General features: G+C 51.6%; 37 protein-coding genes and 2 pseudogenes (2 of these 39 running past the window's edge). 34 read left to right on the forward strand and 5 right to left on the reverse strand.

Features of this window, described 5'->3' with window-relative positions; translation table 11 throughout:
- Positions 1 to 10: the final stretch of an AraC family transcriptional regulator gene (locus NYE29_RS15315; protein WP_340896624.1), read on the forward strand. It extends 2237 nt beyond the left edge of the window; 10 of the gene's 2247 nt are visible here — the last part of the coding sequence; its start codon lies off the left edge, out of view; its stop codon occupies positions 8 to 10.
- A gap of 95 nt (positions 11 to 105) precedes the next feature.
- Here the strand turns inward: NYE29_RS15315 and NYE29_RS15320 are convergent, their stop codons facing one another.
- Positions 106 to 990 carry a carbohydrate ABC transporter permease gene (locus NYE29_RS15320; RefSeq protein WP_038596286.1) on the reverse strand — a complete coding sequence of 295 codons (885 nt, stop codon included), beginning with the start codon at positions 988 to 990 and terminating at the stop codon, positions 106 to 108.
- A gap of 295 nt (positions 991 to 1285) precedes the next feature.
- Between NYE29_RS15320 and NYE29_RS15325 the strand changes: the two genes are divergently transcribed.
- The 9 genes from NYE29_RS15325 to arfA all read left to right on the forward strand — a co-directional run bounded on the left by NYE29_RS15325 (position 1286) and on the right by arfA (position 19690).
- Positions 1286 to 2227, forward strand: a complete 942-nt coding sequence (locus NYE29_RS15325; RefSeq protein WP_076113213.1) for an ABC transporter permease — start codon at positions 1286 to 1288, stop codon at positions 2225 to 2227.
- An 85-nt stretch (positions 2228 to 2312) separates the two neighbouring features.
- A complete protein-coding gene (locus tag NYE29_RS15330) occupies positions 2313 to 3860 on the forward strand; it encodes an extracellular solute-binding protein (RefSeq protein ID WP_340896626.1) in 1548 nt (515 codons plus the stop codon).
- A gap of 102 nt (positions 3861 to 3962) precedes the next feature.
- The gene (locus NYE29_RS15335) at positions 3963 to 5117 is read left to right on the forward strand and encodes a glycoside hydrolase family 88/105 protein (protein ID WP_340896627.1); all 1155 of its coding nucleotides are present in this window, start codon (positions 3963 to 3965) and stop codon (positions 5115 to 5117) included.
- Positions 5118 to 5127: 10 nt separating this feature from the next.
- Positions 5128 to 6495, forward strand: a complete 1368-nt coding sequence (locus NYE29_RS15340; RefSeq protein WP_340896628.1) for a glycoside hydrolase family 28 protein — start codon at positions 5128 to 5130, stop codon at positions 6493 to 6495.
- A gap of 33 nt (positions 6496 to 6528) precedes the next feature.
- Positions 6529 to 8115, forward strand: a complete 1587-nt coding sequence (locus tag NYE29_RS15345) for a glycoside hydrolase family 43 protein (RefSeq protein ID WP_340896630.1) — start codon at positions 6529 to 6531, stop codon at positions 8113 to 8115.
- Positions 8116 to 8190: 75 nt separating this feature from the next.
- On the forward strand, positions 8191 to 15567 hold the full coding sequence (locus NYE29_RS15350) for a pectinesterase family protein (RefSeq protein ID WP_340896631.1): 7377 nt from the start codon (positions 8191 to 8193) through the stop codon (positions 15565 to 15567).
- A 266-nt stretch (positions 15568 to 15833) separates the two neighbouring features.
- A complete protein-coding gene (locus NYE29_RS15355) occupies positions 15834 to 17660 on the forward strand; it encodes an APC family permease (protein WP_340896632.1) in 1827 nt (608 codons plus the stop codon).
- A gap of 71 nt (positions 17661 to 17731) precedes the next feature.
- Entirely contained in the window at positions 17732 to 17956 is a 225-nt protein-coding gene (locus NYE29_RS15360) for a DUF6199 family natural product biosynthesis protein (protein WP_340896633.1), read from the forward strand.
- Between the two features lie 216 nt (positions 17957 to 18172).
- Positions 18173 to 19690, forward strand: a complete 1518-nt coding sequence (arfA, locus tag NYE29_RS15365) for an arabinosylfuranosidase ArfA (protein ID WP_340896634.1) — start codon at positions 18173 to 18175, stop codon at positions 19688 to 19690.
- On the opposite strand, the gene NYE29_RS15370 is transcribed toward arfA, so the two are convergent.
- Complete coding sequence (locus NYE29_RS15370; protein WP_076113180.1) at positions 19687 to 20577, reverse strand: helix-turn-helix transcriptional regulator; 891 nt, start codon at positions 20575 to 20577, stop codon at positions 19687 to 19689. The genes arfA and NYE29_RS15370 overlap by 4 nt on opposite strands.
- Positions 20578 to 20751: 174 nt before the next feature.
- Between NYE29_RS15370 and NYE29_RS15375 the strand changes: the two genes are divergently transcribed.
- From NYE29_RS15375 to NYE29_RS15405, 8 genes and pseudogenes are all read left to right on the forward strand, one after another.
- Entirely contained in the window at positions 20752 to 22113 is a 1362-nt protein-coding gene (locus NYE29_RS15375) for an ABC transporter substrate-binding protein (protein WP_340896635.1), read from the forward strand.
- A gap of 146 nt (positions 22114 to 22259) precedes the next feature.
- A complete protein-coding gene (locus tag NYE29_RS15380) occupies positions 22260 to 23183 on the forward strand; it encodes a carbohydrate ABC transporter permease (RefSeq protein ID WP_340896636.1) in 924 nt (307 codons plus the stop codon).
- Positions 23184 to 23186: 3 nt separating this feature from the next.
- On the forward strand, positions 23187 to 24044 hold the full coding sequence (locus NYE29_RS15385; protein WP_052092302.1) for a carbohydrate ABC transporter permease: 858 nt from the start codon (positions 23187 to 23189) through the stop codon (positions 24042 to 24044).
- A 50-nt stretch (positions 24045 to 24094) separates the two neighbouring features.
- A complete protein-coding gene (locus NYE29_RS15390) occupies positions 24095 to 26056 on the forward strand; it encodes a glycoside hydrolase family 127 protein (RefSeq protein WP_340896637.1) in 1962 nt (653 codons plus the stop codon).
- Positions 26057 to 26297: 241 nt separating this feature from the next.
- Positions 26298 to 30140: pseudogene (locus tag NYE29_RS15395) on the forward strand (DUF5695 domain-containing protein); the annotation flags it as partial.
- 192 nt (positions 30141 to 30332) lie between these two features.
- Positions 30333 to 32474 (forward strand): annotated as a pseudogene (locus tag NYE29_RS15400) (Ig-like domain-containing protein); the annotation flags it as partial.
- Positions 32475 to 32552: 78 nt separating this feature from the next.
- A complete protein-coding gene (locus tag NYE29_RS34595; protein ID WP_379145704.1) occupies positions 32553 to 32735 on the forward strand; it encodes an S-layer homology domain-containing protein in 183 nt (60 codons plus the stop codon).
- A 1007-nt stretch (positions 32736 to 33742) separates the two neighbouring features.
- Complete coding sequence (locus NYE29_RS15405) at positions 33743 to 34492, forward strand: DUF3153 domain-containing protein (protein WP_076113175.1); 750 nt, start codon at positions 33743 to 33745, stop codon at positions 34490 to 34492.
- A gap of 245 nt (positions 34493 to 34737) precedes the next feature.
- Here the strand turns inward: NYE29_RS15405 and NYE29_RS15410 are convergent, their stop codons facing one another.
- Positions 34738 to 37071 (reverse strand): AraC family transcriptional regulator, encoded by a 2334-nt coding sequence (locus tag NYE29_RS15410; protein ID WP_340896638.1) that lies wholly within the window; start codon positions 37069 to 37071, stop codon positions 34738 to 34740.
- Positions 37072 to 37285: 214 nt separating this feature from the next.
- Between NYE29_RS15410 and NYE29_RS15415 the strand changes: the two genes are divergently transcribed.
- The 10 genes from NYE29_RS15415 to NYE29_RS15460 all read left to right on the forward strand — a co-directional run bounded on the left by NYE29_RS15415 (position 37286) and on the right by NYE29_RS15460 (position 50099).
- Complete coding sequence (locus tag NYE29_RS15415) at positions 37286 to 38809, forward strand: extracellular solute-binding protein (RefSeq protein WP_340896639.1); 1524 nt, start codon at positions 37286 to 37288, stop codon at positions 38807 to 38809.
- Positions 38810 to 40013: 1204 nt separating this feature from the next.
- Positions 40014 to 41576, forward strand: coding sequence for an extracellular solute-binding protein (locus NYE29_RS15420; RefSeq protein WP_340896640.1), 1563 nt, complete (start codon positions 40014 to 40016; stop codon positions 41574 to 41576).
- 128 nt (positions 41577 to 41704) lie between these two features.
- Entirely contained in the window at positions 41705 to 42673 is a 969-nt protein-coding gene (locus tag NYE29_RS15425) for an ABC transporter permease (protein ID WP_340896641.1), read from the forward strand.
- Positions 42674 to 42695: 22 nt separating this feature from the next.
- Positions 42696 to 43571 (forward strand): carbohydrate ABC transporter permease, encoded by an 876-nt coding sequence (locus NYE29_RS15430; RefSeq protein WP_340896642.1) that lies wholly within the window; start codon positions 42696 to 42698, stop codon positions 43569 to 43571.
- A gap of 42 nt (positions 43572 to 43613) precedes the next feature.
- Entirely contained in the window at positions 43614 to 44717 is a 1104-nt protein-coding gene (locus tag NYE29_RS15435) for a glycoside hydrolase family 88/105 protein (protein ID WP_340896643.1), read from the forward strand.
- A gap of 60 nt (positions 44718 to 44777) precedes the next feature.
- Positions 44778 to 46121, forward strand: coding sequence for a glycoside hydrolase family 28 protein (locus tag NYE29_RS15440; RefSeq protein WP_340896644.1), 1344 nt, complete (start codon positions 44778 to 44780; stop codon positions 46119 to 46121).
- 252 nt (positions 46122 to 46373) lie between these two features.
- The gene (locus NYE29_RS15445) at positions 46374 to 47384 is read left to right on the forward strand and encodes a ketoacyl-ACP synthase III (protein ID WP_083675939.1); all 1011 of its coding nucleotides are present in this window, start codon (positions 46374 to 46376) and stop codon (positions 47382 to 47384) included.
- 170 nt (positions 47385 to 47554) lie between these two features.
- Positions 47555 to 48556 (forward strand): ROK family protein, encoded by a 1002-nt coding sequence (locus NYE29_RS15450; RefSeq protein ID WP_340896647.1) that lies wholly within the window; start codon positions 47555 to 47557, stop codon positions 48554 to 48556.
- A gap of 43 nt (positions 48557 to 48599) precedes the next feature.
- Positions 48600 to 49832: an MFS transporter gene (locus NYE29_RS15455; RefSeq protein ID WP_076114228.1), complete on the forward strand. Its 1233-nt coding sequence runs from the start codon at positions 48600 to 48602 to the stop codon at positions 49830 to 49832.
- Positions 49833 to 49937: 105 nt separating this feature from the next.
- Entirely contained in the window at positions 49938 to 50099 is a 162-nt protein-coding gene (locus NYE29_RS15460) for a hypothetical protein (RefSeq protein ID WP_179091879.1), read from the forward strand.
- On the opposite strand, the gene NYE29_RS15465 is transcribed toward NYE29_RS15460, so the two are convergent.
- Entirely contained in the window at positions 50081 to 51118 is a 1038-nt protein-coding gene (locus NYE29_RS15465) for a LacI family DNA-binding transcriptional regulator (protein ID WP_340896651.1), read from the reverse strand. The two genes, NYE29_RS15460 and NYE29_RS15465, sit on opposite strands and share 19 nt — an antisense overlap.
- Before the next feature lie 289 nt (positions 51119 to 51407).
- Positions 51408 to 51965 carry a GbsR/MarR family transcriptional regulator gene (locus tag NYE29_RS15470; RefSeq protein ID WP_340896652.1) on the reverse strand — a complete coding sequence of 186 codons (558 nt, stop codon included), beginning with the start codon at positions 51963 to 51965 and terminating at the stop codon, positions 51408 to 51410.
- A gap of 254 nt (positions 51966 to 52219) precedes the next feature.
- Here NYE29_RS15470 and NYE29_RS15475 point away from each other — a divergent pair, with 254 nt between their 5' ends.
- From NYE29_RS15475 to NYE29_RS15500, 6 genes are all read left to right on the forward strand, one after another.
- Positions 52220 to 53419 carry a quaternary amine ABC transporter ATP-binding protein gene (locus NYE29_RS15475; RefSeq protein WP_038596243.1) on the forward strand — a complete coding sequence of 400 codons (1200 nt, stop codon included), beginning with the start codon at positions 52220 to 52222 and terminating at the stop codon, positions 53417 to 53419.
- Positions 53416 to 54246: an ABC transporter permease gene (locus NYE29_RS15480; protein ID WP_340896654.1), complete on the forward strand. Its 831-nt coding sequence runs from the start codon at positions 53416 to 53418 to the stop codon at positions 54244 to 54246. The genes NYE29_RS15475 and NYE29_RS15480 overlap by 4 nt, the downstream gene beginning before the upstream one ends.
- 21 nt (positions 54247 to 54267) lie before the next feature.
- Positions 54268 to 55128, forward strand: coding sequence for a glycine betaine ABC transporter substrate-binding protein (locus NYE29_RS15485; RefSeq protein WP_340896656.1), 861 nt, complete (start codon positions 54268 to 54270; stop codon positions 55126 to 55128).
- A gap of 238 nt (positions 55129 to 55366) precedes the next feature.
- Positions 55367 to 55978 carry a TVP38/TMEM64 family protein gene (locus NYE29_RS15490; RefSeq protein ID WP_340896657.1) on the forward strand — a complete coding sequence of 204 codons (612 nt, stop codon included), beginning with the start codon at positions 55367 to 55369 and terminating at the stop codon, positions 55976 to 55978.
- Between the two features lie 141 nt (positions 55979 to 56119).
- Entirely contained in the window at positions 56120 to 57235 is a 1116-nt protein-coding gene (yunB, locus tag NYE29_RS15495; protein WP_340896658.1) for a sporulation protein YunB, read from the forward strand.
- 122 nt (positions 57236 to 57357) lie between these two features.
- On the forward strand, positions 57358 to 57671 hold the start of the coding sequence (locus tag NYE29_RS15500) for a hypothetical protein (protein WP_340896660.1). The gene runs 1174 nt beyond the window's last position; only the first 314 of its 1488 coding nucleotides appear in the window; its start codon is at positions 57358 to 57360; its stop codon lies beyond the right edge, outside the window.

The raw sequence follows: 57671 nt of genomic DNA on the forward strand, positions 1-57671 counted from the left end.
GGACAAGTAGGCGGTGGAATAGACGAAAACAGCCAGTCTCCGGGTTGCCGGAGACTGGCTGTTTTCGTTGCTTGCAGGTTGTGAGAAGGCGAAGCTTATAGCAAATCAGCCTTTTACCGCGCCCAGCAGTGCGCCTTTCGTGAAGTGCTTCTGCACAAACGGATAAGCAATCAGCATCGGGACGGTGGCAACAACGATAACTGCCATCTTGATTGTTTGTGGAGGAGGAATGACATCGACTGAAGTATTCTCTCCCTGCATCCCGCTGGAGACGATAACAATCTGGCGCAGCAGCACCTGAATCGGCCATTTCACAGAGTCTGTGATATATAGAAGGGCGGTAGTGTATGTGTTCCAGTAAGCCACCCCGTAGAACAGGGAGAGGGTCGCAATCGAAGGCAGCGCAAGCGGCAGCATGATTTTGAGGAATACGCCAAAATCATTGGAGCCGTCGATCTTGGCTGACTCCTCGAGACTGTCCGGAAGCGCCTGAAAGAAGTTGCGCATGATGATCAGGTTAAAGGCATTGATGGCCACGGGGAAAATCAGCGACCAGTAAGAATCAATGAGTCCGAAATATTTAACAACGAGGAAGGTAGGGATCATACCGCCGCTGAACAGCATGGAGAACACCACAACAAAATTGATGAGGTTTCTTCCATATAAATATCTGCGGGATAATCCGTAGGCCATCAGAGCTGTAAGAACCATACTTACCACCGTACCTACCAGAGTGACTCCAATGGATACGGACAGGCCTTTAAAGATCGTGGATGTTGACAGGATATAGCGGTAAGCGTCCAGGGAGAAGGTGGTCGGGAACAGAATGAATCTCTTCTCCACTACTTCCTGTGTTGAGGCAAAGGAACTGGCAAATACATTGATAAAGGGTAAAAGACAGATGAGTGAAATGAGTGACAGCAGGGTGGTGTTTACTATGGTAAACAGCCGGTTGCCCAGAGATTCTTTTTTGAATGATGATTGCGCCATACGGTTTTCCTCCTTGTAATCGTTTCAATGAAACTTTATCAGGGGCGCTGTATTCCGTATATAATCATTAGCAATGGCTTTATTTAGGTTAGAAAAACGGGTTGATAGAGGGCATGATCTTTATGTATTATAGTAATCCCATTAAGGGGTAGAAGCTAAAAAAACAGCATAACAGCGCGGTTCGAGCCTCCTTCGTAACTAATGATTATATACGTAATCAGCAAATGACCGTAATCTGGGAATCGTAAAGAAACGCGATCAAGGAGGCCGAACATTGAAAGAGGCAAATGTCACCATGGAGTTGAACGCTGCGCCGGTGAGGAGAAAGCGAACCCCGCACAGCCTGCTGAGTTTAAAAAGACACAAGCTATTGTATCTGATGATACTGCCGGGATTTTTGTATTTTGTAATTTTTAAGTACCTGCCTATGGGCGGAATGATTATCGCCTTTCAGGATTATCAGCCGTATCTGGGCATCACGGGAAGTCCTTGGGTGGGGTTCAAGCATTTCGTCCGTTTGTTTACGGAACCAACCTTCTTTATGCTGCTGCGCAATACACTCATCTTGTTTGCGCTAAATATTGTAATCTTTTTCCCGCTGCCGATTATTCTGGCGCTGATGCTGAATGAGGTCCGGAACAAAATGTTCAAGAGTGTGGTTCAGACCATCATTTATATCCCGCATTTCCTGTCATGGGTTATCATTGTCTCCATTACTTATGTATTCATGAATGTGGACGGCGGGGTACTGAATGAGATGATTGCCGCGATGGGCGGACAGAAGATTAGCTTCCTGACTTCGCCAGAGTGGCTGCGCACCGTGTATATCGGACAGATCATCTGGAAAGAGCTTGGCTGGTCGACCATTATCTATCTGGCAGCCATTACTGTAGTAGATACCCAATTATATGAGGCTGCGGAGATGGATGGTGCAGGGAGATTGCGCAAAACCTGGCATATCACGTTGCCGGCGATTCGCCCGGTAATCATCACCTTGCTGATTCTGAAAATCGGACATACGCTGGACCTTGGATTTGAGCACATGTATCTCTTAATCAACTCCCTGAACCGCGAAGCTGGCGAAATCTTCGATACTTATATATACACCGCCGGTCTCAAGAATGGCCAATTGAGCTTCAGTACTACTGTCGGCCTGTTCAAAGGCGTGGTTGGTCTCGTCCTTGTCATGCTGTCAAATAAGCTGGCTAAGAAGGTCGGAGAAGACGGCGTATATTAAGCAATACACACTGAATTCAACCTCCGCCTTCTTGGCGGGGGTGGAAGATACAGCAACACCATTATGTATAAAAGGGGTAGTGTACATGAATCGCAATTACAAGAAGCTTGCAGCTTTGATGTTGTGCAGCGGGCTTATGCTCACAGCTTGCGGGGGTAACAACAATAACGCTAATAACGGCCAGGCTGAAGCTACGAATGCAGGGGCAAATTCATCCGGAGCAGCCGAAACGACTGCCAAAGCCAAGATTAGCTGGATGAACATGCTGCATACGGCATCACCGCCAACAGACACTGTACTGAACAAAATTGAAGAATTGACGAATACGGAAATTGAATTCTCCTGGGTTCCGGATCCATCCAAAGAAGAACGCATCAATACCGCACTCGCTTCTGATTCCCTCGCGGATATGGTCACCCTGACGATCCTGGATAACTCTTCGGTCCGCAATGCCTTGAAAGCGGGTGTGTTCTGGGAAGTGAGTCCTTATCTGGATGAATTCCCGAATCTGGCGGCGATCTCCCAGGAAACCCGGACTTCGGCCTCGATCGAAGGAAAGCTATATGGCATCCCATTCCAGAAAGCGGTAGCCAGAAATGGTGTCGTTATCCGCAAGGACTGGCTGGATAAGCTGGGTCTAGCAGTGCCGAAGACTACAGACGAACTGATGGAAGTTGCGAAAGCGTTTACGGAGAAGGACCCGGACGGCAACGGCAAAAAGGATACAACCGGCTTTATGGACCGCAGCGACCTCGTCTACGGAGCGTTCAAAACATTGAGCTCTTATTTCGGAACACCAAACATCTGGGCTGTGGATGATGCGGGCAAGATGACACCGGAGTTCGATACGGAATCTTACATTAAAACCATGGATTATATGAAAGCTTTGTATGAAGGCGGCTATATCAACCAAGACTTTGCCGTAACGGCCAAAACCGACCAGCAGCAAAACTTTGCACAAGGTAGAGCCGGAATTTATGTAGGTGCTCTGTTTGACAGCAAAAACCTGATGAAAATGTCCAAGGGTATCCAGGATAACATGGAGCTGGTTATGGTCAATGACATCACCTCAACGGGCAATGAAGCGGACCGTGCGATTTGGGCGGGCGCCAACGGCATCGGCGGCTTGCTGTCCTTCCCGAAATCGGAAGTTAAGGATGAGAAAGAGCTGAAGCGTATTCTGCAATTTGTGAACGATACCATGAGCGATGAAATCTACGCCCTCATGACTTACGGTATTCAGGATGTTCATTATACGGTGGATGCCGATATGGCTGTTACTATTAAAGATGCCGATCTTTGGCAGCAGGAAGTGCAGCCGTTCGCGTCCTCCCGTGTAAAAGAAACCGGATATAAGATTCATGATTCCGATCCGCTCAAGGTTGAAGCCGAGCGGCTGATCGAAGAAAATGCCAAGTATGGGGTACTTAATCCTGCCTTTTCGCTGGAATCCGAGACCCACACAACCCAAGGCTCTGAGCTGACAAAGATTGTTACGGATGCCACCTATAAATATATTCTCGGTAAAATCGACTTGAACGGCTATAAGTCCGAGATTGAAAAGTGGAAGAAATCAGGCGGCAGCAAGATTATTACCGAATACGAAGCTGCTTACAAAGCAGTTAACCCTTAATGCAGCGAAAGCTGCCGGAACTATGAATTAAGCATAGCAAAGAGGTCCTATCCGCCGATGATGGCGGATAGGACCGTATTTTATCCAACCAAGGAGGAACACATGGCAAACACGAATAAATCTTCAGCAAACTTGAACTGGGCTGTAAAGATGGCGGATTCCATCATGGAACGGACGCCTAGATTATATGAGGACAAAGGGTATCAGGGCAAGTGGTCTTATGATTACGGTGTTATTCTGAAGGGCTTCGAACTGCTGTGGAAACAGACCGGTGAAGCGAAGTATTACCATTATATTCAGGAAAACATGGACTATTTCATCGGGGAAGACGGTTCAGTGAAGGGCTACCGGCTCGAAGAATACAATATTGATCATCTCAATAACGGAAAGCTGCTGTTCGTTCTTCACCGGGAAACAGGCCAGGAGAAATACAAAAAGGCAGCCGCATTGTTAAGAAAGCAAATCACAGCGCATCCCCGGACCTCGGAAGGTGCATTTTGGCATAAAAAAATTTATCCCTACCAAATCTGGCTTGATGGCTTGTATATGGGATCACCCTTCTATCTGGAGCATTTGCTCGCCTTCGAAGAAGGGAAAGGTCTGGATGATGTAACCCGCCAGTTCATCCTGTGCGCGCGCCATACCAAGGACGAACACACGGGACTCTTGTATCATGCCTGGGATGAACAGCGTGTTCAGCCGTGGTGCGATCCTGAAACCGGACTGTCACCGAATTTCTGGGGGCGCTCCCTGGGCTGGTATGTGATGGCGCTGGCCGATGTGCTTGAGCTGCTTCCTGCCGAACATGCCGATTACGGCACGCTGGTGAGTATTCTTCAAGATACGCTCTCCACTTTGCGCAAGTACCAGGATCAAGACAGCGGGGTATGGTATCAGGTTGTCAATGAGGGTGGACGCAAAGGCAATTATTTGGAGGCCTCCGCTTCCAGCATGATTACCTATGCGATCGCCAAGGGCCTCCGGCTTGGTCTGCTGGATAACAGCTGGCTCGAAACGCTGGACCGCGCCTATCAGGGGCTGATCGCGGAATTTGTGCTTGTGACGAACAGCGGCTGGGCTAACTTGAACAAAAACTGCCAAGTCGCCGGACTCGGCGGGGATGAGCGGAGAGACGGCAGCTACGCCTACTATATCAGTGAGCCGATCATCACCAATGATCAAAAAGGGCTTGGCGCATTCCTGCTTGCTTGCGGGGAGTACGAATTCCTGCAGCGTCCGGCCGCCGGGAAGGAATAGGTGAAGCCATATGTCATTTTATAGCATTGATGATTTTGGAGCACATAAGAACAGCACGGAGCTGTCGACGGCAGCTATTGCCGGGGCGATTCAAGCGGCGAGCGAAGCCGGGGGCGGTACTGTTTATATTCCTTCCGGCACCTATCGTACAGGCGCGGTCATTCTTAGCAGCAATATCGAACTGCGTCTAAGCCCCGGTGCTGTCCTCTCCTTCAGCTCGGACCCTGAGGATTATCCAGTAGTGGAGTCCCGCTGGGAGGGAGTGAAGCGTGGGGTTCATGCTTCCTGCATCTTCGGCATGAACTTGGTTAATGTGTCAGTGACCGGCGGCAAACTGGATGGTAACGGCGGGCCGTGGTGGGAGAAGCAGCGCAATTCCCCCGAAGAGCTGCAGTATCCCCGGCCGAAGCTGATCAGCTTCGACGGCTGCAACAGGGTTACGCTGAAAGATTTGACCTTGGTGAACTCCCCGAGCTGGACAGTCAATCCCATCCGCTGCCAGGATGTGACCATTGATAATCTGTCGATCCACAACCCGGCCGATTCACCCAACACAGATGGCATTGATCCGGAATCCTGCGTGAACGTGCGGATCAGCAACTGCCATATCGACGTGGGGGATGACTGCATCGCCATTAAGGCGGGGACAGAGGACACGAAGGAACGGATTGCTTGCGAGAATATTGCAATTACGAACTGCACCATGATTCACGGTCACGGCGGTGTAGTGCTGGGCAGTGAAATGAGTGGCGATATCCGCAATGTCGTCATCAGCAACTGTGTGTTCAAGCAGACGGACCGCGGCATCCGGCTGAAGTCCAGACGCGGGCGCGGGGGTGTGGTCGAAGACATCCGTGTCAGCAACATTGTGATGGAGGACGTAATCTGTCCGTTTATCCTGAATCTCTATTACTTCTGCGGCCCACGCGGCAAGGACAAATATGTCTGGGACAAAAATCCCTATCCGGTGACGGAGGAAACTCCAAACTTCAGACGGATTCATTTTGCCAATATTACTGCGCGGCAGGTTCATGCGGCAGCAGGTTTTCTCTACGGTTTAGCAGAGCGATATATCTCGGAAATTACCTTCTCCGATATCGATATCTCCATGGCGGAGAATGCCGTTCCGGGACGTCCGGCGATGATGTCCGGGATTCAGGAGATGAACAACCGCGGCTTCTATCTAGGCAATGTCAGGGATATCCGCTTCCGGCAGGTAACGATAGAGAATCATGAAGGGCCGGCGTTTTATATTGAGAACGGGGAAGAGGTGGAAATCAGCGGCTGCCAGTCCAGAAATACGCGCCAAGCGGAGGAACTGGTGCAGCAGGTGACAGTAGCCCCTTCACAGGAAGATCTCAGCGGTCTGGAAGAATGATATTGGAGCATGACAAACGGAAGGAGCCAGGGAATGATTTCAGAGCACACGAAGACCGGCATTATACAGAATCCAATACTAAGGGGCTTTAACCCGGATCCTTGCCTGGTACGGGCAGGAGAAATGTATTATATCGCGGTATCCTCGTTTGAATGGCTGCCTGGTGTGCGGGTATACCAGTCCGCAGATCTGGCCGAATGGGAGCATTGTACGGATATTCTGACCCATCAGGTGGATCTGAGGGGAAATCCGAAAAACTGCAGCATCTGGGCGCCGCAGCTCAGCTATCAGGATGGATTGTTTTATCTGATCTATACAGATGTGAAGAGCACGAAACGGCCGTTCAAGGACTGCCATAACTACCTGATCACCGCCCCGGACATCGAAGGACCCTGGAGTGAGCCGGTGTATCTGAACAGCAGCGGCTTTGATCCGTCGCTGTATCATGATGAGGACGGGCGGAAATGGCTGCTGAATGAACTATGGGATTACCGCATCACCGAAGGTAATAAATCCTCCGGCATCGTCATTCAGGAATACGCTCCGGAGCAGCGCCGGTTAATCGGTGAACCGGTCAAAATCTTCGACTGCACCGACCTCAAGAAGACCGAAGCGCCGCATATTTACAAGCGTAGCGGCTATTACTACCTGATTACCGCAGAGGGCGGGACCGGCTCCGGCCATGCCGTAACTGTGGCACGCTCCACTTCACTGCTTGGACCATACGAAGTAGATCCGCTCAATCCGATGCTGACCTCCCGCAATAATCCTGAGCTGCCGCTGCAATGCGCCGGTCACGGCAGTCTGGTTGAGACACCGGACGGGGAATGGTATATGGCACATTTATGCACACGTCCGCTGGAGGGTGAATATGCCATTCTCGGGCGTGAAACCGCCCTGCAGCAGGTATATTGGACCGAAGACGGCTGGCTGCGGCTGACCTCCGGGGGCAGCACGCCTCTGCTGGAGGTGCAGGCACCAAAAGGAACGAAGGTCGGGAAGCAGAACCGCGCCTTGGATTTCGAGGATGATTTCAGCGGTCCGGCGCTGAAGAAGAACTGGAATACGCTGCGGATAACGGCAGATGAAAGCTGGTGTTCTCTGGCGGAAAGACCGGGCTGGCTGCGGATCAGGGCCGGGGAATCGGTGCAAAGCCTGTTCCGGCACCATATCCTGGCCATCCGCCAGACGGACAGCAGCTTCCGCGCAGAGACAGCGCTTGAAGCCGAGCCGGTCAGCTATCTGCAGATGGCCGGTCTCCTGCTGTACCTCAATGAAGATAATTATCTGTACGCCTATATCAGCCATGAAGAAGGACGCGGTAAAGTGCTGCGGCTGATGCGCTGCGCGGCCGATGAATTTACTGCCGAGCCTGTAATTATTGATCTGAATGCAGGTGAAACTGTGCAGATTGCAGTGGAAGTGAGCGAAGTGAACGCGCAGTTCATGTATCTCGCCGGTGAAGCGGCGGCGTGGAAGCCGCTGGGCGGAGAATATAATATAAGTTTCCTGTCTGGAGGCTTCACAGGCAACTTCGTAGGTATTGCTGCGCATGATATGGGGCAGTTCGGCGGCAGCAGCGCCGATTTCTCGTATTTCCGCTATCAAGGGAAGGCATAAAGAAGGCTTCACTTTCGGAGAGTTCCGGCAACCGCCGGAGCTCTCCGCATTCTCATATAACCTAGGAGGTTTTGTATGAAGAAAAAATGGTTGGCGGAGCTGCTGATAGCCGGTCTCCTTGCGACAAGTGTTCCATTTGGCACTGCTGAGGCCGCACTTTTGGAAGCGCTTCCCGCTTTCCCTGGTGCAGAGGGCGGCGGCAAATATGTAACCGGCGGCAGGGCACAGGCTGTGTATGAGGTTACAACGTTGGCTGATTACGGGCGCAACGAAACGCCGATCCCCGGTTCTCTCCGCGATGCGGTAAGCGGGAGCAACCGGACGATCGTATTCCGAGTAGGAGGAACGATCCGTCTGAAGGAGTCGCTGAAGATCACCGGCTCCAATCTGACGATTGCCGGCCAGACCGCACCGGGCGATGGCATAACCGTAGCCGATTATACGACATCCATAGAAGCCGACAATATCATTATGCGTTATATGCGCTTTAGACTCGGAGACCGGGTCGTCAGCGAAGATGATGCCTTTGGCTCGCGGTATCACAAGAACATCATCATTGACCACAGCTCATTCAGCTGGTCGGTCGATGAAGTGGTCAGCCTGTACGACAACGAGAATACTACGGTGCAATGGTCGATCTCCGCAGAAAGCATGCTGATGACCAGCCATCATAAAGGGCGGCACGGCTACGGCGGCATCTGGGGCGGCAAAAATGCCAGCTATCATCATAACCTCATTGCCCATAGTACCAGCCGCAATCCCCGGCTGCCCACGATAACGAGGCTGGTCGATCTGACGGAAATGACGAACAATGTTATTTACAACTGGGGTTTCGCATCGACCTATGGCGGCGGAGCTGAAGGTTATTTGTACAATATCAGCAACAACTATTATAAAAATGGCCCTAATACTTACAGCAGCGTGAAAAAGCAGTTATTCGGGGAAGTAGCACCGGTTACGAAGCTGTATCTGGCAGGAAATGTGATGGACGGCAGTCCGGAGGTCACAGCGGATAACTGGCAAGGCGTTCAGAGCTACTCGGACAGTTCAAAGCTGGCGGAGCCGGCAGTGATGCCGAACCCTTATGTGGAAGAGCCGGCCAGCGATGCGTATGCGAATGTTCTGGCCGGAGCCGGAGCCACTTTGCCGAGACGGGATGCCTACGATGCGCGTGTGATGAATGATGTAAAGAACCGTACCGGGCAGCATATCAATTCTCCATTGGAAATTGGCGGGTATCCCGACTACCCGGAGACTGCCTCAAAGGTGGTTGACCAGGATCATGACGGAATGAACGACGCCTGGGAAACAGCAAGAGGCCTGTCGCCTTCCGATCCTGCAGACCGCAACGGAACGTCGCTGTCAAGTGAAGGCTACACCAATCTTGAAGTTTATCTGAATGATCTGATTGTTCAGGCCACAGCAAGCGGAGAACATACCGACAATCCTGTAACCGCTATCAGTTATCCAACCAACAATCAGATTCTGGAGGCGGGCAGTGATGTAACCTTAACGGCTTCCGCGAGCGACAAAGACGGGATAGCCAAGGTTGAATTTATCGTAAATGGTGTGAAGCAGGGAGAAGCTGCCACAGCGCCTTACCGCTTCGAATGGAAAAATGTGCAGGACGGAACTTATTATCTCGTTGTTCAGGCTACCGATAACAAAGGCCTTAAGACACAGTCGGATAATGTTGCAGTTCATGTTAATGCCTCAGGCAGTACCGGTCCATGGACACCAGCTGATATCGGAAATCCGGGCATTGCCGGACACACCTCGGTTAATGCAGAGACCGGGCAGGTCACGGTTAAATCGGCGGGGCTGGTTGGTGCCACCTCGGAGAGCGTTAAAACGGAGGATAACTTCCACTTTGCCTATCGGACCCTGGAGGGCAACGGAGAACTGATTGCCAAGATTGATTCTGTAACGGCGACAGATGATGATGCGAAAGCGGGAGTGATGATCCGCGACAGCCTGCAGCCTGATGCCAAGATGGCTATGATGGCGATTCCTTATGTGAAATATGGCAAAAAAGGAGTTCTAATTACCCGCTCCGTAACAGGGGCCAAGGTAGTTAGGACGGAACCTGATAGTTTTATCACCACCCCTTATTGGGTGAAGCTGGTCCGGCTTGGCGACGAAGTGACAGGGCTGGTCTCGCCGGATAAAGTGGCATGGAGCAAGGTGGGCACAGTGAACCTTGGGCTGAAAGAGACGGTTTATATGGGTCTTGCCGCCGATGCTGCCAAGGCGGATAACGAAGTTAACCGCTATAATATCTCCCGCTTCAGCGGTGTGGAACTAAAAACCCTTGACGATAAGTTCCCGGCAACACCCCTTGGACTTACAGCTGCGGGAGGCAGCAAGAAGGTGGAGCTGAAATGGGAGCCGGTCCCTTTTGCCAAGACCTACAGCATTAAACGAAGTGAGGTTTCGGGCGGGCCCTATACGCTGGTAAGCAAAGACAATACAGGCAACCTCTATACCGATCTTGATGTAAGTCCGGGAAAAACCTACTATTATACGGTCATTGCCGTGAACGAATTCGGTGAAAGCTTCGATTCGGACGAGGCGAGTGCCGAGCCTAAGGCTGAAGCGGGCAATATCTATTATGTGGATGAGGATTTCGAGCGGGTGGCTGCGGGCACCACGCCCGAGTATTATGAGGTATCTCCGAATCCACAGACCGATGTGCAAAAAGTGGTTGTGTCTGCCACACCATCCGGAAGCAAGGGAAACACGTCGGCACAAGTGCTGAATGTGTATGATTCCGCGAACGGCAATGTGCAGTTTATCCGCAGGTTCACGCCAATGACAGGTGCGCTGGTGATTGATACCGACTTTATGTTCGCTGCGGAATCGGGCACCTCAGTCTTCCTGCAGGCCCAGAGTGCGGATGGAAGCAAAACCGCGTTCTCCATTGAGAGCCGCAAACCGACGCTTCCGGCCGCAGCGGGCAAATACACACTGACGATGAGCAGGGGAAGCAGCCAATACCATCAGCTGATGAGCGCCTACGCGCTGAACCAGTGGTATAACCTGAAGCTGAAGGTGGATGTGCAGGGTGATGAAGTCGAGGTCTATATCGACAACCAGCTTGCAGGCTCTTTTCCGTTCACCACCACAAATTTTGCGGGATATGGTATCGGGCGGATCCTGTCCAAAACACCGGGCGGCGGGTCCGGTAATTATTATCTGGATAATCTGAAGGTTTACGTGGAGCCAGTCGCATCGCCGCTCGGGTTAACCGGTCTTCCCGGCAACGGAGCAGCGCAGCTGAAATGGCCTGCACTTGAAGGGGCGGCCTCCTATAATGTTAAACGGGCACTTACAGCCGGCGGCCCCTATGATACGGTTGCCAGTGCCATTGCAGAGACTTCCTATGTGGATAAGGAGCTCACCAATGAAACCACGTATTATTACGTTATTACTGCCGTGGCTCTATCCGGTGAATCGGGCAACTCCAATGAAATCAGCATAACTCCTTCCGCTTCGGCAGTGAAATTGCCCGCGCCGGAGCAGCTTGCGGCGGTAAGCCGGAATGCCCAGCTAGAGCTGAGCTGGAATGCGGTGAAATATGCGGAAAGCTATACCGTCAAGCAGTGGAATGCAACAGCGGACCGCTATGAACCGGTGGCGGAGGGCCTCACGGATACCGCTTACCGCATCGGCGGGTTAACCAACGGGCAAACTTACCGTTTTGTCATCTCAGCAGTCAATGTTGCCGGGGAGGGTGGGGACTCACTGCCAGTGGAAGCACAGCCGCTCCCGGCCTTGGCAACGCCTGAAGTAACCGTCCAGGCCGGTGATAGTGCCGTTAAGGTGAACTGGACGGCCGTCGGGGACGCGCAGAGCTATAGAGTAACACGGGCATTGTCGCCGGAAGGCCCATATGAATTGCTCGCTGCCGAGATCAGCGGCACCAGCTATGACGATACCGGACTGGCGAATGGTACGCCATATTATTACAAGGTGGCCGCCGCCGCAGGCACCCGCAGCGGGCTGGCATCGGATGTTGCCGGAACGGTTCCGTTCCAGAACGCCGGCCAGCCCGGTATTCCTCAAGGGGTTACAGCTGAACCTGGCAACGGGGAAGTAAAGCTGAGCTGGACTGCATCTGCAGGCAACAGCAGCTACCGGATTATCCGTTCGGAGACTGGCGGCGACTATAGGGTCGTTGCTGAAGGGATCGGTGAAGCAGCGTATACCGATACCGGACTGGCAAATGGAACCGCTTATGATTATGCGGTAATCGCCGTTGACGGCAGCGGAGGCGCGGCTAGTCTTCCGTCCATGGCAGTCAGTGCGGTTCCGGCCCCGGTCATGGTAGTTGATCAGAGCAGAGCGGGAGATTACAAGACCCTCAACGAAGCAATCCTGGCTTCACCCGATAACAGCACGCTCACGACGATCATCAAGGTGAAGAACGGAACGTATCCAGAGAAGGTGCTGGTGCCGGCAGGCAAGAAGAATCTGCGCATCATCGGCGAAAGCCGGGAAGGCACCTTGCTCGTCAACGCAGACTCGGCCAAGACGATAGGGCCGGACGGCAAAGAAATGGGCACCAGCGGCAGTTATACACTTAAAGTGGCGGCAACAGATTTCACGCTGGAGAATATGACGGTTCAGAACAGTGCTGGCCGGACTGCCGGGCAGGCTGTAGCCCTATATGCCGAAGGGGACCGGGGCGTATACCGCAACGTCAAGCTGCTTGGATATCAGGATACGCTGTTCGCAGATAAAGGAAGAGCTTATTTCGTGGACAGCCATATTGAAGGGACTGTGGATTTCATCTTCGGCAACGCCGCTGCAGTGTTCGAGAACAATGTCATTCAAAGCGCTGGCGCTGGTTATGTGACTGCTCCTTCCACAGAAGCGGGCAAACCGGGATATGTATTCCTGAATAACCGCCTGACTGCCGGTGAAGGGGTGGCCGCGGCGAGCGTGGATTTGGGCAGACCGTGGAGAGACTATGGCAGCTCCACCTTCATCAATACAGATATGGGAGCCCACATCAAGCCAAGCGGCTGGCATGAATGGTATGACGGCCGTTCCCGGACGGCACGTTTCTCCGAGTATATGAGCTATGGGGAGGGGGCCAACGCAGCCGCACGCTACAGCTGGTCCAAGCAATTAACGGCAGAAGAGGCGCAGGCCATTACCGTTCAGGCTGTGCTGGCCGGCAGCGACGGCTGGAATCCTCAGCCGCCGATGCGCCTCTTGAGCCAATCTCAAGTGCCAGGAGCGAAGGTCTCTTCCATTACTGTAAGTGGTGAAGAGGGCAGGAAGACGATCGAAACGGATAAAGGCGTTCTTCAGCTCCAGGCAGTTGTGCTTCCGGAGAATGCGGCCAACCGCAACGTGCACTGGACCGTGACGGAGCCTGACGGAATGACTTCTACCCCTAAGGCCTCCATTGATGAGAACGGGCTGCTCACGGCAAAAGCAAACGGGACCGTTCTAGTGACCGCGGCTTCGCTCGACGGCAGCCGGATCAGCGGCAGTCTGGAGGTGGTAATCAGCGGGCAGGAGGAAGTTGCATCCGGGTTGCCTTCGGCGACGCTGAACGGGCCTGTCACCGTGTCGCCCGGGCAGGAATTTGCCTACCGGGTCGGTATTGCCAATGTTACTGATTCCGTCTACAGGTCGGTATACTCCGCGGACTTTACGCTGGATTATGCTGCGGCCGGGATAGAATTTATCTCCGCCCGGAGTCTCGTTGAGGGGATTACGCTTAGTCCTGTCTCCGCAGATCATCCGGGGCAACTCAGCGTCAGTGCAGCAGCAGCTGAAGGAGTTGCTCTGACCGACGCCAGGGAATATATCGAAATCAGCTTCCGGGCCAAGGAGACGGCAGCTGAAATTTCAGTGCCGCTGAAATTCGCTGCTTTCAGCGGGTCGAATGGGATCATGAATTTCCCGATTAAGCATGAGGCGCAGGCTGTTATCCGGGTCATTCCTAAAGTTGCTACCCAAATAAACGTCACTTCTGCAGGCGACGTGAGTGTACTGCAGACCGGGCAAAAGCTGCAAATGCATGCGGCTGTCCTGCCCGTAGGCACCAACGGTACTACGGTTACGTGGTCCGTGTATAATGCCGACGGTTCCTCTACGGTCAGGGCAACCATTACGGAAACGGGTCTGGTCACTGCAATAGCTGCCGGAAAGATCACCGTGAAGGCAGATTCCGGTGAGAGTCCGGGCGTTGCGGGGACGATGAATCTGGAGATCAAGGATGGTAACCATACCCCGCAACCGGGCGGAAATCTGCCGCCTACCGTGACAACCGGCAAACAGCCGCAAATTGCAGCAGGTGTCAATGGAATTGCAGTTTCCCTGGCAGCAAATGTGAATGGAAAAGCCGCGGCAGAGCTATCCGCAATAACGATCACAAAGGCTGTGGAAGCCGTTCAGACGGATACACTCCGGATTGAAGTGCGCTCCCCTGCGGATACCACTGCCGTCCAGCTGACGCTGCCGGCGCAGGCAATGGTTCAAGCTGTCTCCGGGAGAATCCGGACGGTGGAGATAGACTTGGGACTGTCCAGCTTCCGGCTGGATGCGGAACTTATTCGGCGGGCAGCCGGATCAGCTTCCTCAAGCCTTACATTTACTGTTGCCAAATCAGGTAGTGAACAGATTACGGTTCAGGGTAACCTTGGCAATATCTATGAACTGGGCTTCTCCGTTGACGGGCAGCCGGTGAAGCAATTTGACGGCGGCCTGAAGGTATCGCTGAATTATGACCGTCCGGCTGCAGCTGCAGCCGAGAAAATAGTCATTTATCATATCCTTGATAAGGGTCAGGCGGAGGTCATCAGAAATTCCAAATACAACCTGCTGACCGGGAAAGTGGACTTCAGTCCGGCGCATTTCAGTAAATATGCTGCAGGTTATGCAGAGAGTACCTTCGGCGATATTGCCGGACTGGAATGGGCGAAGAGTAGTATTGAAGCACTTGCCGTCAGGGGAATCCTTGAGGGGACGGATACACATACTTTCGGGCCCGGCTTGAAGGTAACCCGGGCAGAGTTCCTGAAGATGCTGATGCTGGCGTTAGATTTGGACAATAGCGAAGCGGCAAGCACCTTCACCGATGCTGCACCGGAGGACTGGTATTACAGTTCCGTTGCGGCAGCCCAGCAGCTGGGCATCGTACTGGGCAGACCGGACGGAACCTTTAGTGCGGACGCACCCATCACCCGTGAGGAAATGGCGCTGCTTGCATTCCGCGCAGCCCGGCAGGCCTATCTGCCGCTTCAGGGTTCGGGCCAAACCGCTGCATACAAGGATGCATCCAACATTTCCGGATACGCAATGGCGGCAGTTCAAGCCATGAGCGGAGCGGGAATCATTCAAGGCGTAGGCAATAACAGCTATGCGCCTAAAGCACAGGCTTCCCGGGCGCAGGCGGCAGTTATTGTACAGCATTTGTTCCTGTTAAGACCGTAATTTCTTAAGCAATCCGTTGTCATCCGCCAGTCAGCCTGAACCGCAGCTCATAACGAGCAGCCGGTTCAGGCTGATTGTTTTTGGGTGTCCAGAGATAGTCATAATTAAATCTATTGCGCAATCCGTCGCTGAAATGTATATTTATGGGATGAATTGTACCGATCAAGATATACTTTAAGCAATAAGGTAATTTATGCTCCGGTCGGACTCAGATTATTATTTACTTCCAAGGGTAATATAACATTAAAAAAGTGCGGGTGAGGCTGATGATGTCTTCGGTAAAAAGATTGTTAATTGGACGTCCGCTTAAGTCGGATCAACTGGGCGAACAAAAATTGAACAAAACCAAAGCGCTGGCTATTTTATCTTCGGATGCTTTATCCTCTGTCGCTTATGGTCCTGAACAAATCCTGCTGGTTCTGATCACCATTAGTGCAGCAGCCTTCTGGTATTCCATCCCGATTGCCATCGGGGTTTTGGTGCTGCTGACGGCTCTGATTTTATCTTACCGGCAAATTATTTATGCTTATCCTCACGGCGGCGGAGCCTACGTCGTTTCCAAGGAAAACCTTGGGAAGTATCCCGGCCTGATCGCCGGCGGCTCGCTATTGGTCGACTATATATTGACGGTTGCGGTGAGTGTATCCGCCGGTACTGACGCGATTACTTCAGCTTTTCCAAGCTTGCATCCGTATAATGTAATTATTGCCGTTGTATTTGTCCTGCTGATTACGACGCTGAATTTGCGGGGGGTTACAGAATCGGCCTCCTTCCTTGCTTATCCGGTCTATTTATTTGTTCTTGCATTGTTTATTATGATCGGACTTGGTCTGTTCAACGTTTTAACAGGTCGAGTGCCTGCTGAACTGCATACCCCCATCGGTACACCGGTAGCCGGGATCAGCCTGTTTCTGCTCCTGAGGGCTTTTTCCTCCGGGAGCTCGGCGCTGACGGGAGTGGAGGCCATTTCCAATGCCATTCCTAACTTCAAGGCTCCGGCACCGAACAATGCGGCTAAAACCTTGGCGGCGATGGGGATCTTACTTGCGGTCCTGTTTTCCGGAATTGTGCTCTTGGCTTATTATTACGGGATCATCCCTAGTGAAGAGGTTACGGTGGTCTCGCAAATTGCCGAGCAGGTCTTTGGCCGGAACTTTATGTATTTCTTTGTGCAAGGCACAACGGCCTTGATTCTGGTTCTGGCGGCCAATACCGGATATTCGGCTTTTCCGCTGCTTGCGGTCAATCTGGCCAAGGATAAATTCATTCCAAGAATGTTCACGGTCCGCGGCGACCGGCTGGGGTATTCCAACGGGATTGTCAGTCTTGGCGTATTGTCCATTATTCTGATTATTGCTTTTGAAGGCCGGACTGAACATTTGATTCCGCTGTATGCGGTGGGCGTATTTATTCCCTTTACCCTCTCACAGACCGGAATGATGATCAAATGGATCCGCCAGAAGCCGGAAGGCTGGATCCCTAAGCTGATTATCAACACAACCGGGGCAATCATCAGCTTTGTCGTCACGATGATGTTTTTCATGACCAAATTTACGCAGGTGTGGCCAGTGCTGATCTTTTTGCCGCTGATTATCCTGCTCTTTTACCGAATCCATAAGCACTATGAAGCGGTGGCTGATCAGTTGCGGATTACGACCTGCGAACCGCCTCTGGCGATTGAGGGGAATATTATCATCCTTCCGGTTGCCGGCATTACGCATGTGGTGGAGAATTCGCTGCGTTATGCCAAGTCACTGTCCGCCGAACAGATTATTGCCGTCCACGTTCCTTTCGAGCGGGAGGATGATGCGATCTTCGAAGAGAAGTGGAAGAAGTTCCATCCCGAAGTGAGGCTGGTGACGCTGTATTCGCCTTACCGCAGCATCATTCATCCGCTGACCAAATTTATCGACACCGTGCAGCGCAAGGCGAGTGAATCGAATTACCAGGTGACCGTGATTGTACCGCAGTTTATTCCGAAGAAGGGCTGGCACAACATCCTGCATAATCAGTCCAGCCTGCTGATCCGCGCACATCTGCTTTACCGCAGGAACGTTATCATAACTACAGTGCCTTATCATTTGAAAAAATAGCATTCCGAAAAAAGGGATTTAAAGAAACAAATTCCGGGTATGCCCGTATAATTTTAAAAGGGGCTGATCATATGATTACCGGAATTGTCATCATGATCCTCGGACTCTCCACTGTAGCGTTCGGGATATATATCCGCAAGAATCCGGCCAGTGGATGGCGGATGAATGTGGGATGGAAAGTGAAAGGGGATTCCGATCCCAGCGACTCCTATCTGGAATCGGTTAAATTTTCCGGAACAATTGCCATAAGTGCGGGTGCGCTTTTTACGATATTAGGAATCTTACCGTTGCTGTAAATACAGTAAACCTTGATTGGCGAAATGCCTTTCAAGGTTTTTTTGTCGTTGTAGGGTCTGCTGCCTGTCTCTTATTTATCCTGCATAGAGGTTGAGAATTTATAAAAACAGATTCAATATCCTTGTATTAATAGCAGTGGAAGTGCAAGTAAAATAGAAAAGGAGGCGCTTACTTCATAAGTTGAAAATATTGAAATAGGGGAGGAGATCTACAAGATGGAAATTCAGCAAAAAGCCAAAATGACTATTGATAAAGCATATATTCTAGCCGAAGCCGATCCCCGGCTGTACAGCTCATTTATCGAGCATTTAGGGAGGGCTGTATATAGGGGAATCTATGAGCCGGGACATCCGCAGGCTGACGAAAGAGGATTCCGCCAGGATGTGGCCGGTCTGATCCGGGAAATTGGTGTGCCGCTGATCCGTTATCCCGGGGGTAATTTTGTATCCGGTTACAATTGGGAGGACGGTGTCGGTCCTGCTGCTTCGCGTCCGCGGAGGCTGGATCTGGCCTGGAGGACAGTGGAGACCAATGAAGTGGGGACCAATGAATTTATCCGCTGGGCAAAAGAATTAAATGCCGAGGTGATGATGGCCGTCAACCTCGGAACCAGAGGGGTCGACGCCGCCCGCAACCTGCTGGAATACTGTAATCATCCTTCCGGCAGCTATTATAGCGATCTGCGGATTTCACATGGCTATCAGCAGCCCCACGGCATTAAGACCTGGTGCCTCGGCAATGAAATGGACGGCCCGTGGCAGATCGGGCAGAAGACGGCAGAGGAATACGGACGGCTTGCCGCCGAGACAGCCAAAGCGATGCGGCTGGTCGATCCTTCGATTGAACTTGTGGCTTGCGGAAGTTCGTTCCGGTCCATGCCCACCTATGCGCAGTGGGAAGCTGCTGTACTGGATCATACCTATGAGCAGGTAGATTATCTGTCACTGCATACCTATTACGGCAATGCGGAGAATGATACAGCGAACTATCTGGCCAAATCACTGGATATGGACTTGTTCATCAAGGAAATTGTCGCTGTGTGCGACTACATCAAGGCGAAGAAGCGCAGCAGGAAGACGTTGAACCTTTCTTTCGATGAATGGAATGTATGGTTTCATACTCTGGAAACCGACAAGGAAATCACACCGTGGCAGGTGGCTCCGGCACAGCTTGAAGACTGCTACACTTTCGAGGATGCACTGATGGTCGGCAGCATGCTGATTACGCTGCTAAATCATGCTGACCGCGTTAAGATTGCCTGTCTGGCCCAGTTGGTTAACGCCATCGCGCCGATCATGACCGAAACCGGGGGCGCAGCCTGGAGGCAGAGTATATTCTATCCCTACATGCACACTTCCCTGTATGGCAGGGGGACCGTATTGCGCCCAGTGATCATTTCCCCGCTGTACGACAGCAAGGATTACACTGATGTGCCGCTGCTTGACTCCGCCGTGGTGTGGAATGAGGCAGAGGGAGAGCTGGTGATCTTCGCTATGAACAAAAGTCTGCAGGAGAGTCTGCTGCTGGAATGTGATATGCGCGGATTCTTGAATTACCAAGTGGAAGAGCATCTCGTGCTTGAGCATGACAATGTGAAAGCGGTCAATACCGTATCTGATCCGTACGCCGTGGCACCGCACAGCCGGGGGGAATCGTCGGTGTCGGAAGGCAGGCTGACAGCAGTCTTGTCGAGGCTGTCGTGGAATGTCATCCGGCTGCGTCAAACCGATTAGCGCTCCCGGATGAACTTTCTGCGGAAGCCGGATGGAGAGAGCCCCTCTTTCTTGGAGAAGCAGGAGGAATAGTGGGAGACATGGTGAAATCCGACCTCTTCGGCGATGCGGGCAACAGACCAGGAAGTTTGCAGCAGCAGACGCTTGGACTGCTCCAGACGATAGTTCTGCAGATAAGCCATCGGGGTCATTCCATAGACCTTCAGCATGCTTTTGGCCAAGTAGTTGGGATGATAATTCAGTTCCTTCTGCAGCATGGAATTAGTGATGCCGGATGTGTAATTGTGGCGGATGAACAGTTCGATTTTCTCCGCGAGCTGAATGGCGGTCGCATCGGAGGGAGAGGCCAGATCGCGGTCCAGATGCTGCAGGAACAGCTGGAAGGAAGCCTGCCGCTTCCAGTTGCGCATGGACTGCGGCTCATGCTCCTGCTCAAAGAACATGTCCAGCACCTCCATCGCTTTTCCGGTGATCTTCATCGTCTTGGGAATAAAGATGGAACAGACATCGGCATGATTCAGGTAGGCCTTCTGCTTGTGGCTTTCGATCAGCTCTGCCTGATTGTCCAGACATTCATCCATGCTGAGGCATTCCTTCCAGCTGCCGAAGGTCTGGAAATGAATCCAGATAATCTTGGTGTCACCGGTACAGGGAGCGGAGCCGTAATGATAGCCGTCCGGCCGGAGAATAAGAATTTCTCCTTCCCGCAGTTCCCAGGTTGTGTCGTCTTCGCCAATAGGAAGAATCCCTTTCAGAACGACGATCAGGTCGAATACGCCGATACAGTTGCGGTTGATGTGAACATCTCCGGCGGTGTAGGTGGCATGTCCGCAGTCCACGAAGTAAGGAATGGGCGGCGAGATGAAATGAAGAATGGGTGAATTCATATAAAATTCCTCCAAGCAGGTTGAAATGGTGAAAAATGAGGTTGAATTCGTTTGTTTTTTTTCATAATACAACATGTATTATTAATAATAAAGCGCTTACTTGAAGGTTGGAATTGTATAACAGGCTTATCCCCTTAACTGGGCTAAGTATAAATCATTCAAGGAGGAAGTTGAATGAAAAAAGCATTTTTATGCACGACGGTATTATTGTTGATTCTGGTCATGGGGCTCAGCGGCTGCGGCGGGGGGAACGGAAATAAAGAGACATCTCCGTCCAATCAACCGGCGCAGGACAACAGTAACAGCAAGAAGAGCGAGGGCAGTCAGAAAGAAAACACCGGAGAGGAAGCACAAAAGGTGGTGTTCTGGACCTTTGTCGATGCGCACCAGAAATTCTATGAGAGCATGGCGGCAAGCTGGAATGAGAGCCATCCGGACAAGGCAATTGAGCTGGAGGCAACGACCATTCCTTATGACGACATGCATACCAAGCTGCTGGTAGCGCTGCAATCAGGTGTAGGTGCACCGGATCTGGTGGATATCGAGCAGAGCAAATTCCCGAACTTTATGAAAGGCACACCACAGCTTGTATCTCTGAACGATATTGTGGAGCCGGAGCTTGGCAACATTGTGAAATCCAGAGTCGAGATTTACAGCAAGGATAATACGTATTATGGCATTGATTATCATGTAGGTGCGACCGTCATGTATTACAACAAGGAAATGCTTGATAAGGCGGGAGTGAACCCGGATGACATCAAGACCTGGGCCGAGTTCGAGACGGCAGGCAAGCAGGTATTGGAGAAAACCGGCAAACCGATGATCACCTTCGAAGGCAACGGCAACTGGTCCTGGTGGCCTGCCATCAGCCAGCAGGGTTCCGATCAGGTGGACGCTGACGGCAATGTTACTGTGGACACACCAGTCAATGTGAAGACGATGGAATTCTTCCAGAAGATGGTGAAGGAAGGCGTGGCGGCGGTTGCGCCGGGAGCAGGCCATGATACGGAGGAATACTTCGGCTATATGGATTCGGGCAGCGCGGCGTCGGTCTTTATGCCTTTCTGGTTCATGAACCGCTTCACAGACCATATCCCTGATCTGAAAGGCAAAATCATCATCCGGCCGATGCCGGCCTGGGAGGAAGGCGGCAACCGTTCGGCAGGTATGGGCGGAACGGCCACTTCCATTACCAATCAGGCCAAAAATCCGGATCTGATCAAGGAATTCCTGGCTTACGCCAAACTGTCCAAGGAAGGCAATCTTCAGGTCTGGAAGCAGCTCGGATTCGATCCGATCCGTACAGATGTATGGAGTGATCCGGCCATGAAGGAATCCAATAAGTTCACCGATTATTTCGGCACGGATATCTTTGATACGCTGCTCAGCGTCAAGGATGAAATTGCTCCGGTCCATATCCGCGAGAAGTCGCCGGAGGTGTTCGATGCGGTCCGCAACAAGGCGATGCCGGAAATCTTCATCAATATGAAGGACCCGGCACAGGTGCTGAAGGATGTGCAGTCCAGCCTGAAATAACGGGGAGGCTGATGAAGGGAAGTCCTGGCTGTGACAGGACAGCAGGGAGTGTGCCCCTGCTGCGGCAACAGGCTTGCCGGGACTTCCGCTTCAGCCCGCCCGTCTTTATATTCCGCTACATTTTGAATTAGAGTGGAGGCATCGTTATGCAGATACAAGGAGAGCTCGGCCATAACGTCAAGCGAGGTTACCGACTGGGCAATTCGCAAAAAATAGCACCCTATGTGTTTGTGCTGCCGTTTCTATTGTCCTTTGCTGTCTTTTTTGCCTATCCTCTGATCAATGCCGGGGTGATGAGCTTTCAGGAGGTTCTCCCGGGGGAGGTATCCTTTGTCGGGCTGGAGAACTACCGCGGCCTGTGGAATGAGGATTTCGGTGCAGCACTCTACAACAGCAGCCGTTATACGATCTGGACGCTGCTGTTGCTGATTCCCGTACCGATGGTGCTCGCCGTATTGCTGAATTCCAAGAAAATGCTGTTCAGCAATTTTTTCAGATCCACTCTGTTCATCCCGGCGCTTACTTCTGTAGTTGTGGCTGGTGTAATCTTCCGGCTTATCTTCGGCGAACTGGACGGCGCATTGATGAATACCGTGCTGCATGCCTTTGGAATCCCCAGCCAGCGCTGGCTGTACAGCTCCAGCCTGGGGATGTTTGCGCTTCTGGTGCTTGCGGGCTGGCGCTGGATCGGGATTAATATTTTGTATTTCCTGTCCGCACTGCAGAGCATTCCCGGAGAATTGTATGAAGCGGCCGAGATTGACGGCGCGGGTACGATGCGCAAATTCATCCGGATCACTGTTCCTTTGCTGAAGCCGATTACGATTTATGTTGTGACGATCACCATCTACGGCGGCTATTCCATGTTCACGGAGAGCTATATGCTGTGGGCAGGCAAACCGTCTCCACAGAATATTGGCTTAACCATTGTCGGCTATATTTATCAGCAGGGCTTTCAATATTTCAATCTCGGTTTCGGTTCGGCCATTGGCATTACCCTCCTGGCCATTACGCTGCTGGTGAGTCTGGTGCAATTAACGCTGACCGGCATGTTCAGGAAGGAGGATTAATTCATGCGGACTCCATCCAAATTTAAGCTTACCCCCTCCTCTCTGCTGCTGGTGATCCTGTTTGTCATCCTGGCTGCACTAATGCTGTTTCCATTATATGCGTTGTTTCTGGCTTCGCTGAAGCCGGCGACCGAACTTTTCCGCTATGGTCTGAATGTCCGGCTGGACTTTGATCTGATGAGCTTTACCAACTACAAAAGCATTTTTTCGGGGGAAGGAGCCGCCGCCAATTATTTTGGGTGGTACAAGAACAGTCTGCTCATCAGCGTGCTGTTTACGCTGCTGAGCCTGTTGCTCTCTTCGATGGTCGGTTATGGCCTCGGAATGTACCGCTTCAAGGGGCGCAATCTGATTTTCACCCTGGTGCTTGTCGTGATGATGATCCCGGTGGAGATTATTCTGCTGCCGCTCTATAAATTAACGATTTCCCTGAAGCTGATCAATACCATTTGGGGCGTCATTCTGCCGTTTGTTGTCGCGCCGCTGCCGATTTTCTTCTTCCGCCAGTTTGCGCTGGGGCTTCCGAAGGATTTCATGGATGCGGGGAGAATCGACGGATGCTCGGAATACGGGATTTTCTTCAAAATCATGGTGCCGCTGATGGCCCCCGCCTTTGGAGCGATTACCATCCTGCAGGCCATGAACAGCTGGAATAATTTCCTGTGGCCGCTGATTGTGCTCCGCACGACAGAGCAATTTACCTTGCCGATCGGACTGGCCTCCTTCGTCTCCCCGCTTGGGAACAATTATGAAGCTCTGATCGCGGGCGCAGTGCTGGCCATTCTGCCGATTCTGCTGGTGTTCCTGTTCTTCCAGCGCTACTTCATGGAGGGGCTGACCGTCGGCGGAGTCAAAGGATAAGGCGCTATAGGCGGGAATGCCCCGCAGAAAAAGAGAGGAGAGCTCCATCAATGAATCAAACAGAGAGTGCCGCTAACCGCAACATCCAAATCAACGATCCTTTCTGGTCTGAATATATCCGGCTCGTGCGTGAGGTGATGGTTCCTTATCAGTGGGAAGCGCTCAATGACCGCATCGAAGGCGCGGAGCCGAGCCATGCGATCCGCAATTTCAAAATCGCCGCCGGGAGGGAGGAAGGCGAGTTCTACGGCATGGTTTTTCAGGATAGTGATGTGGCCAAATGGCTGGAGGCAGCAGCGTACCTGCTGGAGACGAAACGTGATCCGGCGCTGGAAGAGATTGCGGACGGGGTCATTGAGCTGATAGCCGAGGCTCAGCGGGGTGACGGCTACATCAATACGTATTTCATGCTCAAGGAGCCGGGCAGGGAGTGGAGCGATCTTGCGGAATGCCATGAGCTATACTGTGCAGGACATTTGATCGAAGCCGCGACGGCCTATTTCCGGGCTACGGGCAAAAGAAAGCTGCTGGACGCCGTCAGCCGGTTTGCCGATTATATTGACACGATATTCGGGACGGATCCGGGCAAGCTCCAGGGCTATGACGGGCACCAGGAGATTGAACTGGCGCTGGTAAAGCTGCACCAGGCTACGGGAAATGAGAAATATCTGCGGATGAGCAGCTACTTCCTCGGGCAGCGCGGCCGTAAGCCGCACTACTTTGAGGAGGAGTGGGAGAAGCGTGGAAGAACCCTGCATTTCCCGCAGCTCTCAATGGTGCATGACCACTCCTACAGCCAGTCCCATCTGCCGGTAAGGGAGCAGGACACAGCGGAAGGCCATGCCGTACGGCTGGTGTACATGTGCACCGCTATGGCCGATATCGCTGCCGCCACGCAGGATGCAGGCATGCTTGAGGCCTGCCGGAAGCTGTGGGACAACATCGTCAGCAAGCGGATGTACATCACAGGCGGCATAGGCTCCATGGAGCAAGGGGAGTCTTTCACCGCCGATTATGACCTGCCTGGGGATCTGGCTTATGCTGAGACATGCGCTTCGGTCGGGCTGATCTTTTTTGCCCGCCGCATGCTGCAGCTGCACCGCAGCAGCAGATATGCTGATGTGATCGAGCGTGCCCTCTACAATACGGTTATCAGCGGCATGTCCCTGGACGGGACCCGGTTTTTCTATGTGAATCCGCTGGAGGTCTATCCCGAGGTGCTTGGCCGGAATAAAAACTACAATCATGTCAAAGCCGAACGCCAAGGATGGTTCAGCTGTGCCTGCTGCCCGCCGAATGTTGCCCGCCTGCTTGCTTCGCTCGGTGAATATATCTACTCGGTGCAGGGAGACACCGTCTACACCGAGCTCTATATCGGCGGCCGGGTGGAGACCGTTGTAGCCGGGCAGCCGGTTGTGATCGAGCAGCACTCCCATTATGCCTCGGAGGGGCGGGTGTGCTTTGAAGTGACGGCGGAGCAGCCCGTTACCTTCACACTGGCTCTGCGTCTGCCGGATTGGTGTGACGCCGTGGAGGTTGCGGCTGGAGGAACGTCCCGGATAATTACATCCGGTGACGACGATGGCTATATCCGCTTGACCCGCGAATGGCAGTCCGGCGATAAGGTGGAACTGGCCTTTGCCATGCCGGTCAAACGGATGAAAGGACATCCGCTGATCCGCCAGACCTTCTCGAAGATCGCACTGCAGCGCGGGCCGTTCGTGTACTGCCTCGAGGAAGCCGACAATGGCAAAAGGCTGTATCAGCTCCGTCTGCCCGAGGAGAGTGAATTTACACTTTCGGAGGAAAGCGGATTCCCGGAAGGAGTGAAGATCCTTGCGGCTGACGGTACGCGCCTGACTATGGCAGGAAGCTGGGACCGCGAGCTGTACCGCAGTGACTCTTCCTGGACGAGAGAGCAGGTCCGGCTGACCTTCATTCCGTATTTCGCCTGGGCCAACCGGGACGTCGGGGAGATGTCCGTTTGGGTTGGAGAAGAAGCAAAGAAATAAATGCGTATAACAACGATAATTAATGATGTTTATGAATCTGGAATCTGCTCCGGGATGCGGCTGTGCCTGATTCCGCCTTTCCCGGAGAGGAGGTGAAGCCGTCCTTACCTGTATCCGCTGTAAGAAACGGGAATGTCCGTAATCTAAGAAGAAGGGGATGATGAAGAGCATGATATTCACGACTTCAGATAGAGTACAGCCACGTTTTGGGAATAGAAGGATACTTACGGGGGCGGTCTTTATGGCGCTGGCGGTAGTATCAGCAGTCCTTTTTCCGTCAAAGGCCGGAGCGTATGAGCTTACAAGTGACAAGCTGCTGGTTGAAACCGGGTCATACGGCGAAATCTCTTCGATTAAAATCAAAGGGGATTCCTTCCCGACCGAATATGTGATGAACAAGAAGGTGTCGCCTGAGCAAGATACAGCTGATCATCAGTGGATGGGTGAGCTGATCTTTACCTATCGCCTGGACGGCGGGGCTTGGATCAAAGCGTCGACTAACCAGTCGGAAGATGTCCGGAGCATCACTAAAGAAGGCAATAAAGTCACGGTTACGTATGAGAACTCTGGTAATGCGGAAGGCATACGCAATTTCAAGCTGGTTGAGACCTACTCACTGGAAGCGGATGGCCACCTGCAGTGGGATATTCATGTCGTCAACACCAGCGGAAAGCAGCTGGAGATCGGCGACTTCGGACTTCCGCTTCCTTTTAATGAGCAGTGGACCTATGGGGACGCCATTTATGAAACCCGTGTGGTCACCCACTCTTTTGTCGGCAACAACAGCTCCTATATTACAGCGGGCAGACCAAGCGGTATTGGCTCATACCTGATGCTAATGCCGGATTCCGCTACGGGGGCGGGGTTTGAATATCAGGACCGCTGGCGCAATGAGGAGCATCCGGGCAGCAAATGGGCCTGGAACCCCGATAACGAAGGCAAATGGATTGAGGGCCTGAACGTATTCTATATTCACTCCAATGTGATCAAATCAACGAACCGCGGTTATTTGCCGAATACGAGCCTGGTGTTGGCAGCGGGAGAAGCACAGGATTACGGGTTTAAGTGGTTTGCCGTTGCGAATGAGCAGGAGGCAAAGAATACGCTGTATGAGCAGGGACTGATAGATGTAACTGTTGTCCCGGGAATGGTCGTGCCAAGCAACCAGAAAGTGAAATTCGATCTGCGCACAAAGGCGGACATTCATAGTGTGATGCTGGATGACGGCACGGAAATTCCGCTGCTTGCCCGCAAGGGCGGGGACCACCATATTTATGAATTCAGCCTGACGAAGCTCGGTCCGCAGCATGTTACCATAAATTATGGAAGCGGTCTCACAACAGTGCTGCAGTTCTACGGCATCGACGCGGTTGACCAGGCTCTGGAGGATCACGCGGCTTTTATGGTGCAAAGCACACAGTGGAATCTTCCGGGCGATCTTCGAGACAAAGTTTTTGACGACTGGATGATGAACACGAAATCGAAACGGAACAGCTTCGGCGGGTATTGGGGCTGGGGCGATGACTGGGGGCTGACACACGGACAGTTTTTGGCGGAAAAAAATGCCCTAACCCCTGTAGCGTCGGAAATCACGGCGGTCGACGATTATCTTGAGACGGCAATCTGGACGAATCTGATGAACGGCCACCATGAGGATTACCTGATTCATGACTTCCTGATGGCGGAGCCGAACACAACACCGACTTACCGGGGATACGCCTACCCGCATATCTATAATACGTACTTCAGCATGTATAAAATTGCCGCGAACTATCCTGAGCTGGTCAACTATAAACATCCCAAGGAGACTTACCTGCTGCGGGCCTATAATATTTTGAAGGCGTTATACGAAGGGCCCGTATCCTACAACTGGGAAACCGGGCTTATGGGCGAATTGACGACACCGGATATCATTCAGGCGCTAGAAGACGAGGATTATGTGGATGAGGCCAATGATGTCCGGGCCAAGATGCTGCGCAAATACAACAATTTTAAAAATACCAAATACCCGTACGGCTCAGAGTACAGCTATGACAATACCGGCGAGGAAGCCGTATATACGCTGGCCAAGATGCAGGGCGGCAACGAAACGGAGCAGGCCAAAGCGCTTGAGATGATGGGCAAAATCAACTCCAAGACGCGGGCGTCCCGGGGCCAAATGCCGGTGTGGTATTACTACGCCGACCCGGTTACCATCACGGGTGAGAACTGGTGGAATTTCCAGTACAGCGCGTCCCTGGCAGGTTATGCCATGGATGATTGGATTCGCTATCACGCCGGGACGGGCCGGGAAGAAGAGCAGCGGCTGTCCTATGCCGCCAAGCTGGCCAATCTCAGTGCGATCAACTCCGGCCAGATCAGCGATGATCCGGCAAACTTCGGAGCTGCAGCCTGGACCTATCAGGCGGAGAAAGGCAATCATGGCACGAATGGAACCGGCGGCGGCCGGAATGTTCCGCTGCTGAATGGCTGGAAGGGCATGACCGGTGAAGCCGATCTCGGACTGTTCGGCGCGCTTCAGATTCTCAGCGCGGATATTGCGGTCGATCCGATCTTCGGGGTAACCGGTTATGGGGCGGATGTCTCTGTCACGGATGCCGTCTATTACGATATTACGCCCACGGATGGCCTGTACAAACGGGTCAACCTGATTACCGAGAAGCTCTATATCGAGCTGGGCAAAGATCAGTTTACGGCAGCAAAGCTGTCCATGGAGAAGGACTATGCCAGATTCAATCTGCGCAATTTGACGCCGGGCAAGGCGCATGAAACAACGATTGCCTTCAGCGGCTTGAAAAAAGGTGCCTACCTCATCCGGGTAGACGGTGAGCCGGCTGGCAAACTGAATGCCTTCGGCGATGAAGTTAAGCTGACCGTTGAAGCGGGTCCGGCTGTTGCCTACACTGTAGAGCTGAGCGGGGCGGAGCCAGACGACAATCAAGCTCCGGCTGTTAATGCGGGGGAGGACTTCACATACACCTTGCGGGTGGATGATGCCGTGCTTCGCGGCCAGGCTAAGGACGACGGCTTGCCGCAGGGCAAGCTGACCTCCGAATGGACACTGCTGTCCGGACCAACCGGCGGCGAGGCAACATTGGGCAACAGCAAAGCGCTGTTCACCTCGCTTGCGGTTACAGAGCCGGGAACCTACGTGTTCAAGCTGACCGTAAGCGATTCCGAGCTTGAGCACAGCGATACGGTTACGGTCGAAGCTGCTGCTGCACCGCCGCTAGCGGAGCTGCTGGCGCATTATACCTTTGACGAAACCGAAGGAACGGCAGTCTCCGATGCCACCGGCGGGGGTTATGACGCCAATGTGCTCGGCTCGGCAGTCTGGACTCCTGGTAAAATCAATCATGCCTTGGATTTGAGCGGGCAGGACGGTTATGTGAAAATGCCGGAGGGATTGCTGAGCCGTGCCGATGAAGTTACGATTTCCGCCTGGGTGAAGGCGGACACGATCGGCACTTATTCACGGATCTTCGATTTTGGCACCGGAACGGGCGCCTATATGTTCCTGTCGCCCAAAGCGGGCTCCATCACCCGGTTTGCCATTACTACCGGCGGCAATGCAGCCGGACGGGAGCAGGTCATTGATGCACCTGCACTGCCTGCCGGCGAGTGGAAACATGTGGCCGTGACGCTCACGGGTGCTCAGGGTGTTATGTATATCGACGGTGTGGAGGCGGGTAGAAATGATCACATGACGCTCCGGCCTTCCGACCTTGGCAAGACCAAAAATAATTACATCGGCAAATCACAATTCGCCGATCCGTATTTTGACGGTCTGGTTGACGACTTCCGCATTTACAGCAGAGCCCTTAGTGCTGCCGAGATTGCTGCTCTAATCGCGCCTGCCGGAAACATTGTTTCGGTCGAGGACGCCATCCTGACTACTCCGGCTCAGGAGGCGCCGAAGCTTCCGGCAACGGTTAAGGCGACACTGGAGGACGGCAGTGTGTCCGAGGTTCCAGTACAATGGGAGCCGGTAGATCCCAGTCTGTATGACAAGGAAGGCAGCTTGTTCACAGTGAATGGAACCGTTGTGGGCACGGAAACGAAAGTCCGGGCTCATGTAACAGTGACGAAACGGGTTATTGCTCCCTTCCCGGAGCTTGCACTCCGCTATACCTTTGATGAAGGTCAGGGAATTACGGTTCAAGACGTTTCGGGAAGCGGGCGTGACGGAACACTTCACGGCTCGCCCGATTGGAGCGGACAGGGACACAAGAACCAGGCGCTTACCTTCAGCGGAACAAGCGGCAACTTTGTCCATGCGGGCAACGATCCGGAGCTGCAGCCGGGCAGCCTGACGCTGTCCTACTGGATCAAGCGCACCGGCGCCATGAATGACAAGGAGAATGTGCTGCTATGGTTCAAACCGGAGGGCAGCTTTGCCGGCAACGGATTTTTTGTCACCTACAACGGCAATTCCAGCATTGTATTCGTTGACGGAGCTAACGGCTTCTATGTGAAGCAGTCGCCGGAGGAGTTTCTGCCGTTGAATGAGTGGGCACATATTGTCTTTACCTTTGATGCGGCAACTAAGAGCGGGGTGATTTACAGAAACGGAGTGGCCCAGCAGGTCGACCTGGAAGGCTCGCCGCAGTCGATCACGGCAACGAATGACGCCAAGAAGATCGGCGTCTCCGGCTATGGAGACGGCGCGCAGCTAAATGCCGGACTTGATGATTTCCGGATTTACAACGGAGCCATGAACGCATCGCAAGTGAAAGCCTTATACGATGACAAGGACATCCAGAGCGTAGGCCGTATCGGTGTAACGACTGCTGCGGGGGTATCCCCTGTCCTGCCGGAAATGATTCCAGTAGTGTACGAGAATGGAAGCGAGGGAACCGCAGCGGTGAGCTGGGAGCAGGTGCTGCCGGAAACGTATGCCCAGCCTGGAGAATTTACAGTAGGCGGCAGAGTAGAAGGAACAGCGCTGCCTGCAGTGGCAGAGGTGACCGTAACGGAAGCGGCGGAACGGAACATTGTGGCGCTGCAGAAGGTGCACATCAGCACACCTGCCGGAGTTGCCCCTTCCCTGCCAACGGTAGTGCAAGCTACTTACTCCGACAATACGAGCGGGGAGACTCCGGTCGTCTGGCAGAAGATTGATCCGGGACAGTATGCGGCACCAGGCACATTCACAGTAAATGGAGCTGCGGAAGGAACGGCACTGCCTGCGTTGGCGGAGGTGTCTGTACTTGAGGCGGAAGCACCTGTGATCGTCAGTCTTGAGGCTGTGGAGGTAACCACAACAGTAGGCATTGCACCTGCATTGCCTTCGGTGGTGACGGCTGTATATAGCGACAAGTCAACATTTGCAGTGCCAGTCGTCTGGCAGAGTATCGCACCGCAGCAATATGCAAATACCGGCAGCTTTACTGTGAACGGCACGGTGGAGGGGACGGGTGTGGCAGCCAAAGCAACAGTTACCGTAACAGGTGCTGCTCCAACGCCAACCCCAGCACCGACGCCGGCACCGAACCCGACGCCAGCCCCGAACCCGGTGCCAACTCCGTCAGCCAGTGCGGGGACGGTCGGCACAAAGACACAAACGGTCGGTGAGGACGTCTTCACCAAGAATCAGGGAGCCTCCAACGTCGAAGTGACTCTGAATGATGGAAAAACGGAGGCTTTACTGCCCGTGAACGCCGGAGTACTGCTTGGCACGAGATCGCTTATCGTTAAGGACGGAGAGGCCTCGCTGGCGATTCCTGCCTCCGTACTGGTTGAACTCAGTGCAAGATTGCCGGAAACCGAACGGAAGGGCGCGGCCCTCGTGGTCACCCTCACTCCGGTAACATCGGGAACAATCCCGTCAGGCAGTGGCAGCGGGATCTACCGGCAGGAAGGTGCAGCCTATGAGTTTGGCCTTCTCCTGCGTAAGGGGGATGGAGCGGAGCTGGTCTTGTCTGCCTTCCCGCAGCCAGTACGCGCGGAGCTTCCATATTCCGCTGCGATATCAAATGATGAACTGTTGGGTGTGTATGTAAAGGAGAAGCCAAGCTCTCTGTGGGGTTATGCAGGAGGAAGTATAGATAGCACCCACAATAAGGCTGTTATAATGCTGAATCATTTCAGTACTTACGCGGTGTTCTCCTACGATAAGACGTTCACGGATGTAGCATCCACCCATTGGGTTTACACTGCGCTGAAGTCGCTTAGCGCAAAGCATGTAGTCACTGGTGTGACGGATAATTTATTTTCTCCAGGAGGAACGGCAACACGGGCTGAATTTACAGCGATGCTGACGCGGATGCTTAATCTGAAGAGTGACGGTGCGGAGCTTCCATTCTCTGATATTAACCCGGGCAACTGGTATGCCGAATCCGTAGCAGCCGCTTATCAGGCGGGGCTGGTTCAGGGCGTAACGGCAACAGCCTTTTCACCCGATGCGGGGATTACCCGTGAGCAAATGGCTGTACTGCTGGTCAAAGCCTATGAATACAAGCTTGGCCGGGCAGCAGCTTCCGGTGAACCGCTAAGGATGGTTGATGCAGTTCAGGTGTCAGACTGGGCTAAAGCGCAGGTAGCACAGGCGCTGGCATCCGGCATTATGCAAGGGGCTCCGGATGGCCGGTTTGATCCGCAGGGTTCCGCTAGCCGAGCACAAACTGTTCAGGCGCTTGCGAATTTACTGAGTGCTACGGACAAGAAGGGAGCTATGTGATTAAGCCCTGCTAAGCCTCCGCTGTCAATGAGTTGAACATGAATCTACAGATAGTTTAATTACGGGAAGGCCATTCTTCGGAGTCCGAAAGGAATCTGGAGAATGGCTTTGTTTAAAATATAAGCATTTATATGCTTCACGCTATAAATAATCCTTCTATTTCACGCTGAAACGGATACCGTCCTATTGAGGACGGTATCCGTTTCCACTTGGTTGAAGTTACGCCTCCTTCTGAACGCAGGATAAAATAATTGGGTTTGAAACCACGCCGCGAATGGTTTAGACTTCTACGAAGCGGACTGCTATCATTAGAACTGTTGAAAGACCATAAGAAAGCCACTCTGCCTCTGGAATGAAAGCTTCGCACCGCTATAAATGTATTTCCTGCAACTATATCAGGCCGAATCTGCTTTTTTTGAGAGATAGATGCAGCTTGTGCAATTAAAAAATAGTTTTGTGTGTTTTTAGCTAGATTTGGTTCATATAAGTGTATGGAGTGCAACTAACCTCCCCAAAGCAGCGAAACGGTCGGTTTCAGCTGTACAAAATGCAACTATATAGATTGAACTAAAAACTTGAGCTAAAGGAAAGGAGCAACGGAGGGGGATTCTGGAACTGGAGGAACGGTAGTGTCCGTCTGAAAGCTTTCTGAAGGAAAGCTAGCATCGAAAGCATAAGCAGTCTTCGGATTTCTACCGCTAAATAGCGGTTAAAATCAAGAAATTCTTACGACAACAGCGGCCGGAAGTCCAAATATTCACCGTAGTTGCGACTGATCCTGTACTCTAAACCACAAGTTCAATCTATATAGTTTGCCCTGTAGAAGAACTATTCTGGCGGATGAATACTGGATAACTTGCTGACTTGCTGACTTGCCAGGATAAAGGAAAAAGAGGTGCAACTGAAGGAGAGCTTTTGGTGGGGCGGATATGAGGATTGATTAGAATGAATGCATATCGCATATACAGCATCATAAAAAGACGAAAAAGAAGAATGGAGGCGCGGCATTGAACTTAAGACAACAGCAGCAATCGATGCTGCCCTCGTTAGGGCGGCGCAGACGTTACTTTGTGGTTCTGATGATTTCGATGCTTGTTCTGCTTACCGGCTGTGCCAGCGGTACGGCGCATATGACGGTGAAGAAGGATGGGAGTCTGGAGCTTGCGTTCAGCATTTTATTGGATTCCCGTGCGGAGGCGATGGTTGGCGGAAAGCTGGAGGATGTGCTGACCACCAGGCTGGAGGCTGCCGGGATTGAATTGAAGAAAAGCCAGAACGGCAAATCTACAGAATATCAATTCCTCAAAGCCTATGCTTCGCTGCAAGACCTGCAGGCAAACGCTGGCAAGCTGGACATTGTGGACGCGCAGGTTGAACAGGTTAATAATTGGCTGTACACCAAATACGATGTGGTAGCCCAGCCGAAGCTGAATGCCTATTCGGATGAAATCATTGACGGGATCGGAAGTTTGAGCGTGCCGAAATCTCTGGTCCGCATGCTGCTGCAGAACCTTGCGGTCGATTTTAAATTAACGCTTCCTTATGATTTGTATGGGGCCAACAATGCCGCCGAACAGGACGGAAATACATTGACTTGGCATATTACAATGGCCGATTCGCAGCCGCTCGAGATGGTCGTTTACGTGCCAAACGTCAGGAATATCGCCATTGCCGGTGGCGGCGTAGTGCTAATCCTGGCAGTTGCCATCATTTGGTTCATAAGAGCAAGAAAAGCGCGCAAGCCCAAGAGTGCCTGAAAGTAACCCAATGGGATCAACAATCTTTTGCTATTATCATCCAAAAGAGCCGTCAGCCTCAGCGTATACTGCTTGGGGTGTTGACGGCTTTTGTCAAAATATAAGAATTTATATGTTTCAAACGATAACTTATCCTTCTACTTCTCGCTGAAACGGTACCGTCCTTAAAAAGGACGGCAAAGCCGTTTCCACTTGTCTAAATCTGGCTGTTTAGGATTCACATCCGGCAGAGGATTCCCCGATGCTTATCCGGTCCCGCCTTGGGCCCTGGAGCTTGCGTTGTCACGGTACTGCCCGGGGGTCATCCCTTCCTGCTTCCGGAAGGAGCGGATGAAATTCTGCGAATTGTTGTATCTGAGCCTTGCGGCAATGTCCTTGATCGGCATGTCGGTTTCTTCCAGCCATTTTTTGGCCATTTTGAACCGGTACATTGCCAGGTACTCACTGAAATAATACTGGGTCTCCTTGCGGAAGACGCTGCTGAGATAGTTGGCGTTGTAATGAAGGCGTGAAGCGCACTCCTCCAGCGTAAGATCCTTGTCATAATCATGCTGGACAATATCAATAATTTTCTCTGAAATGTTGTGATATTGGGCATTTTGCCGGCTGTGAAAAATCCGGATCATCGGCAGAATAACCATACTCCAGAACCAGTCCTCGATTTCGGCTACAATGTGGAGATCGGTCAGTTCTTCGAATAAGGAGCCGTTCACATGATAAATCTGGTTCAGGCTAATTCCCGATTCCTGCATCATAATGAGGATATTATTGAGCAGACGGGTCAGCGGAATCTGGTACTCCTGCGGGGATAGTCCCAGCGCAAAAATACATTTGAACAGCTTATGCAGCAGCTCCTTCGCTTTTTCAGTATCGGCCAGCTTGATGGCGTCCATCAGGTCATTTTCGGTATGCGAAGGATAGTTTAAGTTCAGATAATGTTTGCCGGAGTTGATGTTCTCGTATTGGATAATGATGCCTTTGCCGAGCGTAATCCGGTATTTCAGAGCTTCCAGGCCTTCTCTGTAGGCGATGGATATTTTATCAAAGGAATGGAAGGGCAGACTCAGGCCAATACTGACCTGCAGCTTCAGGTAGTTATTGATCTCCTGCTGCAGATTTTCTGTCAGTGAATAGAGCGACCGGTGAAAAGCTTCGGCATTGCCTTCCATGCTGCCAATCAAGGTCACCACGGTATGGTCCATAATGACAGGCGCAAGCCTGCTGCCCGGGGGTACCAGTTCCTCGATCATATTATGCGCGGCAAACAACAGCAGATGGAGATCCTTTTTCTCATAGCTGGTATCCTCAGAGAAGTCGATGCTCAACGTGATTACAGCCATCGTCTTCCATTCTTCCATCTGGGTGTGATAGCCATATTGCTCCAGCTCTTCAAGCAGCTCGCGTTTTTTGACATTGCCCTGAAAGGCTTTAGTCAGGAAAAAGGTGCGGACCTGCCGGATATGCTGGCTGACTTCCTTCTCCAGCTGTGATTTGGACTGAAATAAATGATGCACCTGTTCGCCGATAAACTGAAACTCATCCGTATGCCGGGATTTGATTCCGGGTCTGCGCAGCCCCATCTGGTTGAGCAGTCTTTCAATCGGGCTGTACATGCGGCGGGAGCCGAGCCATGCGAACAGGATGGACAGCAGCAGCATCACGGCACATACATACAGGGTATAGGTTCCGATTTTGTTGGATTCCTTCGTCAAACTCTCAATGGAGGTGACCGAGAGATAGATCCAGCCGTTCAATTGGGAACGCAGATAAGTGACGGAATAGTCCTTTTTGTCCATGACGGTTTTGAATTGTCCCGAAGGTTTATTAAGATCGGAGACGAGTGAAAGATCAGAAAAACCGCCCTTTTGCGCAGGCTCTCCGATCATCGAACGGTCCGGGTGAAGCAGTATGGTGCCGGACTCATTTAGCACAATAATGCTGTCCAGAGGATCTACTTCCGAGTTGATGAAGTCCTGCAGGCTGCAGGCTGGAATATTCGCCAGGGCAAGTCCGTATTTTTGCAGTTTGTTGGTCGGCAGCTTTTTAATCAGACTGATGCTGTAGTCGCAGCCCGTCACATTGATGCTCTCCTCACTGTAGAACAGCGAGGAAGGGTTCAGCACCCAGGAGGTGTTGTCGGGCACATTCATCAGATTGGAGAGCTGCTCATAGTTCTTGTATTCGTTCAGGCGGTAGAGGCCGGAGTTTTTGATCATCCAATTTTGCCGTTGATTTAACAGGATCACATCTTCGAGCTTTGTATCAAAGGATTGCATATTGCGGATTTCGTTTCTTAAGTCATTATATAAAATGAAATCGGTTACATTTAACGGGTTATTTAGTGCTTTTTTTAATACCGAAGAATTCACAACCTGGTTTAAGGTTTGGTTGACAGTAGTCAGCTTATGCTCTACATTTGAGTTAATTTGTAAAATAAGTTCCATTTTGCTTTTGTTAACATTTTTTTGAATTTCGCTGGAGGATGTGAGATAGGAGAAAGAGCCAATGAACACCACAGGCAGCGTACTGATGACAAAGGCGAATAAAGTTAATTTACTCAGGAAGCTTAAGTGTTTCACTGGATTTCAGCACCTTTACTTGGGTAGTAGCAACCGCCTCATTTAAGTGTATTCATCAGCTTGGATAATAACAATAATCATCTGGTGCCGCAATAATCATTATCTCTAATTATTACTTTGGATAGAAGATTATTCAATAATTAGCAGTTATATTTCAGAAATGAGCGTAATTATGCTAGGTATGTACTGACCAAATTTTTAGGAGGATACAGGGATGTCCAGAGTTTTTGCAGGGAGAACGGTGCGCCGATATTGCTGTTGGGTGTTGCTGCTCTCGTTCATTTTGTTAAGCGCTTGCAGTGACAATGAGTCACCCCGGACCGGTCCCGGAGAGACCGCGCCGTTCATTTCCATCCTGGCACCTCTGCATTTCCCTCAGCAGCCCTCCAAGGATATTATGGTGGAACTTGAGAAGCTGACAGGGGCTAAGCTCGACATTACCTGGGTTCCTGAAGGTGTCTACACAGATAAAATGAATACGGCATTGACGACCAATTCGCTGGGCAAAGTCACCTTTGTGAAGTTCACAGATTATAATCTGCTGAAAAGTGCGATCCGCTCGGAAGCCTTTTGGGAGATCGGGCCTTATCTGCAGGAGTTCCCGAATTTGAAACAGCTGGACCCTGCGATTCTTAACCAGGCTGCTGTAGACGGCAAAATCTATGGATTGTATACTGAGCGTCCTTCCTCCCGGCAAGGAATCATCATCCGCCAAGACTGGCTGGACCATCTTCAGTTAAGCAAGCCGCAAACACTGGATGAACTGTATGAGGTCATGAAGCAGTTTACGTATAATGATCCGGACGGAAACGGCAAACAGGACACCATTGGCCTGGTCGACCGCAACGATCTCGTGTACGGCGTGTTTAAGACACTCAGCTCCTATTTCGGTACTCCGAATAACTGGAAGCTGGAGAATCATCAGTTTATCCCTGAGTTCGTGACTCCTGAATATATGAACACCATGAATTTCATGCGGAAATTATATAATGAGAAAATGATTAATCAGGATTTCGCCTTAACCAGCAAGGAGGTCCAGCGGGATAAGTTTATCCGGGGAACGGCCGGTGTTTTTATTGGCAGCATGACGGATGTGCAGCGGCTCTCCAGTGAGGCTCAGGCGATCAATCCGGCTGCTGAATTCACACTGATTAACCGGATTAAGGGGCCAAACGGATATAAAGTATGGTCCATCCCTAACTACAACGGCCTTTACCTGTACTCCAAAAAAGCCATAGCCACGGAGCAGGAGCTGAAGCAGGTGCTTGGTTTTTTTGACCGGACGATGGACAGGGATGTCGCCAATCTGATGAAATACGGGTTCGAGGGCAGGCATTATAAGCTGGAAGGCGGGAAGGTAATTCTTCCGGAGGAGACCTCGCAGCTGCGTGTAAACGAAGTGAATCCGCTCTACTCCCTGATGATCGCCGACTTCGGCAACAAGAACATTATGGAAGTGGAGAAAAAAGAGCAGCTGACCGCCCTGGCCGGCCAGCTCAGCAAGGACAACGAACAGTTTCTCGTGGATGACCCGACCCTGCGCTTAAGCTCTCCAACCTATGATGAGAAAAATGTGGAGCTGTCGACGATAATCGTAGATGCGACCTACAACTACATCATCGGCAATATCACTGTTGAGGAATTCAACGAGCAGGTGGAAAAATGGAGAACAAGCGGCGGCAACCTGATCATCCAGGAATACACTGTCGCGGAGGCCCGGGCAGAGGCGGGCAAGTAGGATAGAGGGGCGGGGGGATTGTAAACAGTCTCCTGGATTGTCCCCTTTATCACTTTGATTGCGCAATGTGCAGTAGATTCACGCTAGTTGGGGCCTCAAAAAGGAATCTACTGCATTTCGTGCAGCAGATTCCGGTTCAAAGCCCGTTTTAGCTCATTTTCCCGGTTGTTGACTGTATAAAGTGCAATAGAATACCAATCCAGAGCTTTCTGAGCCAAGTCTACTGTACAAAATGCAGTCAGTTGAATGTTGACCCAGCCAGACTGCAGATTTCTCTCATTAGTAACTGTTCATGTTCTCAATAAACTCCCCGCCCGCGCCATGACGTTTCAACTAACTGTTCCTTGTACGCCCTAAGTTCCAATCAACCTAACTTATTACCAGTAACAGCTGCTACACATCCTAAGTTCCATCCCTCGCAAGTAACTTCTGCCCACCGCAGAAACCAGCGGTGGTTTTCACTCTGCCCCCTTTCCATATAAATGGAAAGGAAAACCCTTGGAGAGGTGAAAGTAACGAAGGGGAAGTTTGATCCTTACGGAGCGAAAGCGTTCGCCTTTATGTTTGGATTTCTACAGCGGCGAGCGGTTCAAATCAGGAAATCCAAACATAACAGCGACCGGAAGTCCAAACATTCCCCGCAGTTACCCCCACCGCTCCCATAGCCTACACTCGATTAATCCCACCGCTCCAGGTTTTCTTCCCGACTAATCCCCACCGATTGTCCCCCACCGCAGAAACCAGCGGTGGTTTTCACTCTGCCCCTTTCCATATAAATGGAAAGGGAAACCCTTGGAGAGGTGAACGTAACGGAGGGGAGGTTTGGAACTGGAGGAGCGGCAGCGTTCGCCTTTATGTTTGGATTTCTACCGCGGCGAGCGGTTCAAATCAGGAAATCCAAACATAACAGCGACCGGAAGTCCAAACATTCCCCGCAGTTACCCCCACCGCTCCCATAGCCTACACTCGATTAATCCCACCGCTCCCAACCTCCCATCCCGATTAATCCCACCAATCCCACAGTCCCTCCTCTCAGCATCCCCACCCATCATGCGCTTTTCCTTTCCATTTATAACCCAATAATCATTTGCTCACACCCCACCCCCAAACGCCCCATTATGAGTAAATGATTGTATTCGAAACCTGGCCGAGGCTGTAGTGTGTTGCTTGTAACCAATACAAGTCAAACGGAGGTCAAAATGGTATGAAGAAAAAATCCTTCACCCTGCTCCTGAGTGCACTGTTAACGTTCAGTATGTTGACAGCGTGTTCAGGCAACAACAACAACAATAAGGAAGCAGCGGCGACAAAAGATCCCGGTACAAGCGCGGGGACAAACACCGCGACAACAGAACCGGCACCAGAGCCGGAGAAACCGACAGAAATTAAGATTATGCTTCCACTGAACACGACAGAGACTCCACCGGACACGATCAAAGCGGAAGTGGAGAAATTGACCAATACGAAGCTGACCTATCAATTTTTCCCGGCGGATACCTATGAAGAGAAGCTGAATTCATCGTTTGCCACAGGTTCATTGCCGCAGGTGACCTATTTGAAGAATCAGACGACCTTCCTGCAGATGAAGGAAGCGATCAAGGATGGACAGTTTTGGGAGATCGGTCCTTATCTGACGGAATTCCCGAACCTGAACAAGCTGAAGCCGGAAATCCTCAATAACACCAAAGTGGACGGCAAGCTGTACACCGTGTATATCGGACGGCCGCTGGCGCGTCAAGGGATCATTTACCGCAAGGACTGGGCAGATAAATTGGGGCTGAAGGCACCTGCGAATCTGGATGAGCTGTTCGCCATGGCGAAGGCTTTTACGGAACAGGATCCGGATGGCAACGGCAAAAAAGACACCACAGGGATTGTGGACCGGAACGAGCTGGTATACGGAGCTTTCAAAACGGTCTCCTCCTGGTTCGGAACCCCGAACAACTGGGGCGAGAAGGATGGCCAGCTTGCACCGGAATTTATGTTCCCGCAATATATCGATGCGATGGACTACTTCAAAAAGCTTCGTGATGCCGAGTACATGAACCAGGATTTCGCGGCTACCAGTAAAACAGATGCTGTAAATATGTTCACCAGCGGTAAAGCGGGCCTGTATATCGGCGGATCCATGCCTGATATTGATAACCTCAATAAGGATCTGATCAAGAATGTCCCGGATGCCGTTTTGGATGCGCACAGTATGGTCGCCGGACCGGATGGAAAGATTACCCAATGGATGATTCCGGGCTATAACAACGTGGTCCTCTTCCCGAAAGGCGCAGTCAAGGATGAAGCCGAGCTGAAGAAGATTCTGGCGTTCTTTGACAAGATGATGACTCCTGAGGTTGCCAACCTGATGTACTGGGGGATTGAAGGCACTCACTACACCGTTGAAGACGGCAAAGCGAAACCGGCGGATGACAAAGAGCTGATTGAACGCGAGGTTAAAGGCTATAAGGACAGCGTTATCGGTGAATACGAAACCAACGGGATGTACCAGCCTTTGAACGTGCTGCCAGGCCGGATTCATGCTGATGAACTGGCGCTGGAGAACGTCAAATTCGGAGTGGCTGACCCTACGGCTGCCCTGGATTCGGCGACCTACACCTCCAAGGGCGTTGGGCTTCAACAGATTATTACGGATGCTACCTACAATTATATCTATGGACAGCTGGACAGGGCCGGATTCGAAAAAGAAGTGGAATCCTGGAAGAGCCGGGGCGGCGCAGCCATTATCGAAGAATACAACGCCGCATACAAGAAATAGGATGACAGTCATGAACGGTTAGGCTAAGGCCCAGTGAAGAAGGCTGCCGAAGCAGCTTCAGCAGCCTTCTGATTCATACGAAACCGGCAGTCAGATGATCAATTTATGAAGCAGAAAGGAAGAGTGTTATGCAGGAAGTCACCGCTCAGCCCAGCGCAATTCCTGAGCTGGAGCCCAAAAAATACAAAAGCAGCAGTGAACTCAAAAAGCGGCTGTGGAGAAATAAACTGCTTTACGTCATGCTGATACCGGGAGTGCTGTTTTTTGTTATTTTTAAATACTTTCCAATGTACGGATTGGTCATTTCCTTTCAGGATTACAAGCCTTATCAGGGGATCCTCGGCAGCAATTGGGTAGGGCATGAGCATTTCAAGCGGCTGTTCGCGGAGCCGGATTTTCTCAATATCCTGGGGAATACGCTGATTTTGTTCGGGATGAATATCATCTTTTATTTTCCGATTCCGATTATCCTTGCTCTGATGCTGAATGAGCTGAGAGGCACATTTTTCAAAAGATTGTTCCAGACACTCGTTTATCTGCCCCACTTTATGTCATGGGTTATCGTCGTCTCTATTACTTTCGTTATGGTCACGATGGACGGAGGAATTATTAACGAGCTATTGGTCTATTTCGGCCTTCCCAAGGTGAATTTCCTGCTGAATCCCGACTGGTTCAGGCCAATGTATATCATTCAGGTCATTTGGAGAGAAGCAGGCTGGGGCACCATCATTTATCTCGCAGCCATTGCGGCTGTAGATCCCGGACTTTACGAAGCTGCGCGCATGGACGGAGCCGGCCGGCTGAGACAGGTCTGGCACATTACCCTTCCGGCGATCCGAAGCGTCATTATTACACTGCTGATTCTGAAAATCGGTTCCGTGCTGGATCTTGGATTTGAACACGCTTATCTGCTGCTCAACTCCATGAACCGGGAAGTGGCGGAAATTATTGATACGTACGTGTATACCGCAGGTTTGAGACAAGGACAATTCAGTTACAGTACGGCTATCGGCTTCTTTAAATCGGTGATTGGACTCATTATGGTCATGTCGGTCAACAAATTATCGAAGAAAATGGGAGAAGAAGGCGTTTATTGAGAGAAATGCGGGAGGAATTCAAATGGTAGAAGACAGAACGATCGGCGGCCGGATTTTTGCTGCTGTTAACTTTACGCTGCTGGCCCTCATTGCACTGGTGACGGTGCTTCCATTTATCCATGTGGTGGCAGGCTCCTTCACAACCAGTGCGGAGCTCGCGGCCAACAAATTTGTGCTGATTCCAAAAGTATGGAGCTTTGAGGCGTACAAGTTTATTTTCTCGACGGATACGATTTTTAGAGCACTGGGAGTTTCGATTGGGGTTACGCTCATCGGTACAGTATTCAGTATGTTTATAACAGCTTTAATGGCCTACGGCCTCTCCAGACGGGATCTGGACGGGCGCAATGTTATTAACTTTCTGGTTGTGTTCACGATGCTGTTTCACGGCGGGATGATTCCTACGTTCCTGGTGGTGAAGGAGCTGGGGCTGATTGATTCCTATGCGGCTCTAATTCTGCCTTCGGCAATCAGTGCGTTTAACATGATTATTCTCAAAAACTTCTTTCAGAATATCCCGGAAGGTCTTGAGGAATCTGCCAAAATTGACGGCTGCAACGACTTCGGCATCCTGTTCCGGATTGTATTGCCGTTATCTTTGCCCTCGATTGCGACAATTTCCCTGTTCTATGCGGTGACGTATTGGAACACCTATATGAGTGCCATTCTGTATCTGGATGACAGCGCCAAATGGCCGATCCAGGTGCTGCTGAGACAAATTGTCGTGCTGGCCAGCGGGATGGATTACAGCTCTTCGCTCGATGCTGCGGTTCCGCCGCCGGATCAGACGATCAAGATGGCCGTTATCGTGGTGGCAACCCTGCCGATTCTGATGGTTTATCCGTTTTTGCAGAAGCATTTTGCCAAAGGGGCTATGCTGGGATCAATGAAGGGTTAACCGCCAAAGGACAGGTATTCTTATGTTGGAAGGGGTAGTAAGATGATAGGCAGTCTGCCGAAAACACCCATGGAATGGGCAAAAAAAGCCTGTGACTCTTTAATGGATACTTATCAAGCGGGAGAGCTTCCTCCTGCACATCGCTGGCACTACCATCAAGGCGTGTTTCTGTGCGGAATGGAGCTGCTCTGGGAAGCTGTCCGGGAGGACCGCTATCTGGAGTACATCGGTCAATATGTGGATGATCTGGTGGATGATCAGGGCAATTTCTATTTTGCCCGCGATGAGCTGGATGCGGTTCAGGCAGGACTGCTGCTGTTCACGCTGCATGAACGGACCGGCAAGGGCAAGTACCGGACGGCTGCCGATAAGCTGAGAAATCTGCTGCTGACAGTAAACAGAACCGCCGAAGGCGGATACTGGCACAAGGATAAGTATCCTTATCAAATGTGGCTTGACGGGCTCTATATGGCTGGAGTCTTCTCGCTGAAATATGCCAATGCCTACGGGGAAGCCGGCTTGCGGCAAACCGTGCTGCATCAGGAGAAGCTGATGCGCAAATACATGAAGGATGAAGCTACCGGCCTCTTGTATCATGCCTGGGATGAGAGCCGGCGGATGCCTTGGGCCAACCCCGAAACGGGCTGTTCACCGGAGTTCTGGAGCCGCTCCCTGGGCTGGTACGGTCTGGCGTTGTCGCAATTTCTGGACCTGCTGCCGGCGGATGAATCGGGCCGGGCGGAGCTGGCTGCTGCGCTAAGCGAATTCGTGCAGGCCTTGATCCGTTATCAGGATAAGGACAGCGGGCTGTGGTACCAGGTCGTGGATAAGGGCGATGAGCCGGATAACTGGCTGGAAACGTCGGGGTCCTGCCTGTTCGTCTACACCATCGCCAAAGCGGTGAAGTTGGGTCTGGCTACTGAAGAAGCAGCAGCGGTGGCAGCAGCCCAAAAAGGCTATGAAGGCCTGATCTCGGTGCTTCAGCAGGATGATCAGGGCCGCGTGATTCTGCCGGATATCTGCATCGGCACTTCGGCGGGGGACTATGAGAATTATGTCACCCGGCCTAAGGTCAGCAATGATCTGCATGGGGTGGGGGCGCTTGTCATGGCTTGTGTGGAGATGGAGTCTTTGTACAGAAGGTAAGAGGATGAAGCGAGAAGCTCTGCAGCGGTTTTGAGCGCTGCTCGAGAGGAAGGGGGACCCATGTATAACATTGCGGATTACGGAGCGCTGCGGGATAGTCCAGTGCCGGCAACGGGAGCTATTGCGGATGCCATTGCGGCAGCGAGCAGAGAAGGCGGCGGAACGGTAGTTATCCCGGCGGGGACATTCAGAACAGGGGCGGTGCTGCTGCGCAGCAACATAGAGCTGCACTTAAGCCCCGGGGCGGTTCTGTCATTCAGCACCGAGCCCGGGGACTTTCCGGCTGTGGAATCCAGATGGGAAGGCGTGAAACGGCAAGTGCACGCGTCCTGCATTTACGGGGAGGATCTAGTGAATGTATCCATTACCGGAAGCGGAACTCTTGAGGGCAACGGCGCTCCTTGGTGGAACAAGCACCGGAATCACCCGGAGGCGCTGGAGTATCCCCGTCCAACGCTGATCGGATTTAACAACTGCAGCCGGGTTACGATCAAGGATGTAACGCTGCTGAACTCACCGAGCTGGACGGTGAATCCGATCTGCTGCAGCAATGTGACGATCGACAATATCTCGATCCTGAACCCGCCGGATTCACCGAATACGGACGGCATTAATCCGGAATCCTGCTCGGGTGTGCGCATCAGTAACTGCAATATTGATGTAGGCGATGACTGCATTGCGATCAAGGCGGGAACCGAGGATACGAAAGAGCGGATTCCCTGCGAGAATATAACCATCACCAACTGTACGATGATTCACGGCCATGGGGCGGTGGTGCTGGGCAGTGAAATGAGCGGCGATATCCGCAATGTGACGATCAGCAACTGCGTGTTCAAGCAGACCGACCGCGGCATTCGCATGAAGTCCAGACGGGGCCGCGGAGGGACGATTGAGGATATCCGCGTCAGCAACATTGTGATGGAGGACGTGATTTGTCCCTTTACGCTTAACCTGTATTATTTCTGCGGGCCCCGCGGCAAAGAGAAATATGTCTGGGACAAAAATCCGTATCCCGTTACGGCGGAAACGCCAACGTTTAGACGGATTCATTTTGAGAGTATTACCGCACGGGGTGTCCATGCGGCTGCAGGTTTCCTGTATGGGCTGGCGGAGCAGTATGTTTCGGAGATTACCTTTTCGAATGTCGATATTTCAATGGCCAAGAATGCCGTTCCCGGCCAGCCCGACATGATGACAGGCATTGAGGATATGAACAACCGCGGATTTTTTCTGGGGAATGTACGGGATGTCCGGTTCCAGCAGGTGACGGTTGAGAATCATGAAGGCCCGGCCTTTTATATCGAGAATGGTGAAGAGGTTGAAATCATCAACTGCCGTTCAAGAAACACCGCCCAACCGGAAGAGCTGGTGGAGCAGGTGGAAGTAGAGCCGGCAAACACATAGTTGCACATGCTAAGAGCATACACCGGAATGTTACGGTGCTGTACCTAAGCTATGCTGCCGCTTACCCGTTTATCTTTTGTTTAATATGTTTACTAGGAACTGTGGCCTGTTTAGGCCATAGTTCTTTTTTTTGATCTTCGGCGAGTCCAGGGAAATATTCACTTTACGGCTTTTTCCTTTGCAATATTAGCAGGTATCGCATATAATTAGTACCAAGTACTAAGACCAGATACTATTAAAGAGGTGATTTCATTGACGGGTGCGAAAATTACAGCGATTGGATCTTATGTGCCAGTCCGGAGGCTGACCAATAGCGATTTGGAACAGATGGTAGAGACGAACGATGAGTGGATTGTCCAGCGAACCGGAATCCGCGAGCGGAGAATCAGCCGTGAAGATGAATATACCAGCGATTTATGTGTTTCCGCCGCGCAGGATCTGCTGAAGCGTTATGGCAAATCTGCCGGGGACGTGGATATGGTTATTGTGGCTACCAGCACGCCTGACTTTTCTTTTCCTTCTGTAGCATCCATAATTCAGCACCGTCTGGGGATTCCGCTTACCGCCGGAGCTGTCGATATGAGCGCCGCCTGTGCAGGTTTTGTCTATGCCTTGCATACGGCCCACGCTTATGTCGCATCAGGATTGCACCGCAAGGTTCTGGTTCTTGGGGCAGATGCGCTGTCCAAAATTACGGACTATACCGACCGCAGCACCTGTATTCTTTTTGGGGATGGGGCCGGGGCGGTTCTTGTGGAGAGCGGTGAGCAGGAGGACAACTTCCTCGGCTTCCATTTGGGCAGTGACGGCGGCGGAGCACATCATGTGTACCGCACGGGCCTGTCGCATAAGGTGAACGGGATTGAACTGATGAATTCAGGCAAGCTGGTGCAAAATGGCCGGGAGGTTTTCCGCTGGGCGGTAAGAACCGTCCCCCAAGGCATCCAGCAGGTGCTTAAAAATGCGGGGGCAGAGCTTGCGCAAGTGGACTGGCTGATTCCGCACAGCGCCAACCTGCGGATGATCGAGCCCATTTGTGAGCGCTTGGATTATCCTCTTGAGCAGGCTCTGTACAGCCTTGAATATTTCGGCAATACGTCGGCCGCAAGCATACCGCTCGCTCTGGACCTGGGTGTCCGCGAGGGCAAAGTGCTGAATGGACAGCAGATTCTATTGTACGGATTCGGCGCGGGTCTGGCCCATGCCGGTCAACTCCTAAAGCTGGCGCTGGACCCGCAGGTCGGGCTTCCGGCGCAGCTTTAACCGGAACCAGCCGTCTTCCCCGGAAGCGGCTGGTTTTTTTATGGCCTAAATGATGTATTTGTGTTCAGATCTCCACCTGCCCCTTATAGGCTTGACAAGGACAGACTACTCGCTGCATACTAATTAAATGTGGTTTATTAAGTGACTTTATTATATGTCGGAGGATGCTTATGGAGAAGGCGAACGGTTACTTAATCAAAGATATTAATCTCAACCTTGTGCGGCAGGCCATGAAACAGATTGGAACGGGATCTAAGTCACAGCTGGCCGCATTGACCAAGCTAAGCGTGGTTACTATTAATTCACTGGTCAAGGAATTGGTTCAGCTCGGTGAATTGTCGGAAGACGAAACGGTCCCATCCAATGGGGGCAGACCTGCGCTTACTTACCGGTACAATTACGGATTTAGCCTGGCGCTGGTCATTCATATGAATGAGAAGCAGGGTGCGGATGTAGTTGTTGTGACGGTAATTAATTTAGGGGATGAGATTATAGAGCGGGAAGAATACGGCATACCGCTGTTCAATCTTGAACGGTTTTATGAATTGATTGAGCAATATTTGTCGAAACACCCTACCATCAAGGTGATTGGGATCGGTATTCCCGGCCAGTCAGTCAATGGGGAAATCAAAGTAAGCAGTCATGACCAGCTGAAAGGCGTACGATTGAGCGAAGTTATACAGGAGCAATTTGGATTGCCGGTTGTGTTGGAAAACGATGTGAATGCTGCGATCAGCGGGTACTGTTCCCGAACCGAGAAGGATGATAATCAATGTGTGCTTGGTGTATATTTTCCAAGGTCCTATCCTCCCGGCATGGGGATTTATTTGAACGGGAGTGTAGTGAAGGGCAAGGACGGCATGGCCGGTGAAATTAAATTTCTTCCGGTGGAGGTGGACTGGAACAATCCGGTCAAGACTGAGATGTTTATAGAGGCAGCCTGCACGATTATTCATACGGTGAATGTTGTGCTTGCTCCGGACGAAATTGTTATTTACCAGAGCCTGATGGATGAGGAAACCTGGGGCAGCGCTTGGGAATTGTACAGAACTCAACATGCAATGCCTTCCATGCCCAGCATCATTCTGCTCGATTCATTTCATGAAGACTTTGAGGCAGGCATGCGCTGGCTAACCTTAAAACAGCTGGAGCCTGATATTTGGGGCAATTAATGCCCTGTTATCCGGGAAATCACAGAGAGGAAGAAACATAACTATGGCAACTTGGTTTCTAATCATTATCTATCTTTCATTTATCAGCTTGGGCATTCCCGATTCGTTGCTGGGGTCCGCCTGGCCGGTGCTGCATCTGGAAATCGGCGCTCCCTTTGGATCGGCGGGTCTCATCTCTATGATCATTGCCGGAGGGACCATCGTTTCAAGTCTGGTAAGCGGCAGCATCATTAAAAAGCTGGGCACAGGGACGATTACCCTGATCAGCTGCTGTATGACCGCTGGTGCGCTGCTGGGCTTTTCCTTCGCGCCTTCACTGGTTTGGTTGGCGGTTCTGGCTATTCCCCTGGGGCTTGGAGGCGGAGCGGTAGATGCTGCGCTCAACCATTATGTAGCCGATAATTACAAAGCCCATCACATGAGCTGGCTGCATTGTTTTTGGGGTGTCGGTGCAACGGCGGGGCCGATGATCATGTCTTATTATATTGCGAACCACAATTCGTGGAGAGAAGGCTATTCGGCCGTTTCAATCATCCAGTTCGGTCTGGTAATCATTTTGCTTGTTACCCTTCCGTTATGGAAGCGGGTAGCGAAACTGCATCATGCTGCAGAGGTTGGGAATTCGAACGAAACCCAGTCTGACGGGCTCGAGGGGAGTCACACCGGCATCAGTTCCCCGCCTGCCAAAGTGAAGGTTCATCCCACTCGTCTCAAAGGCGTTAAATTCTCGCTTCTCGCATTCTTGTTTTATTGCGGTGTCGAATCCACGGTCGGGTTATGGGGGGCCAGCTATTTAGTAGGGGCAAGAGAGGTGTCAGCCGAATTAGCCGCAGGCTGGATTTCTATGTACTATGGCGGAATCACAATCGGCAGATTGATTACCGGATTTGTGACCCTAAAGATCAGCAACCGGGTGCTGATTCTGGCGGGTCAGCTTATAGCTGCCTTGGGAGGATTGCTGTTACTTCTTCCACTGCCTGATGTTATGACCCTCGTTGGACTCATCCTGATCGGGCTTGGGCTTGCGCCGATATATCCCGGGCTGCTTCATGAAACACCGGCCCGTTTCGGCAAAGAGAACTCCGCGCAATTAATGGGGTACCAGATGGCAGTCGCCTATACAGGAACAACCTTGCTGCCCCCATTGTTTGGTCTGATCGCTTCGGGAATTAGCATCAGCCTCTTTCCGGCCATCGTATTGGCGTTTTTGCTATTGATGATGCTGAGTTCAGAGCAGGTGAACCGGGTCCTGAAACGAAGCCGGTCAGAAGCGTAGACCATCAGAAGCGTAGACCGGGTGCAAGAGATCAGCCGGTATGAATATTCTTATAGGCAAAAGCTGATCAAGCTTTTAATCTATAAGACAAAGGAGGCACGACTATTGCCAGTGATCGAAATCTTGTTTGGTATCGTATTTCTTATAGTGTTGTATTGGATCGTCCGTAAAATTGTCAATTCTCCTTCGGTGCAGAAACATGCGGCAGAGAGGGACAAAAAGTTTAAGGACGATTTCGAACGAGGGGCTTATAAAGAGGATTGGTGAGGTTTAGCATTCAACCGGCTGCCGCAGGATTCGCGGACGATTAGCGCCGGTTCAACGACAAACGAACCGCCTTCTGATTGATTGTTAATTAGATCGAACAGCATATGAGCTGCAAGTACGCCAAGCCGTTCTTTGTTCTGGCGGATCGTAGTCAGCGTAGGGCTGGTGTATTTGCAGGCCTCAATATCGTCACAGCCGATGATGGCGATATCCTCAGGGATGCGCAGTCCGTGCTCCTTCAAGGCGCGGATGGCCCCAAGTGCCAGCAAATCTGAAGCGGCAAAGATCGCTTGCGGCAGGCTGCCTTTCTCGATGAGAGTCTGCATGGCCGCATAACCGCTGGCTTCAAAGAAATCCTCGCCATGCACGAACCACGTGGGATTCATCGCCAGACCAAAATCTTCGATTGCCTTGATATACCCTGCTTCCCGCCGGTTGGAAATATCCGAATCCGCCGTACTGCCGATAAAGCCAAGCTCCCTGTAGCCCAGCAGATAGAAATGCTCCACGACCTTGGAGGAGATTTGATAGTTGTCCGACATCACATACCCGGATTTTTTACCCTTAAGCTCCAGATCTACGCCGATGCAGGGAATGCTGCTCATATCGAGGTCGCGGATTGCGGGCTCCATCTTCTGCCCGGAGATGATCACGCAGCCGTCCACATGAAAATGCTGGCAGCGCGCGAAATAATCACCGCTACTGATAAATTTCTCGTTGGAGAAAAAAATCAGATCGTACCCCAGCACACCCATCTGTTTCTTGAAGGAATTCAGCACCTCGATGAAAAAAGGATGGGTAAATTCGACATTAAATTCACCGGCAAAAATGACCCCGATCAGACTCGATTTTTTGGTGGCCAGTGTTTTCGCGGAATTCGAGGGGGAATATCCGGTTTGTTCGATAATCTTCAGCACCCGCTGTTTCGTTTTTTCCGAAACATCGCTGTAATTATTCATGATTTTCGAAACCGTTGAGACGGAAACACCTGCCATTTCGGCAATCTTTTTAATATTCATTTGCATGGTAAAGCCACCCTCCGACTGATCATGAATTCCGGGAAAAAGACTGATATACTGCGGTTTTGGTCCATCGCTTACACTTTATCCGTTGCAAAAATCAGTTATTCCTAGTCTATTAAACTTGTTGATACAAGTCAATCCGCAGCCGTTATTTCCGAAACCGATTTCGGTCTGAATTTTCATTTATAAATCCGCAGCAAATGGTAAATAATAAACGGCCATAGCCCCTTTGCGGGGCCATGGCCGTATTTATTATGCGGTGCAGCAGGGAGCTCACGCTCCGTGTTTATTTTTCTTTGGGAATGAAGTCGAATATCTTGCCGGTTTCTAGGGCTTCAATCAGCTTCAGCAGCCAGCGGTAGTATTTAATGGCTTCTTCAATTTTTGCTTCGTCTGTATTCAGGAGCTTCTCAATATCCGGATTGTCAGCATACTCGGATTTTATTTGTTTGATTTCAGCAAGCGATTTAGCCAGTGCGGACATATTTCCCTCTACGGCTTTTCTCCATTTAATTGAGAAATAGTCACTGAAATTCTGATGCCAGTCGGGAACGACCTCGAACAGATCTTTTCGGGTTCCTTTTCCCCACACCTTGTCGATCATCTTCAGGTCAAGCAAGGTGCGCACTCCTGTACTCATGGATGTTTTGCTCATTCCCATCGTATGGCTTAGCTCGTCCAGCGTTACGGGGCCTTGATTAAAGTACATGTAACCGTATAAATGCCCAATGGATAGGGTGATCCCGTACAAATCCATGTTTTTGCCAATGGAATCAATGACCCGCTCGCGGACCTTGCTGATTTTCTCTATTTGCTCGGGCGGAAGCCCTTCTAAATCGTTCATGATGTCCCTCCTGAGGATTAGGCTAATAAACTGCAAACCTCTCCAATGTATTGTAATCAAATCTGCTGCAATAAGTAAAGAATTCATGCAGAACGGAATATGGCGTAAAACAGAGTATTCTATACGTAAAGTACGTAAAGTTAAAACTGTACACTAATTTTTTAGCGAATATGCACTTTGCGTCGCTTTTCACAACTCCGTTACACTTGTTGAGAAGCACAAACGTGAAATATAAGGGGAAGAAGGAGGTCACCATGGCAATTATAGAGGTAAAAGAACTTACCAAAGTATTCGGTCATGATGCGGGACGGGCACTTCCATTACTAGCACAAGGTTGGTCTAAAGAGAAGATTGCCCGTGAAGCCAAGCTGACGGTTGGTGTCAACAAGGCTGAATTCAGCATCGAAGAAGGAGAAATATTTGTCATCATGGGTTTGTCAGGCAGTGGCAAATCCACGCTAGTCCGTTTATTGAACCGTCTGATTGAGCCCACAGGGGGCCAGGTCTTTTTTAAAGGCAATGATGTGGTCAAAATGAATCCCGAAGAGCTGCGCCGGTTCCGGCGTAAAAATATCGGCATGGTCTTCCAGAAGTTTGCCTTGTTTCCGCACCGCACGGTGCTGGCCAATGCCGAATATGGTCTTGAAGTACAGGGCGTGGAGAAAAAAGAGAGAACCCGGCTTGCCATGGAGGCACTGGAGCTTGTAGGCCTTAAAGGCTGGGAGAACCACCGCCCTGATCAATTGAGCGGAGGCATGCAGCAGCGTGTGGGTCTTGCACGCGGTCTTGCCAATGACCCGGATATCCTGCTGATGGATGAAGCCTTCAGTGCGCTTGATCCGCTGATCCGCAAGGATATGCAGCAGGAGCTGCTGGAGCTGCAGGCAAGAGTGAAGAAGACGATCGTATTCATTACGCATGACCTGGATGAGGCCCTGCGGATCGGTGACCGGATTGCTTTGATGAAAGATGGTGTGATCGTCCAGATCGGCACTCCGGAAGAGATCCTTATTCAGCCTGCGAACAAATATGTGGAGCGGTTTGTGGAGGATGTAGACTTGTCGAAAGTCCTGACTGCCGCGCATGTGATGCGTCAGCCGGAAATGATCCGGCCGGAACGCGGTCCGCGTGTTGCGCTTCAGCTGATGCGGGACAGCGGCGTATCCAGTCTCTATGTGGCGAGCAATGAAATGAAGCTGCAAGGTGTACTTACAGCAGAGAAAGCGCTGGAGGCACTCAAGGAGAATAAAAGCATTCTTGAAGTGATGGTCCGTGAAATTCCCCGTGTACGTCCGGACACGCTGCTGAACGACCTGTTCGAGCTGATGTCTGAGACACATCTGCCGGTTGCGGTAGTGGATGAAGAGGATAAGCTAAAGGGCATTGTGATTAAAGGGGCAGTGCTTTCCGCCCTTGCAGGCAATGCGGTACCGGAAGGAGGCATCGGTTCATGAATATACCTAAATTACCTATAGGCAAGGGGATTGAATGGCTGGAGGACTGGCTGACTACGTATTTCGGGCCGTTCTTTGATCTCATTCATGCGGTTATTGGAGGTATGGTGGACGGAATTGATGCGGCTTTAACCTTCCTTCCGGCTATCGTCCTCACGGTGATTATCGCCGCCTTGGCTTACTGGATCGGCAAATGGCGGATGGCTTTATTCGCAGTGATCGGGCTGCTGCTAATCGACAATCTGGGTCTATGGGATCCTTCTATGCAGTCCCTGGCCCTTGTGCTTACTGCATCACTGCTTGCTGTGCTGATTGGTGTTCCGGTTGGCGTGTTTTGCGCGCAGAGTAAGACTGTTCAAAATATTGTGACTCCGATACTGGACTTTATGCAGACGATGCCTGCATTTGTGTATCTGCTGCCGGCGGTATCCTTTTTCTCGCTTGGCGTAGTTCCCGGAGTCATTGCTTCTATTATATTTGCTATTCCACCTACGATCCGTCTGACGAACCTGGGGATACGCCAGGTGTCGCCGGAACTCGTAGAGGCTGCGGATGCGTTCGGTTCGACGGCGGGCCAGAAGCTGTTTAAGCTGCAGCTTCCGATTGCCATGCCTACGATTATGGCCGGCATTAATCAGACGATTATGCTGTCGCTGTCGATGGTCGTCATTTCGTCGATGATCGGCGCACAAGGGGTAGGGGCCTATGTATACCGGGCGGTATCACAGGCTAAGACTGGCGCAGGCTTCGAAGCAGGGATTGCCATTGTAATTATAGCGATCCTGCTTGACCGTTTGACGCAGAAGTTGGTTAAACCTAAACAATAATGACGGGAGTGTTTTATTTAGATGAAGAAAAAAGGATTCGGATTGCTGTTGACGGTGTTGCTGGTATTTGCAATTGCCGGCTGTTCATCAAGTGAAGGAAAATCCGTGAAGCTGGCATATGTGGCCTGGGATTCGGAAATTGCCAGCACGTATGTAGTCAAAGAGGTTCTGGAGTCCAAGCTGGATGCGAAGGTGGAAATGCTTCAGGTTGATGCTGGACCGATGTGGGCCGGCGTTGCGGACGGAAGCGCAGATGGAATGGTAGCTGCCTGGCTGCCGAGCACCCATGCTTCCTATCTGGAGCAGTATGGAAAAGATATAGAGGATCTCGGGGCCAACCTGGAAGGGACCAAGACAGGTCTTGTGGTTCCCACTTATATGGACATCAACTCCATTGAGGATTTGAACAATCCGGAAATGGCAGCAGCGCTGAACAACCGGGTTGTCGGGATTGAACCCGGAGCAGGAATTATGATGGCCACCGAAAAGGCGCTCACTGACTATAAACTGAGTGATTATAAGCTGCTGGAAAGCTCGTCGGCCGCTATGGTTCAAGAATTGGAGAAGGCATATACCAATAATGAGCCGATTGTAGTAACAGGCTGGACGCCGCACTGGATGTTCGCCAATATGGATCTGAAATATCTGGAAGATCCCAAAAGCGTATATGGCGGAGCAGAGCAGATTCACACTATGGTACGTAAAGGATTGAAGGAAGATATGCCGGAGGTGTACAACTTCCTCGATAAGTTCACATGGACACCTGAGGAAATGGCCCAGGTTATGGTGGAGATTCAAGCCGGGAAATCCCCTGAGGATGCTGCCAAGAGCTGGGTAGAAGCGAACGAGGATAAAGTGAATACTTGGATTGCTGCAGAATAATAATAACTGTGCCGGTACTGCAGAGTCATTTTGCAGCGGGTTAAGATGTGTGCTATGATTAGGTCAACATAAGGCTACAATTTTGTAACCTGTAGCCGGACATTGTTCCCGCCATAACACATTCTTTAGCAGGATTATCAACAAACACCCCGTAAGGGGTGTTTTTCTTGAAGAATTAGTGATTTATAAGGACTCAGCGGAGCTGATGCTGAAAGGAGTCACGAAAGGGGACGGCTCCATGACGGAGGTCATAAACGGCTGGATTGATTGGCTGCTGCAAAGTCTTGGGCTGAACGGGCCGTATATTCTGTTAGCAACGATTCCGCTCACGATTCTGCAGAGTTTATTCGGATTTTTCCCGCTGGCGATATTGATTGTTCTGCATGTCTCCGAATTTCATGTGATCGGCGGCATGCTGGTCAGCTGGCTGGCTTGTAATTTAGGCTCCATACTCGTGTATTTTCTCTTCCGGCGGTACCTCTATGGCTGGTTCGACGAGAAATGGAGATCCAAGCTGAAGCGCTATGACAAGTGGCAGCGTTATTTGGACCGCTACGGCATCTGGACGCTTGTGCTGCTTCGCACCATTCCGATTGTTCCCAGCAACGTGATCAATTTCATGGCGGCGGTCTCGCCGATCAAAGCCTCGGCTTATATTTGGGGTACGGTGCTCGGCAATCTGTCCTTCATCTGGCTGTTCGGAACGATCGGCTCTTCACTGGTTGTCCCCAGGGAGGAATGGAACGGATTTCTTGCCTGGTATGCGGTTTTTATTATTATTTTGCTGGGCATTTTTATCCGGCGGCATTGGGCCCATCTGCAGGAGGATAAGCGGAGCCGGATGGAGTAATAACTTTAGAAATTATGGACATGAACGTTTCTCACGGTACTTCGCACTGTGAGAGGCGTTCTTCTTTTTTGTCCTCTTCCCGAATAGCCTATAGTAAGGGGCGGCGGCTTGACCGCAGGAATGCAGGGGGGACTTAGACTCATGGGCAGAATAAAAAAATGGGGAAGCCGCAGGGCGGTTATGCCAAGCCTGCGCCTGCGGGTGCGGCTGCCGAAATTCAGCTTGGGCAGCATGCCAAGACCGGCCGGGCGAAGCCCGGCGTTTAAGGCGAAACCGGCCAAGCCGGGAATCAGAGCCGCTGGACAAGGAGCGCGGTTCTCGCCAAAAAGACGGGGGAGCAGGTTCAGCTTCTCCGGCGGAGGAGAGCGGAAGAAGGCGGTTTCCGTTTCCGTCCAGAAGACGCAAAAGCCGCGCAGACGGGGCCGCTTCTGGATCATCCTAAGCCTGCTGCTGATATTGGCGGTGCTTCAAGGGCTGCGTTATGTCGAGCAGCATTTGAAGCCGCCGATTATTCATCTGGCGCAAATCCGGGTGAAGCAAATTGCCACGGAGTCGATCAATAAGGCGATTACCTCACAGGTGGCCGATGCAGGAGATGCCGAAGCGCTGATTGACTGGAAGACGGATAAGGAAGGCAAAATATCGGGCTTTATGCTCAATTATAGAGAGCATATGCGGATTACCTCGCAGGCGGCGGAGGTCATTCAGTCCACGCTGCAGGAGCTGCATAATCAGACGGAGCGTATCCCGCTCGGCCAGGCGCTGGGCAGTCCGCTCATCGCTTCCTTCGGGCCGGATGTGCCGATCAAGATCGAACCTCAGGGCGCAGTTAAAGTAGAGCTGAACACCCGCCAAAAAAATGCCGGAATTAATATGATTCTGGTTGAGGTCTTCATTCATGTTGTCACTGAGGTTGCGGTTGTCATTCCGTTCGACATGGAGCCGCAGGTAGTGGATACAGAAATTCCTGTATCTTATCTGATGGTTGTCGGCGATGTTCCGATGTACTACTACGACAATCAAGGCCAGCCAGTCGGTGAGAATGGAAACAACGCACCGGGCATTGCCATTCCGGCTCCGCAGGCAAGCGGGGAGAAGAGCGGAACTGGCGAGGGCGGTTCGGATACTGATGAAAGCGGCGAGAGCAAAGATCCGCAGAGCGGCAGCACGAATGATCCGCCCGCGAGCAGCAATACTTCCGGCAATGCCGGAAACGCAGGCAATGGCGGAGCGGAGACTGAGGGTGGCGGCGAATAGAATAGGTGAATTGGATTTAATTTGGGAGAATCCGGAAAAATCCGCCAATGGAACAGGGATATCACCGCGTAGCGTTCATACACTATAGGTAGTACAGTTTTAACTAATGGAGTGTGAGCCTGATGCCGTATGATTCTATGGATTCTGTCCGCTTGGAGCGTCTGGCCGGAAGATACAGCTATCTGGAGCGTGAAGGATTACTGCCGCTTCCGGTAATAGACGGAATAACAATTGTGGTTGAACTGCGCTGCGCCGCATGGAGTGCAGAATGCTTGCGGCTCCTGCTGCTGCATTCCGGCCCTGGCGTCCGTGTGATTGGCGTTCCGCTGGAAGAGGATTTTGCTTTGCAGCCCCTCTCGGAGCAGTTCTCTGGAGAACATGCCGTGTCTTTTCTCCCCTACAGGAACGGGGAATATAGGGTGAATGAGGCCTTGGC

It is taken from the genome of Paenibacillus sp. FSL M7-1046, from assembly GCF_038007405.1.
Lineage (GTDB): Bacteria > Bacillota > Bacilli > Paenibacillales > Paenibacillaceae > Paenibacillus_AQ.

Coding starts and splice junctions, on each gene's coding strand:
- NYE29_RS15320 (WP_038596286.1), bottom strand. CDS start 990: ATGGCGCAATCATCATTCAAAAAAGAATCTCTGGGCAACCGGCTGTTT.
- NYE29_RS15325 (WP_076113213.1), top strand. CDS start 1,286: ATGGAGTTGAACGCTGCGCCGGTGAGGAGAAAGCGAACCCCGCACAGC.
- NYE29_RS15330 (WP_340896626.1), top strand. CDS start 2,313: ATGAATCGCAATTACAAGAAGCTTGCAGCTTTGATGTTGTGCAGCGGG.
- NYE29_RS15335 (WP_340896627.1), top strand. CDS start 3,963: ATGGCAAACACGAATAAATCTTCAGCAAACTTGAACTGGGCTGTAAAG.
- NYE29_RS15340 (WP_340896628.1), top strand. CDS start 5,128: ATGTCATTTTATAGCATTGATGATTTTGGAGCACATAAGAACAGCACG.
- NYE29_RS15345 (WP_340896630.1), top strand. CDS start 6,529: ATGATTTCAGAGCACACGAAGACCGGCATTATACAGAATCCAATACTA.
- NYE29_RS15350 (WP_340896631.1), top strand. CDS start 8,191: ATGAAGAAAAAATGGTTGGCGGAGCTGCTGATAGCCGGTCTCCTTGCG.
- NYE29_RS15355 (WP_340896632.1), top strand. CDS start 15,834: ATGATGTCTTCGGTAAAAAGATTGTTAATTGGACGTCCGCTTAAGTCG.
- NYE29_RS15360 (WP_340896633.1), top strand. CDS start 17,732: ATGATTACCGGAATTGTCATCATGATCCTCGGACTCTCCACTGTAGCG.
- arfA (WP_340896634.1), top strand. CDS start 18,173: ATGGAAATTCAGCAAAAAGCCAAAATGACTATTGATAAAGCATATATT.
- NYE29_RS15370 (WP_076113180.1), bottom strand. CDS start 20,577: ATGAATTCACCCATTCTTCATTTCATCTCGCCGCCCATTCCTTACTTC.
- NYE29_RS15375 (WP_340896635.1), top strand. CDS start 20,752: ATGAAAAAAGCATTTTTATGCACGACGGTATTATTGTTGATTCTGGTC.
- NYE29_RS15380 (WP_340896636.1), top strand. CDS start 22,260: ATGCAGATACAAGGAGAGCTCGGCCATAACGTCAAGCGAGGTTACCGA.
- NYE29_RS15385 (WP_052092302.1), top strand. CDS start 23,187: ATGCGGACTCCATCCAAATTTAAGCTTACCCCCTCCTCTCTGCTGCTG.
- NYE29_RS15390 (WP_340896637.1), top strand. CDS start 24,095: ATGAATCAAACAGAGAGTGCCGCTAACCGCAACATCCAAATCAACGAT.
- NYE29_RS34595 (WP_379145704.1), top strand. CDS start 32,553: ATGGTTGATGCAGTTCAGGTGTCAGACTGGGCTAAAGCGCAGGTAGCA.
- NYE29_RS15415 (WP_340896639.1), top strand. CDS start 37,286: ATGTCCAGAGTTTTTGCAGGGAGAACGGTGCGCCGATATTGCTGTTGG.
- NYE29_RS15420 (WP_340896640.1), top strand. CDS start 40,014: ATGAAGAAAAAATCCTTCACCCTGCTCCTGAGTGCACTGTTAACGTTC.
- NYE29_RS15425 (WP_340896641.1), top strand. CDS start 41,705: ATGCAGGAAGTCACCGCTCAGCCCAGCGCAATTCCTGAGCTGGAGCCC.
- NYE29_RS15430 (WP_340896642.1), top strand. CDS start 42,696: ATGGTAGAAGACAGAACGATCGGCGGCCGGATTTTTGCTGCTGTTAAC.
- NYE29_RS15435 (WP_340896643.1), top strand. CDS start 43,614: ATGATAGGCAGTCTGCCGAAAACACCCATGGAATGGGCAAAAAAAGCC.
- NYE29_RS15440 (WP_340896644.1), top strand. CDS start 44,778: ATGTATAACATTGCGGATTACGGAGCGCTGCGGGATAGTCCAGTGCCG.
- NYE29_RS15450 (WP_340896647.1), top strand. CDS start 47,555: ATGGAGAAGGCGAACGGTTACTTAATCAAAGATATTAATCTCAACCTT.
- NYE29_RS15455 (WP_076114228.1), top strand. CDS start 48,600: ATGGCAACTTGGTTTCTAATCATTATCTATCTTTCATTTATCAGCTTG.
- NYE29_RS15465 (WP_340896651.1), bottom strand. CDS start 51,118: ATGAATATTAAAAAGATTGCCGAAATGGCAGGTGTTTCCGTCTCAACG.
- NYE29_RS15470 (WP_340896652.1), bottom strand. CDS start 51,965: ATGAACGATTTAGAAGGGCTTCCGCCCGAGCAAATAGAGAAAATCAGC.
- NYE29_RS15475 (WP_038596243.1), top strand. CDS start 52,220: ATGGCAATTATAGAGGTAAAAGAACTTACCAAAGTATTCGGTCATGAT.
- NYE29_RS15480 (WP_340896654.1), top strand. CDS start 53,416: ATGAATATACCTAAATTACCTATAGGCAAGGGGATTGAATGGCTGGAG.
- NYE29_RS15485 (WP_340896656.1), top strand. CDS start 54,268: ATGAAGAAAAAAGGATTCGGATTGCTGTTGACGGTGTTGCTGGTATTT.
- NYE29_RS15490 (WP_340896657.1), top strand. CDS start 55,367: ATGACGGAGGTCATAAACGGCTGGATTGATTGGCTGCTGCAAAGTCTT.
- yunB (WP_340896658.1), top strand. CDS start 56,120: ATGGGCAGAATAAAAAAATGGGGAAGCCGCAGGGCGGTTATGCCAAGC.